This window comes from Photobacterium minamisatsumaniensis (assembly GCF_050336695.1).
Lineage (GTDB): Bacteria > Pseudomonadota > Gammaproteobacteria > Enterobacterales > Vibrionaceae > Photobacterium > Photobacterium minamisatsumaniensis.
Map to the genome: position 1 here is coordinate 1 of NZ_JAKJSI010000026.1, position 57,671 is coordinate 57,671.

The window sequence follows — 57,671 nt, forward strand, 5'->3', positions numbered from 1 at the left end:
GAATAAGAAAGGATGGTAGTTTTCAAAAACTAGTAAAAAAACATTATCCATCAATATTTTATTTTTATGGCGATTATTTCATGGATGGTACAACTAAGGATTTATGAATAAATGGAAGCACAAGCTATCAAGTCGTAGCTTAATTATTCTTACTGCAGCATTATTGTCTGCATATTTAGTGTTGATCTTGGCCGTGACTAATCTTGGGCAAACTCGTCTGAAAGAGTCGCAGTTTAGTGAATTAAGTTTAAAAGTTCATAGCTATGATAGAGTGCTTGAGTATTTTTTTAGCGTTACTCAAGATGAGTTATCTGATCTTACAGAAGATAAAACCATAGAGGTTTTTTTTTCCAATGTAGCATCCGGTATGTCAATGAAGTACGGTTTAGGTGCTAGTTTATTTAAGCTCAATAGAGAGTTTGAATTATTGGTTACTAATACTGAAATCAAAGGTAAACCGGTATATGACCATATTAGTTTAATTGGTTATAACGGTACAGTTATTGCGAAGACAAAGTCACAAGAACCGCTGAATATCGACCAAGATAAATATCCAGTGTTTAGTGAAGATGAATTTAGAATTCGCACGGTGAGAAGTGATAGTGGTCTTCATATTCAACTCATTAAACGGGTTCAACATGCTGGTAAACCTATAGCATTCTTAGTTGCAGTCATAAATAATCAAGTCATTATCGATCAGTTAACTGCGCAAGAATATGAAGAAGGTCACAGCAGAATGCAGCTAGTGACCGATAAAGGCGATATCTTAATATGGAATTCATTAGACAAAGGTGATTCGGCGCTTGAAGCAGCAGAGCTAGAAAACAAAATTTATTTTGAAAGCCAAATAGAGAATACACCATTTAAACTGAAGACGTGGTTCGAACCTGTGAATGAAAAAGACTTTTATACTTCTGGTTGGTTCATCGCATGCTTGTCATTCCTTGCTGTACCCGTCGTTTTAGGGGTGATGTATATCTTTATTATTAATAACGCTAATATTACATTAAAAACTAAAATTAAAGTCAGCCATAAACAGCAGCGATTACTTTCAGCCCAGAATCAGCGRTTAATTGAAGAAATTGAAAAGCGTAGGGAATCTGAAGATATGTTAGCTTATCAAGCAACACATGATGCGCTGACAGGATTACCGAATCGTAAATATGGCAATGAAAGATTAGAGAAAGAGCTGTTGAAGGCTAAACGTAATCATTCAACTTTGTTGGTTATGTTTATTGATATTGATAACTTTAAAAAAATTAACGATACATTAGGTCATTTGGCAGGTGACTATATTTTGCAGCAAGGCACGAATAGATTGTTATATTCGGTACGTCAATCAGATGTATTAGCTCGATTGGGTGGGGATGAATTTTTACTGATCATTCCAGATTTTAAAAGTGTTCGTTCAGCAAAATTAATGGCTTCGGCGATTCTGACATTGTTTGATAAGCCTTTTATCTGGCACAATCAGGAAGTTTTTCTTTCAACAAGCATTGGTCTCTCGATATACCCACAAGATGGTAACAATGCAGAGCAGCTATTAGCCAATGCTGATACTGCAATGTATCGCGTGAAGCAAGAAGGTCGAAATGGGTTTAATTTTTATACGTCAGACATGAACATTGATGTACAACGAAACTTAGATCTCGATGCTAGGCTGCGTCAAGCAATCAGCAATGAGGAGTTAGAACTGTACTATCAGCCAATTGTTGATTTAGCAACAAATCATATAGTAGGGGCTGAAGCCTTAATGCGTTGGAATGATGAAAAACTCGGCTTTATATCACCTGAAGAGTTTATTCCTCTCGCTGAAAAAAATGGGTTAATACATCCTCTAGGAGAGCTAGCTCTTAATAAAGCCTGTACGCAAGCTGCAAAATGGCAAAGTATTTTACCTCTGAATATTTCGATAAACTTCTCGAGTGTTCAATTTAGGTATTGTGACAAACTATATAAGCAAATACGTTATGCATTATTACAATCTGGTTTACCTGCGAACAAGCTCGATATTGAAGTGACAGAAAGTCTATTGTTTGATCACAACGAGGAAGTTCTTCGTTTATTGAATAGGTTACAATCAAAGGGGGTACAGCTCACGATTGATGATTTTGGAACGGGGTATTCAGCATTAAGCTATTTACAGAAGTTTCCATTTGATAGATTGAAAATTGATCGTAGTTTTCTTTTTGATATGCACGAAAACGATGCTGATCGTGAGTTGGTTAATGCCATCATAGCTATGGCAAAAGCGTTAAACTTAAGAGTGGTAGCTGAAGGTATAGAAGAGCAATGGCACATAGACTATTTAAAAGTGAAAGGTTGCGATTTTGGTCAAGGTTATTTATTTAGCAAACCCATGCCAGCTGACGAATTTGAACTTTTATTACAGAAGCAGGTAGATCTTAACGCTAATGCTGGGTTTATAGTCGAATCACTCATTGAACATAATTAAATCAGTATAATTAATGAATACTCGTTATGCTGAAAATACACAATTTACTGCACCCCAATAAAAGAAAGCACCAAACGTATCCACGCTCAGTGCTTCATCTTCTTTGTTGTTCAATACCTAAAGTGATGATAGCTAAGGACTATTGAATGGTTTATAGCACCTTAGTTAATCTTAAACTTTTTGACTTCACTACCTAAGTGACCTGCAATTTCATTCAACTCTTCTGAAAGTTGCTGTGATTGCTTTGCTTCAACAGATAATTGGTCTGAAACATCGTTCACTGCCTGAGTATTACGGCTAATCTCTTCTGCAACGGCACGTTGTTCTTCTGCCGCACTGGATATTTGTGTTGCCATGTCGGAGATATGTTCAATAGACGTTGTGATTTGTTCTAGCGCTATAGTGGCATTGCTAGCTTCTTCAACGCTACCTGTTGCTAGGTCTTGGCTTTGCTGCATTGTTTCAACTGCACTGTGGGTATTACGTTGTAGCGTTTCAATCATACTACGAATTTCTTCAGTTGAGCTTTGTGTTCGCTGAGATAGAACACGCACTTCGTCGGCAACAACAGCAAATCCTCGTCCTTGTTCACCAGCACGTGCTGCTTCGATAGCGGCATTTAATGCCAGCAAATTAGTTTGTTCTGCAATACCTTGAATTGTTGAAAGAATAGCATTAATACCCTGCGCGTTATTCTCTAATTCTTTAATGATAGTTGCAGCGTCTTCAACATGATTTGCTAGGTCTGTAATTGACGTTTGATTGCGGCTAATAACCGCTTTACCATCGTTACAACTATTATGTGAAGCAACAGCAGCACTTGCCGTTTGTTCAGCGTGGCTTGCAACTTCTTGCGCAGTAGCAGACATTTCATGAATGGCGGTTGCAATCTGAGTTATCTCACCGACTTGATGTACTAATGCTTCACTTGTTTTTGTTGCCAGAGTTTGGCTGGTTTTGGCTTGTTGGGAAAGGTGCTCTGTGGAGTTAGAAATCCCAGAGACTGAAACGTGAAGCTTTTCGATAAAGGCATTCACGTAGTTGCCTAAATGACCAATCTCATCTTTATTATCGAAAGCTAAACGATGCGTTAAATCACCGTTGCCTTCCGCGAGATCTTTCATTGCATTTGATAGTTGGCCTAGTGGCTTTAGCGCACGGCCGATCAGTACAAGTGCTGCGCCAATGACGATAATTAGCTGTAATAACGTCATGATCAATGCATCAAATAAAGCGTCATCAATATGGTCAAATGCGATATCGGTATCTAACACTAATGCGAAATACCAATTGGTATTAGGCACCTGCTGGATACTAACTAGGCTTTCTTGTCCACTAACAACCATCTCAGCTAATTCAAGGCTGTTGCCTAGTCTTTTGATACTGGTTTGGTTTAGATCTTGGCTGGCGCGTGTTGACGGTTGAAGTGTTAATGATGAATCTGGATGAGCAATGATTGAACCATCACCACTTAATAACATGGCATACATGCCAGTTTGATTTACCGATAAAATCTCTTGCACTAACGCGTCTATAGACATATCTGCGGCAATAACGCCTTGTGCGAACTGCGCAGTAAAGGGTTCAGCAAGCGTAATAACAAGCTGGCCTGTTGAAGCATCAATGTAGGGCATTGTAACGATAGTGCCATTTTTTGCTGTTGCATCGATGTACCACGGGCGTTGGCGAGGATCATAATCATCAGGAAAAGAGATTTCTTTACTTATAATAATCTCGCCATTTTGTTTACCGGCATAAACTAAGTCAAACCCACCGGCATTCATGGCTTGGGCAAGCTCTGGGATAGGATCTGTGGTTTGATTAAACCCATTAATAGCAGACTTTGTAACTAATGCCTTATTTGTTAACCATTGATTAATAGTACCTACTGTTGACTGGCTTAGTGATGTTGCAAGTTGCTTTGTAGAGCGATTAGCGTCAGCAATTAAGCGTTCACTGGTTAACCATGTTTGGATAGCTGAAATAAGCAGTATGATAACGGCAAATGTCAGACAAAGTTTATTCTTTATCGAAAGGTTCAAACGGCATGTCCTTACAAGTGTAATCTTTTTAGATCCTAAAAAGCGGTAGGCAAGGCGTATAGCCTCAATTTTCAGTTGGAGTTTACTTATGAATCTCTCGTGAATAAATCAAATTTTATTTGATCTTCATCACAAATTTGATCTTTATGGGATTCGTTATTTCTTTGATAGATAGATGGAGTATGTATATTTGTTCGCAGAATAATTAAATAGTTGAAAGGGATATCAATTTTTATAATCTAAAAGTGTTTGGTTGTTCAGTGAGCATTAAGGTTGCATATTGAGAATCTGTCTATCGTCTCTAGGTATGCAAAACTGACCAATCATTATGATTTGTTCCAAAACAGTTAGTGAAATTAAAGGTGTTCTAATCCACCTGTTAGATGCCCAAAAGGTACATCATGGAACAGTTAAAAAATATGATGTTGATGAGGTTGTTGAAAGGATCGTTGACTTAAGTCGACACGGTACTTCTTCTCCAGGTTTTGAGCGGTCTGTTTTCGGTTTATTGCAGTTACATTTTTCAGAACTGCCCCCATCTTCAATTCTGTTTAAAGCTTCAGTCAATATTATTGCAGATAAGATTCGATGTGATAAGTATATACAACGCTATTACCGCATTGATTTTGCGAGTTAATTGTAATGAGTATTTATACAATCAACGAACTTGATAATGTCACTGTTATCCGCATTGAAGCGATATGTTTTATTATGATTTCTTAACTCGAAATGACCTTTATCTTGGTTAATTAACCCTAGTAACACATCAAAGGCTTGTTTATCGCTTGTTCCCCCAAGCATAACAAGTCTTGTTACCGTGTGCTTTGTACCATTATTGCGCCAATTGGCTGTAAAGATTTCTACAGGACTACCTGAGCGATAATATCCAATATTTTCAAATCCAGTTGGATGCTTGATATTGGCCTTGATCGCGACGTAACGATGATGAATATTATTTTCGGTTATCAGTGCTAACTGCAAATTCGGGGTAAATAAATATTCATCGTCTTTGACTAAATGATAGATATCAAGTCGACATTTATTGGGTGAGAGTGATGTATGGCTCGTAGGAAGAACTTCGGCATGAATAAAGCTTGAATTAAGCCCCATAAAAAGATTACAGAATATAAATATTAGACGACACATACTACCAGCCTTAAAAACCACGTAAAGCAAGCATAGTGATAGAAGGTAGAAAATATGTGTCTTAATACAGAAACAAAACAACAATAAAATTATGTGCAGACGTCAATACGGCCTATGGGTTATAAATTTTCGTTTTCACCATTCGTCGATATTCGCTAGGGGTCAGGCTAAACTGCTGCTGGAAGCGCGTAGAAAAGTGATAGGCGTCTTTATAGCCAACTTGCTCAGCAACCTCTTGTACTGACATTCCAAAGTCCCTTAGTAGTTGCTGTGAAGCATCCATTCTTAAGCGTTGTAAAAATTGGTGGGGTGTTTCACCGACTTGGTCTTTGAATTTACGATTAAAGCTACGAAGTGGAAGTTGGCAATGTTCAGCAACAGCCTGAGCGGTTATGGGGTGTGATAGGTTTCGCTTCATCCAATCTTGTGCGAGTGCGATAGACTCATCGAACTGAAGTTGGCCGCCAATTTGGTAGAACGGCTGCTGCGTTGATTTTGAAATTTCGTGACCAAAGTGAGTCTCTATCGTATTGGCTATTTTTTGCCCGAAAGACTCAGCGATTAAATATAAAATCATTTCAGACTGAGAGTTAATACTGGTGGTGCAGTAAATCCCATTCGCAGCTGTGATAGAGGCCTGTCGATTAAGGCGTACATGTGGGTAGCGGGCAGTGAAGTTATCGAAGTAATACCAGTGTGTTGTTGCAACCTGATGGTCAAGTAAGCCTGTTTCGGCAAGCCAAACCACACCTGTGCCTGTTGCGACCAGTTTTGCACCTTTCTGATACTGTGTTTGAAGCCAATTAATAATATTTGGCGTACGTCGCATTGATTGTTGTGGGTTTCCCCACATTGGCGGCAAGATTAAAATATCAAAAGGCTGATCATCATCATAAGTCATATCAGGCTGAATTTTTAGTCCAGCAGTTACCTTTGTTGGCTCTAATGTTGGCGCAATGAGTTTAATTTCAAATGGTGACTGGCGCTGACTTTTACGGCTACGTAAGCTCGCGGCACTATTCAACATTTCTGCGGCGAGAGAAATACCTGTGATGAGTGCACGCTCATAGAGGAGAAATCCGACTTTCATAAAATGCCTAACTGCTTCAATAATGACCAAATGAGAATGGTTATGACAAAATGGCCTGTATGGCAGTGATAATGGCATAAATGTGGGGTGATTGAACAGCGTAAATTGATAATCTAACAGCCTAAAAAGTATTGATGTAGGTTTAGGATGACAAAGTTACCTTTGATTGTCGGTTTCGGTGGCATGAATGCTGCTGGACGAAGTTCTGGTTTCCATAGCTATAAGCGTATGGTGGCAGATGTATTGTCTGATGCAGATATGCAATCGACATGGCAAGATCTTGCTCAGCGTATGGGGTTTGGTGAAGGTGTGGAAATTAATGATGAAATCATTAATGCCATTAAAGCAGGTACGCTAGTTCGCCGCATTGAGTCGTTTGATCCAGACCAACTGCTTTATCAATACAAAGCGGCATTGAATAGTGACAGTGAGCAAATCTCATTCACTTTACGTAAATCTAAACTGCCGACAAAAATTCCTGACAACTGGTGCGTTGAAGAGCAAGGTAATAAAGTAAAAATTACGGTTACGGGCGAATTAAATGCATTGCTAGAAGACCGTGTTTCCTTTCCAGTAAGTAGCGGCGGTAATATTCCTACAGGGTTTGACCCAGGTAAATTATACAATTCACGCTTTCACCCTCGAGGATTAAAACTCACAGTCTATGGCGCATCAGATGCATTGAATTCACTGGGTTTAAATTGGGATGAAGTACTTAAGCATATCGACCCTGATCAAGTCTCTGTATACGCAGGCAGCGCACTAGCGCAAGTGGATGACCAATCACTCGCTGGCATGCTAGCCGCGCCGTTAACAGGGGGGCGGGTTAGTTCTAAGATGATGGCACTGTCGTTAGCTGAAATGCCGGCTGACTTTATAAATGGGTATGTCATTAACAGTGTTGGTACGACAGGTACCAACATGGGTGCATGTGCGACCTTCTTATACAATTTACGCCAAGGCATGAATGATATTCAACAAGGCCACGCTAAAGTTGCCATTGTTGGTAATGCAGAAGCACCTGTTGTATCTGAGATTATGGAAGGTTTTCGGGTGATGGGCGCACTTGCTGAAGACGAGCAGCTAAAAGCGCTTGATGACAGTGATATTGTTGACAACCGACGTGCTTGCCGCCCATTTTCATCAAATGCTGGTTTTACAATGGCGGAGTCTGCACAATTTGTTGTGTTGATGGATGACGAACTTGCCCTCGAGCTTGGTGCGAGTGTTCATGGTTCGGTTGCGGACATTTTCATTAATGCCGATGCGAATAAGAAGTCTATCTCAGCACCCGGCGTGGGTAACTATGTAACAGTGGCTAAGGCTGCGGCATTGGCAAAAGCGATTCTGGGCAAAGAAGGTGTTAAGCAAACATATGTTCAGGCACATGGTACCGGCACCCCACAAAATCGCGTGACAGAAAGTCATATTTTAAATGAAGTAGCAAAGACATTTGAAATCGACAATTGGCCAGTAACCGCCGTAAAATCATATCTTGGACACTCAATGAGTACCGCTCCCGGTGACCAGCTCATAGCCTCATTAGGTGTATGGCAATACGGTTGGATTCCAGGCATTAAAACCATTGATCACATAGCGTCAGATGTACATCAGTCTCACCTTAATATTTTAACTGATCATGCATTTGCTGGTGATAAAGGTGAAAACTATAAAGCCGTTATTCTTAACGCAAAAGGGTTTGGTGGTAACAATGCCTCTGGTCTTGTACTGTCTCCTCAACAAACAATGGCAATGCTAACCAATAAGTACGGTGAAGAGGCTATTGCCGCTTATCACTTACGTAATGCGCAAGTACAGCAAGTCGCTACCTCCAATGATCAAGCTGCATGTCGAGGCGAAGAAACCATTCGTTATCACTTTGGTGAGAATGTGATGGATGAAACTTCAGTGTCTTTGTCGCAAGAGGCTGTTACATTGTCTGAGTTTGCAAAGCAAATTCCATTAGCCCAAGAAAACCCTTTCAAAGATTACGAATAAAATAGGCTGAACAACGATACCAAAGAAAGGCCATAACTTGAGAAGGTTGTGGCTTTTTTGATCATTGAGACTTGCACTGTTTACTGTATTTTTTTAGCGTAATTGAAGCTAGATATAAAGGAGAGAGTCTTGTGGCAAATATTATGCTGATTGCAAACCTGAACTGTGACCGAGTATTGCAACTAGAAGAGCCGCTGGAAGCTGGAGGCCGCCATCACTATCAAGACAAAGGTCGACGGCTCGGAGGTGGCGGGGCGAATACTGGCCTTGGACTTGTCTGGGCGGGTCATAACGTTGCCTTAGTGAGTCAAATAGGGCGTGATGAAACCGCTGACTGGTTACTAGCAGAAGCGAGTTTACAAGGCTTGAACTGTAGTCTGTTACAACGTAATGATATTGTAACACCAGAATTGATGCTCTTAATGACCCCCGATGGTGAACGCACCATTATTCGACCGGCAAGGCCTGATTTTGTATTGGACCAATCTCCTGATTTTTCGAACTGGGATGCCCTTTATATAAACTCCTCGGCAGAGGGGGTGGCGATGTGGTCAGAGGAAGCCTTGGACCATGCAATGATCGTTGCGCAGTTACCAAAGACGGATATTAAACGTCCATGTCATATTCTGATCACATCAACATCAGATTTTTCTGGTAGAACAACGTTGACACCTTGGCAATATGCCCAGTCATTGGCTGGCGAGCAGTTGGAATTTTTTATTATTACCAATGGGGAGCATGGCGCAACGGCCTATTTTGATGGTGGAGAGTGTTTTGTATCTGCGTGCTCAGCCAACGTCGTGGATACCACAGGGGCGGGTGACGCGTTTGCATCGGGTGTGATTAATGGCTTACTTCAGAAAGTGTCTATCGAAGAGGCGATGGCACAAGGCGCTAAGTGGGCATCATTCGCGGTTCAAACGGAAAGCTCTATACCAGGCGAAGCATTACGGCAGCACCTTTTAGACAAGTAGTCTCCAAACGCAATCGAGAAAATAAAAAGGGAAGCAATTAGCTTCCCTTTCGTAATTATACTGAAAAATTAATGCTTATTTTTTCAGCTTAGTGATTTTTGATTTATTTAACACTGCACGGCGTAGGCGGGCGCGGCGCTCAGCGTCAGATTGATCTGCTGTTGGGTTATTGGTACGGCCACGGCGATCTTTAAATGCTGGTTTAGAATGCATTTTTTCAAGAAGTGCATCACGGCTTTTTGGTTCATAACCTGCAAGTTGAACACGACGAATACGTTGTTTAATGAGTTTTTCAACTTGTACCAGTGTTAGCTCTTCTTCGCGACTAACAAAAGAAACTGCATGACCTTGCTGACCCGCACGACCTGTACGACCAATACGGTGGACGTAATCTTCCGCTAGGAAAGGCATATCGTAGTTAACAACGTGTGGTAGGCCTTGAATATCGAGGCCACGTGCAGCGACTTCGGTTGCAACCATCACGCGTGCTTTGCCTTCTTTGAATTCATCAAGCGCACGGCGGCGAGCACTTTGTGCTTTATCACCGTGACAAAGTACCGCTTTGATACCGTCCAGCTTAAGCTCTTTCACTAGCTCATTGGCTTTTTCTTTGTAGTTAACAAAGACCAACACCTGCTGCCAGTTTTTCTTACCAATTAACTCAGATAATAGTTCGCGCTTGCGATCTTCATCGACAGGGTAAACAACGTGAGCAACAGTTTCTGCTGTTGTATTTTCAGCACTGACCGAAATACGTTTAGGTTTACGCAAAATGTCACCAGCCAATGCATTCATTTGGCTAGATGAAGTCGCTGAGAACATCATTGTTTGTGGCTGAGTGCGAATGTCGGCCATGATACGGCGAATATCGCTAATGAAGCCCATATCAAGCATACGGTCAGCTTCATCAAATACTAAGAACTCAAGGTTAGCCAGTGATACATTGCCAAGCTCCATGTGCTCAAGTAAACGACCTGGCGTCGCAACGAGAACATCAAGGCCTTTCACAAGTACTCTTTCTTGAGATGACATTTTTGTTCCGCCGTAAATAGCAGCAGTTTTGACGTCAGTGTATTTAGTATAATCTTCAATGTTCTTTGCAATCTGAGCTGCAAGCTCACGGGTTGGCGCTAGAATAAGCGCGCGGACATTGAATCGACCTGACGATTTTGGTTTATCAACAATCTGTTGAATGATCGGCAAAGAGAAAGCCGCTGTTTTACCAGTACCGGTTTGGGCATTGGCTAGAATATCGTTTCCGCGGCGAGCGTGTGGTATCGCTTGCTGCTGAATGGGAGTTAATTTCTCGTAGCCACACTCATCGAGTGCGCGCACAATTTCTTGAGAAAAGTTTTGTGATGCAAATGACATTCTTTATTCCTAAAGCAGACGGCTGTGCCTGACCAAAATTATGGTGGGTGATTATAGTGTAATAATAAAGAGATGTGGGGACTTATTTACGGTAATTGTAGAAAAAACACTCGATTTGGCACGATAAGTTATTCATCTTTCAATAAATTGATGTTCAAATCGTGCGGAAGGCTACATTTATTTGTATAAATTCGGTCAAAACGTGAAAGGGGCGCAACTTTGACCGCTGCAAAACGACTCCATTTGCTTGAGTCGGCAACTAACCAGCACTGCTGTGAGTTAGCAATTATCGCTTGAGATAAATCCGCTTCAAGTGATTCATGCTCCATCGCGAAATGACTTTCAGTGACGGAAGCGCAGCCACAAATCCCTATATCTGCTTCAAACCCCGCAAGGAATTGATTTGCGCTACTACCCATTATGTCTTGGTGTTCACGTCTCATTAGGCCGCCAGCGAGATAGACTTCAATATGCTTATTGGCTTCTAAAATTTTAGCCACTTGTAAGTTATTGGTGATCACTCGAAGCGATTTTTTACCTAAAAGGTGCTGAGCGATTTTAGTAACCGTTGTCCCAATTCCGATCATGACAGTTGAACCATCGGATATCTGTTGTGCGACAGTACGTGCAATGGCATTTTTAGCTGAAGACTCAACCTCAGAACGAAATAAATAGCTTGTGTTCGTTAGTGCCGCGGGTAGGCTAACACCACCATGTACTCGGCGAGCTAATCCTTGCTCGCAAAGCTGATTCACATCACGACGAATTGTTTGCGTTGTTACCGAATATAGCTCAGCGAGATGATCAATCTGAACGGCTTCTCGGGCTTTTAATGTCGCTAGAATCTGCTTTTGGCGGTGATTCAGTTCCATGCCTTACCTTATAGAGAAAGTGGTTTAAACAAGTTAGGTTTATCTGTGATGACGTTATCTACACCCATATCAGTAAACATGCTAGCTTTTTCTGGTTGGTTAAGTGTCCAAATCATTAGGATTAAATCTTCGTTTTTAATGCTTTGAGCAATAGCTGGTGTCAGGATGTTGTGATCGATGTGGATGCTGTAAAGATCTAACGGCAATACTGATTCAAGACTAAAGTCATTCCACACTTCACAGATAAACCCACGCCTTACCTCTGGCAATAATGTTTGACAATGAAGTAGTGCATTTCGGTTGAAACTTGAAAAAACGAGTTTATCAATAGGGAAACGGCTTTCTTTAATCAGTGCGACTACCTGTTCAACTAAAGGGATAGCTTCAATATTGTCGTGAATTTTTAATTCAAGGTTTAGCGTTAAGTTTAAACGTAGGCAAGTGTCGAGTGTTTCTGCCAGTGTTGGAATCTTCTCGCCTTTAAATTGCTCACTAAACCAAGAACCAGCATCCAATTGCTTTAATTCCTGCAGCGTAAGATTCCCCACTTTGCCTTTGCCATTCGTACAGCGGTTGACGGTTTTGTCGTGGATAACAACAGGAATATTGTCAGCACTAAGTTGTGTATCAACCTCAACCCAATCAATGCCGACTTTCGCAGCGCACTCAATGCCTGCTAGCGTATTTTCTGGAGCAAGAGCGGCGGCGCCACGGTGACCTGAAATCATAACTTTCTCACTAATGTTCATTTGAATGTTTGCATAACGTTAATACTGATGTGTTACATCGATATTACAGCGCACTTATCCTAATATTATATGAATGATTTAACCATTAAGTTACCAATAGTAAGTGGATAGTCACAGCAATGGTAAATAAAAGTCGGTATTTTCACTTTGATAAAATGAATGTTCATATGAGTGTCACAATTGGTCGACATACTGCTCGCCATCTTGATGAGCGATTAAAGAATGAATTTAAGGGAATGTAATATGAAAAAGCTATTAGGTACTGTACTTACTGCAACAGCGCTGCTTGTTGGTTGTGGTGAGGCAGATCAAGCGTCTTCTGATGGTGCTTCAGTTGAGCCGATTGATATCAATATGAGTCTTGTTTTTACGCAAAATGAATTATTAACCCAAGAGCTAATAAAAGTTACAGATACAATTCGAGAGCGAACTGACGGTTCAGTTAACATCAAAGTATTCCCAGGCGGTCAGTTACCTGTATATAAAGACAACCTCGAGCAAGTTGTAAATGGTGCAAATTGGATTGCTGTTGAAGATTTAACTTATCTTGGTGATTATGTGCCAGATTTCGCGGCACTTGCAGGGCCGATGCTTTACAACACGTATGATGAATACCTAGCGATGATGGATACTGATTTTGTTGCGGGTCTAAAAGATCAAGCAGAAGAAAAAGGCATCAAAGTACTGAACGCTGATTACATGTTCGGTTTCCGTCATATGATCACAAATAAAGAAATCGTGAACTCTGAAGATATGAAGGGTATGCGTATTCGTGTTCCTCAGAGCCAACTGTTTATTAGTACGTTATCGTCAATGGGCGCAGCACCCGCATCGCTGCCATTCCCTGAAACGTATGCCGGTGTGCAGCAAGGTGTTGTTGATGGCCTTGAAGGTTCAATTCTAACCATGTATTCAACAAAAATTTATGAAGTCGCTAAGAATATGTCGATGACTAAGCACTTCTTAGGTTCTGTTGGTATTTATATCTCACCGACTGTATGGGATAAGTTCACGCCAGAGCAACAACAAATCATCAATGAAGAGATTGAAGCCGGCGTCAAATCAAATACTTCAGAACTTGTTAAGCTTGACGCTGAATATACTCAAAAATTAGAAGAATTAGGCGTTACATTTAACGAAGTGAATTCTGATGAGTTCAACAAGTTAACTGCTGATGTGTATAACCAGTTCCCGACATGGAGCGAAGGTATCCACGCAACGATCATGAGTGAACTCGAGACGATCCGCGCAGCTCAGTAATATTGTTTAATGCCTGCCAGTTACCATTGTGTCGCTGGCAGGTATTCATGAACTGCCTAAACATAGTTGTTGAAGGTAATTCATTGGAGATAAATGTGTTTTTCTTAAAAAATATTGAAGAAATTCTAGCGTCGATTGCTATTTCAATTACCGTGTTAGTGGTTATTGTGAATGTGGTGCTGCGTTATGGCTTTGGTTTTGTCGTACCGTGGAGCGAAGAGCTCTCTGTTATTTGTTTCATTTGGGCTGTCTATCTAGGTATCAGTTCTTGCTATAAGCATAAACTCCACATGGGAGTGGATGTGGTTGTTGCGATGCTTCCCCAAAAAGCAAAGCGTCCGTTTAAGCTTGTCGTGTCAGTGTTTTTACTCGGTCTTAATATTTTAATGGCAGTGTTGAGTTATCAATACATGATGCTGTCGAATAAAGTGACACCTGTTATGGGTATGTCTTATTTCAGCATTAATGGTGTGCTGTTCTTGTGCTTTGCTTTGATGGCAATCCACACCGTAAAGTTTATTGCAGACGATATTGCAGCGCTTAAGCGTTCTCATTAATTAGGTGCTCACATGGAAAGCTATTTACCAATATTGATTCTATTTGTATTGTTCTTGCTGAACATACCCATTGCCTTCTCGCTAATTGCATCTTCAATGGTGTATTTTCTTTTTCTGAATAACTCCATTCCTGTCACTCTTGTGATGCAGCGATTCATTAGCTCTACAGAATCATTCCCATTGTTAGCCATACCATTTTTTATCATGGTCGGCTCTGTGATGAATTACGCTGGAATAAGTAGAAGCTTGCTCAGTTTTGCTGATGCAATGATAGGGCATAAAACGGGGGGGTTAGCACAAGTTAACGTTGCATTGAGTACCCTAATGGGCGGGATTTCAGGCTCAGCAAATGCTGATGCGGCAATGCAATCAAAAATACTCGCACCAGAAATGACCAAACGTGGCTATGATTTGCCATTTACCGCGGCGGTAACCGCAGCGTCGTCAAGTATCAGCCCCGTTATACCACCAGGTATTAACCTGATTATTTTTGCGCTGCTAGCAAATGTATCTGTACATCAGATGTTTATTGCGGGCTATGTACCTGCATTTTTGATGGCCATATCATTAATGGTAACCATCGCCTTTATCGCTCGTAAACGTAACTATAAACCTTCGCGTTCAGCGCCAGCATCAGGACGTGAGCGTTGGTATTCGTTCTTTAAAGCGATCCCTGCGTTACTGATTCCCTTTGGGATTATTTTGGGGATGCGCTTCGGCTTATTTACACCGACAGAGGCCGGTGCGATAGCAGTATTGCTGTGTACTATCATTGGTGTCTTTATCTATCGTCAGCTTGAAATTCGTCATTTGCCTATGATCATGCGTGAGACGGTGCAGGGCACAAGTAGCGTTATGTTTATTATTATTGGCGCAATGGTCTTTGGCTATTACATGACGCTTGAACAGATCCCTCACAACGTTGCATCAGCGCTAATAGAACTAACAGATAACAAAATAATTTTATTGTTATTGATTAACATACTGTTGTTAGTCGTTGGTATGTTCATTGAAGGCGGGGCAGCGATGATTATTTTAACGCCACTGCTATTGCCTGCTGTGCTTAACCTTGGGGTCAACCCTGTTCATTTTGGCATTATTGTAATTGTTAACATTATGATAGGAGGGGTTACACCGCCATTTGGGTCAATGATGTTCACGGTGTGCTCAATACTTAAAGTGAAGATGGTGGACTTCGTGAAGGAAGTTTTACCGCTGCTACTAGCACTGTTTTCTGTATTAATGCTGCTAACATTTTCTGAAAGTTTGGTGATGTTTTTACCGAATTTGCTGTAACCACAGCGTGTAGTCTGTGACGTTTTAAGAGGTATAAAATGAATCAAATCACCAATGAGCTCAGTAAAGAGTGGAAAGATATTGAGTGGGTATTAACCGACGTTGATGACACGCTAACCTGGAAAGGGCAATTGCCCCCAGAAACGTTGATAGCGCTACAAACACTGCGAGATGCTGGAAAAAAAGTGGTTGCTGTTACGGGCGCTTGTGCTGGTTGGTGTGATCATATTGCGCAACTATGGCCCGTAGATGCGGTGCTGGGTGAGAATGGCGCGGTTATCATGGAGAAAGAAGGAGGGTATCTCACCCTTCGTTCTGGTACTCCACTTGAAGAAATCAGCGAAAATCAAGCTAAATTAAAAGTTCAGGTACTTGAAATCCTCGCGGGTTATCCTGAATTGTCGTTAACGTTGGATCAGGCTTATCGTTTATGTGAAGTTGCTATCGATATTGGCCAAAACAGAGACAAAGTCGATGACGAAATAATTGAAGAAATTGTCTCAAAGATACATGCTTTAGGGGCGCATGCGACCGCAAGCTCAATACATATTAATGCGTGGTATGGCGAGCATTCAAAGAAAGCGACAGCAACATCTTTCTTAAAACAGAAAGGGTTGTCTGAAAGCGAAATTATTCAACATGCTTGTTATGTCGGCGACTCGATGAATGACCAGTACATGTTTGAAATCTTACCAAAGAGTGTTGGTGTCTCGAACATTCGACATTATTGGGATCGTTTGGCTTATCACCCAAGTGTTGTAATGGATAATCCTGGTGGTTTTGGCTTTGCTGAATTTACCAAAAAGCTATTAGCACTAGATTAATAAGAAAAGCCATTGCTTTTATACGGCCTAATGAGGAAGGTATAAAGGCTGTGGCTTTTTTATTTATGCAATTTGAGCTTATAACTAGACCTGTCTTCGGTTGAACTGCTACCTAACCAGCTTTAGCTAGCGCAGTACCTATTTCGACAAAAAAAATGTTATGGCAACTATAGCAACGAAATTTCAGGCTATTGCGCCGTGTAATGTAGTGCTCGACAACGTTACGCTTAACTCTTTGTGAAGCTGTTTCATTTTTACAAATAGTACACATCGTACTTCTTCCCTTTAGATAGTTTTTTGACTGTCATCGATTATGCACGCCAATTTTTTGATAAATGTTAAGTTCCGAAGTACTTTTTGTGCAATGATAATTTGTGCAAATTATTCTTATGTTCTTGAGTGATATGCCTTATGAAAGAAGTAAGAAATACGAGCCATGTGAGTGTTGCTTATCTGGGCCTTAATTTTAAAGGAATCGCTTAAAACCAAATGATTTTTTGAATTCTTGCGACAAAAGTTATCTTCTTGATATATACTCACGGGTTGAACAATCATTTTGGGCGAATGCTGCCTAATTTGTTGTAGAATGATTTTAAGGTAACAGAATGAATTTAAATCAAGAGCTTCAGCAAGCAACTAACCGTTTGGATAAGCTGCGTCGTAAATTGGCTGGAGCGGTAGATCGTGGCGATAAAGCAATCGCTGGTCAGGCAAAGCAAGAAATTGACTCTATCACAAAAAAAATCAATAGCCTGAAAACAAAGCAAAAACGTAACTTAGGCGAAAAAGGCTCGGATGTTAAATCGCTACCTTTCAAGCGTGCGCTTACAAAAGCAGAGCAGGCTGATATGGGCAAGCTGAAAAAATCAGTCAAAGGCCTAGTAGTTGTACACCCAATGACGGCTCTTGGTCGTGATATGGGTATTAAAGAAGTAACGGGTTTTGCACCAAAACCATTTTAATTACTTCGAAATGCATCAGCTGAATGATTGGCTGGTGAAGGATCAGTATCTGTCGTTGTGACTGGTACTGATTTTTTTTGTCAGTTTAGCGCTACCAGCGCTAAACTGGAAATTTTTTCATACAAGGAACATTGCATGAAGTTGGCTGTTTTAGATCAAGCGTTGTTTGACCACTTATACCGCGATATCCACGAATTCCGCAGTACTTTTGATTTGGATATTGAGTCACCATCGACCTTGAATGAGCAGGCAGATGCATTGCACACCTCTTTAGCGGTTGAAGAATTAACGGAGCTTGCAGAGGCAGACTCTTTGGTTGAACAAGCTGATGCCATTGTTGATTCTGTTTATGTGTTAATGGGTCGTCTGGTCCATCTAGGTGATAGCAAAGTAGAAGCCAATATTGGTATTAGCTACCTTGTTGATCTGCTATTACAAGTTGCTCAGCGACTTAATATTGACTTCGTTACCTGTTGGGATGAAGTGCATTCAAGCAATATGAGCAAAGTTTGTCGTAATGAGCAAGAGCTAGAAGAAACTCAAGCATATTATGCTAAGCAAGGCGTTGAGATTGTGGGCAGCAAGAAAGGCGAATTTATTATCGCTAAATGTGCAAAAGACGTCGACCTAAATGGTAAACTTATTCGCCAAGGTAAGGTACTTAAATCTGTATATTATCGCCCTGCGAACTTGGTGAAATTGGTTACAGTATAAAATCTAAATATTGGGGTAATTAAAGTAGATTCCTACGGTTTTCGAATTACCCCAAATTAAATTCTTCTTTTCATACCTTAAGCCTAACTACATTTGTAATGTTTTCTAACTGATTGTTACTTTATGCTTTTTTACTTAAGGTTGTTGGGCTACGGTACGAAGCTACCATGATTCATCTTAACGAAATTGCAGGGTTTTATGACTAATAAAACGGCGCGACAATCAGGACTCTCAAGTGACTTAGGCGAATTAAGCCTCGGACGTCAGCTTTTTAATATGACATGGCCAATGTTATTTGGTGTGTTGTCATTGCTTAGTTTTCAGCTAGTAGACAGTGCGTTTATTGGTCAGTTAGGGGTGTTGCCGCTTGCAGCACAGGGTTTCACCTTGCCTATGCAAATGGTCATTATCGGCTTGCAGGTTGGACTTGGCATTGCAACAACCTCATTAATATCTCGCGTATTAGGGAAGGGCGACACTCAGCGAGCCAAGCAACTTGGAGGCTTGGTTATAGTGACAGGGGCTATCAGTGTTTTTGCTATTTGCTTAATGATTTGGGGCTTAAGGGGCCAAATCTTATCATTGTTAAGTGCGCCTGATGCGGTTTACCCAATTATTGATGCCTATTGGCCTGCATGGCTGTTAAGTTCATGGACTGGCGCAATGGTGTATTTTGCTTATAGTTTATGCCGCGCAAATGGTAATACCATGTTACCGGGCATCATGATGGTCGTGACTAGCATCTTGAATATGATCCTTGATCCAATTTTTATTTTCACATTGGATATGGGACTAGTTGGTGCAGCATGGGCAACGGTAATTGCTTTTGGTATTGGTATGCTTGCTGTTTTCCCTAAAGTGGTGCAGCGGCATTGGTTATCCTTTAATTGGGATGGGCTTGATATTACCCAATCAATTAAAGAGTTATGGAATACGATGGCACCAGCCATGTTAAGCCAGTTATTACCGCCGCTGTCTTCCATGCTGGCAACAAAATTGGTCGCTAGCTTTGGCGCGGCAACTGTTGCTGCTTGGGCACTGGGCTCTAGAATGGAGTTTTTCTCAATCGTTGTTATTTTGGCATTAACTATGTCGATGCCTCCTATGGTTGGTCGGATGTTAGGGCGTGGTGAAATCCAAAGTATCCGCCTACTTATCAAAATTGCAGTGAAATTTATTCTCGTGTGGCAATGTGCTATTGCTTTGGTACTGTTGTTGCTGACACCCGTATTGACGACACTATTAACCAGTGAAGAAGCAGTACGTGATGTATTAAGCATTCATCTAACATGGGTACCCATTAGCCTTGGTCCGTTGGGTGTTTGTATGTTGATGGTATCAGTGTGTAACGCATTAGCTTTGCCAATGCGTGCATTATTTATTTCTGCATTACGCCTCTTTGTTTGTTTTTTACCGTTGATTTGGATCGGCGCATATCTTGGAGGCCTTCACGGGCTTTTCCTTGGTGCAATGGTCGGTAACATTATGGCAGGTATTACTGCTTGGGTGTTCTATCAGCAGGGTGTAAAGAGGCTAGAAAATCAATACGCACAATTAAGTTAAAAAATACCAACCTGCCTGTAGTAGGCGTTTGAGTCAGTAATTAATTCGAAAGGAAATTGAGCAGATGGCAACATTTAACATTGGCACGCAAACCATGAATTACCTAGATATTGGTAAAGGCTCTGTTGTTGTTTTTGGTCACAGTTATTTGTGGGATAGCCAAATGTGGGCACCTCAAATTGAAGTGTTAAGCCAATCATTCCGTTGCATTGTGCCTGATTTTTGGGGGCATGGACTGTCAGATATTGCCCCTGCAACAACAAGAACTTTAGCTGACTATGCTGCTGATATACTAACGTTAGTTGATTCATTAGAAGTAGAAGAGTTTTCTTTAGTTGGCTTGTCATCCGGCGGAATGTGGGCAACAGAACTTGTTATTCAAGCGCCAAGCCGCGTTCAATCTCTTGTATTGCTTGACACGTTTGTCGGCCTCGAGCCAGAGGTTGTTCATACGAAATATTTCGACATGATGGCAAAAGCAGATGAAGCAAAGGCGCTAACACCTGAATTTATTGATTTCTTTGCGTCACTTCAGTTTTCACCAGCAAAGACAGACCTGCCGCTCAATTACTTGTCGGAGTTCAAGCAGGCGTTGGCTGAGTCTGATTCAGAAAAAGCACAATCATTCGCACAGGTTGGCCGTATGGTGTTTGGCCGCCGTGATACTTTCGAGTTAGCAGAAATGTTTGCACTACCAACATTGATTATGGTTGGGGCGCAAGATCGAGTGAGGCCTGTACTTGAATCTCAACTGATGCATGATGGTATTACAGGCAGTGAATATTTCATTATCCCAGATGCAGGACATATTAGTAACCTAGAACAGCCAGCACTGGTAACTGAGAAACTGGCTTCATTTCTAGGTCGTAACATCTTGGGAAGCGCCAAGCTTATGTAGTGATAGCTCGGAACCAAAACAATCAAAAAAAGCAGCCTTAGCTGCTTTTTTTGTTTTCGCGACTTAGCAAAGGTACCAGAGCTAGTTAAGCGGCTATTTGCTGGTGGCGTTGAATAAACTCGATAGAGTGCTGGTTAAAATCGTCAGGTTTTTCGACGTTACAGACATGACCACAATCGTCAAACTCGGTGAGATAACTGTTTTTATGTTTGCTTACCATCTCTTTCACAGGTTTGATGAACATATAGTCATTTGCACCCATAAGATAAAGCGTCGGAATTGGTAGATCCTTTTCTTTGAAATACTTCATGATAGGGTTGACGTCAGCTGCAAGTTTAAACCAGCGTTTAAATTCTTTCTGGCATAACTTTTTTGCTTCGTTGATAAACAATAAGCGTGATTCTTTTTGAGTACGTTGTGGCATAACAACGTAGGCAAATAAACCGTAGAGCCACATGTAGGGAATGAAGTGTTTACAAAGATTTCCTGCTTGTACGAGAAGTTGAGATTTTGCATCTAATCGTGTAACTGCGCCACCAAGCACCATCGATTTTACTCGTTCAGGCGCTAATTCAGCAAGGTTACGAATGATAATGGTGCCAAGAGAAATACCAACAAAGTGAGCAGATTTGATTTTTAAGTGATTTAGAACCTGCACAATATCCGTTGTTACCGTTTTAAAGGTGTACGGGTTTTTGATCATGTCTTGGAACATATTGTTAGAGCGACCATGACCTCTTAAGTCAAGTAACAACAAGTTAAAGTGTTGTTTGTAGGCTTTAATTTGTTTAAACCATATGGAAGAGCTACCACCTGCGCCATGTACAAAGACAACCCATTCTTTGCTCGTTGGATGGAGGTAAGTTTTATGAAACAAAAGAGAATCTGACATCGTGGCCCCTATATTCACGCTTCTTAGAGCTTATAACTCGTCAGCTGAACACGAGTTTAACATGCATACCTATAAAAGCAGACCTAGAAATGTTTGCAAATGTTGCACATCGGAGGTGTGATCTGCCTCATTRATATAACTATTAATAGAGCCTTTAATCTAATATAAGTAAGTGATTGTTTAATTATAATCGATTCAGGGTATCGTCCATTCTTATGAACGATACAGAAAAGCCCTACAGAGAGGGCTTAAAATGTCGGTGGACCTATAGCAGTTGAATACGGTCAATTTCTATTTCAGGCGTATTTCCACCTTCATATTCTCCATAAAGACGTAACCGCGTGTCTGCGTTGATGGCTTGTGGCATTCGGATATCATCGTCAATTTCAACTTGGATTTCTTTGGTGCCATCGCTAAAGATAAAAGTATCGGCATTGATTTGCTTGATTAAGCGTCCTTCAACCACAGCGTCTTTTTCTGTAAACATACTCGTATCGGCCAGTAGACTGGCAACTGTCACGGTATCTACCGGGCCAGAATAGTTAATGGTATTTTTCTGTTCATGTTCGCCTGCTAATACCGTGGTTGGAAGAATAATTGCGGCAGCAGCGATTGCAGTAACGATGTTCTTAATCATAATTCAGTCTCCTTGTGTTGATGGTGCTATTAAACACCATCTGTTCTGAATTATTGATGAGCCAAGTATTCAGATTTCGTTCATCTTCAATGACTTTACTGCAGAATAAAAATCAAAGGGCCATTGGATAGGTAAAGAAGAGTAGGTGAACAAGGTTGAAACTGAAGTGAATCAATATCGCCCACAATAATTTACCTGTCCAGAAATAAGTAAGCCCATACATAGCACCAGCTAAACTTGCGACAATGACAAACTCAATTCCACCAGCAAAGTGTGCTAGGCCAAACAGTAAACTAGCAGCTGCAATCCCTAACCATGGTGAAAGCCATTGGCTCATTTGGCGCTGTAAATAGCCACGGAAGAGTACTTCTTCTGCTACACAGGTGAGTAGTAAGTTATTTAGTGCAAAAAGCCATATCCATGAAGGTAGTGATAATTCAGGTTTTACTATTCCCAGTAACCACGCTGTGATTGGCAATAAGCTAAAAAGTACCGCTAAAAACACTTTTTGCTTTGGCTCGATTAAGCGACGCTCACCAAGCATGTTGGGCAGGAGCAGCAACATTGCAAAGATGATTAATGGTTTGTCTAGGTTGAGGTAGAGGGTAAAAGGAATACTATCGGAGCCTGTCGTGACTTTGTCTAATACATGTAGGTTATTAAACCCTGGTACCCAGTGTAAAACGAGTGCTATTGACCATAAGAAGACGGTGAGGTGGCAAACTATTTTCTGCCAGCCATTGAGGTACCGAGAGTAAAATGCAATACCAAGCCCGATGAGTGAATATATCAACGCCGGAAAAGAAAGCCGTTCAAGCCATAGTGCAGCCATAAAGCACGCCGCTAGTGGAATGGGCCACACTTTCGGGCGAATGAAGAGGCTTATAATTGATATTAAGAGAAAAAACCAAATTAGGCCGTCTGGCCAAAGCATAGCTGAATTATACATAATGAATGGTTCGTTATTGTTGTTAGTTAAAATAATACTGGGCGTCATACCCTAGTTTGAGCCGTGCGATAGTAGCGATTATTTATTATTATTTCATTGTTATATAGGAAAAAATGCCGATGAAATTTCTTGTTGTACGATAAAAGTCTCTTACAATGGTGTATTGCAGTTAGTTAATAGGTTGTTGGTAGGCCGTGAGTACAAAAATACAACAAGCGATAACAGAGCTTGTACTGGGTGGGGCGCGCTCTGGAAAAAGCCGACTGGCTGAGTCGTCTGCCAGTCAATCAGGAAAAACAGTTATTTACATTGCCACAGCAACTGCGGGTGATGATGAAATGGCTGCGCGAATTGAACGTCACCGCCAAGATCGCCCCAATGAGTGGCTGGTGGTTGAAGAACCTTTCGATTTAGCTGATGTTATCCTGCGCTATAGCAAACCTGAACATTGTTTATTAGTTGATTGCCTAACCTTATGGTTAACAAATTGCCTGTTTAATGATGATGGGAAAATCGACTGGCAGCAGCAGAAGGAAAACCTACTTGCAGCGCTTGCGTCGGCTGAAGGTCACATTATTTTAGTGAGTAACGAAGTTGGCCAAGGTATTGTGCCTATGGGTGAGATGTCGCGCCGCTTTGTGGATGAAAGTGGCTGGCTACATCAAGCGATTGCACAGCAGGTCGACAAGGTGACTTTTGTAACGGCTGGATTACCGCAAATATTGAAAGATAACCGTTAAAAGAGGTTGGTATGGGTAACGGAATTATCACTCGCATTGATATATTAAGACATGGTCTACCTGATGGTGATGGCTGTTTGCGTGGTCATACAGATTTTGCCATAACAGAAAAGGGACTCGATCAAATGTCTCTCGCTGTTAAAGGGTTAGATGATGTTGAGCAAGTTGTAACTTCACCTTTAGCGCGTTGTCGTGTATTTGCGGAGCAGTATGCTGAGGGTTTGTCATTACCCGTACAGGCTCAAGAGCAATGGCAAGAATTAAGCTTTGGGCTGTGGGATGGGCAAGATAAAAACGTGCTGTGGCAAAAACATGCCGACTCACTGACCAAGTATTGGGAGAATCCGTGGCAGACCACACCTCATGGTGGTGAAAAGCTTGTTGATTTTGATGCGCGTATACAAAAAGCGTGGCAAGTACTGCTTGATCAACTTCATGGGCAACGTATTTTGCTTGTTACCCATTCTGGTGTCATGAAACAATTAATGAGGCAGCTTCTTGCAATGCCAAAGGATGCTGCTTATCTACAATGTGTTGATTTACCCTATGCGGCACGTTACCGCGTCACGGTTTATACCGATGAGCAAGGAAAGCATTGGCATCGAATGCAATGGCCTGTAGAGCAACGTTTTCAATAAACGTCGAATCAACATAAATACGTAATAGATTTAAAGCGAGTCAATAATGCTATCCACAATTAAAGCACTCATGGTGCAGGGAACAACGTCTGACGCAGGTAAAAGTGTACTTTCTGCCGGTTTATGCCGTGTATTAGCACGCCGAGGGATTAAGGTTGCGCCGTTCAAGTCGCAGAATATGGCGCTTAATAGCGCAGTAACAAAAGATGGCGGTGAAATTGGACGAGCACAAGCAGTACAGGCACAAGCATGCTGCGTAGAGCCTACCGTACACATGAATCCTGTTCTTCTTAAGCCAAATACAGATATCGGCGCGCAAGTTATCGTGCAAGGTAAAGCGCTCGCAGATATGGATGCATTGGGTTACCACAACTATAAGAAAGTGGTTATGACACCCATTATGGAGTCATTCAACCTACTTCAAGACGAATATGAAATGGTTATCATTGAAGGCGCGGGTAGTCCGGCAGAAATAAACCTACGCGAAAACGATGTCGCGAATATGGGCTTTGCAGAAGAAGCGGATGTGCCGGTGATCATCGTTGCTGACATCGACCGAGGGGGGGTGTTTGCCCACCTTTACGGCACCTTGGCATTACTGTCTGAATCAGAGCAAAAACGTGTAAAAGGTTTTGTCATTAATCGCTTTCGTGGTGACATCAAGCTATTAGAATCAGGCTTAGATTGGTTGGAAGAAAAGACCGGAAAACCTGTACTAGGTGTGCTGCCTTATCTTCATGGTTTAATGTTAGAAGCGGAAGATGCCATTAATGCGCAGCAAGTTGAAGCTGCAGAACAGCAGTTAAATGTCGCTGTTCCTGTGCTAACACGTGTGAGTAATCATACTGACTTTGATCCACTGCGTATGCACCCGCAGGTTAATTTACAATTTGTTGGTAAAGGTGAACAAATTCCACCGACAGATCTTATTATCATTCCAGGTACGAAAAGTATACGTGATGATCTCGCTTATCTACGGGAACAAGGGTGGGATAAGCAAATCGCACGACACCTACGTCTTGGTGGTAAGGTCATGGGGATTTGCGGTGGCTATCAAATGCTGGGTGAATCGATTTCAGATCCTGATGGTATTGAAGGCACGGCAGGTAACAGCACTGGTCTTGGCTACCTACAAACATCAACCCTGTTAGCGACAGATAAGCAGCTAAGGCAAACTCAAGGGAAGCTTCGTTTACCAGAGCAGCCTGAAGTGATGGTAACTGGTTATGAAATTCATGCTGGTGTGACAACAGGCGTTCTTGACGATGCCCCTGTATACTTAACAGATGGCCCTGATGGTCAAATGGGTGTAGACGGTCAAGTGTTTGGTACTTATCTACACGGTATATTTGAACAACAAGCTGCTTGTGATGCCATTTTGTCATGGGCTGGTTTAGAGGCGACACAAACGCCTGACTTTGACTTGTTACGGGAACAAGGCATTGATCGCGTCGCAGACATGCTAGAAGACAGTATCGACTTTAAAGTGTTATGGCCTGAGTTAGCCGATAAGTTTGGCGAACGTCCACGAACAGGTAATCGTCGTTCTTAATTGTCAGGCGAGCTTAGAGGTGAATTGCTTTTAATTGTTCTAGACTTATAAGTTATACCTATGAGGTAAATTGTACAGGCATTATGTCGGATTAACTGGGGCAGAGATTGAGTCGGCTGACTCAATCTCAACTAAGAGGGATAAAAATGATTCTAGAAGTCACGCCGAGCATACGAACGCAACGCTTATATGTGCGTCCATGGCATGAAGGCGATATGCCCAGCTTACACCGGATTATGTCCAACCAGTCAGTTCATACCTATACCGACGAGCCCCCATGGACAGAAGAGAAAGCCAGAGCAGTACTTGATTGGTGTTATGCCAATAAAATGGGCTGGAAATGGAAAGGGGGATTTTTTAATTGCCCTTTACTGCTGGCTGAGTGCGATACACTTATTGGTAGAGTTGGGCTAAACCCTTATGGTGAAAATGACGGTATAGCAGAAATAGAATGGACGATTTGTGAAGAGCATTGGCGGCAAGGCTATGCAACAGAAATTGGTAAGGCCATCCTAGAATACGGTTTTCAAGAAGGTGGTTTTGCGAGTATTGTCGGATTTACATCCACGCGTAATATGTCTGCTCGCCAAGTGATGAAAAAGATTGGTATGGAGCATATAGGTGATCGAGAACAAAATAATCGTAAGCTTAGCTTTTTTCAAATAAAACGGGAGCCATAATCGCTCCCGTTTTTTATTTTGCCATCTAGAAAACTATCTGACTGTATGCTTTTGGCTATGCTTTTCTAATCGGCTGAATAGGAATGATAAGCTTAGACATAGCCCTAAGTACCCAGCACCGACAAGTAGCCATATTTCAAATATAAGACCTGAAGAGTTCGCCATCTCACTGCCTACAAATGTCAGCTCTTGAATGGAGATTAAAGAAATAATTGATGAGTCTTTTACCAGTGAAATAAACTGTCCAGCCAACGGTGGCACAATACCACTAAGCGCCTGAGGAAAAATGACAAACCTAAAGCGGTCCCAGCGTGAAAGACCTAATGAGTCGGCAGCTTCCCATTGACCTTGCGCGATAGCATCAATACCAGAGCGTACAATTTCTGCAATATAGGCCGCAGCAATTAAGCCAACGCACAAAACGCCTGAAAAAAGGTTTTCCCATAATGCTGCAGGTCCAAATAAGAATGACTGCAAGCCGTTAATGTTTTCTGGTGTATGCCGAAGGACCCCCTCTAAACCAATTGCTGGTACAAGCTGGCTAGAGACGAAAAAGTAAAAAATAAAGACAAAGACCAGTGGAGGTATATTGCGTACCAACTGAATATAAGCTTGTGCTGGAAGGCGAAGAAAAATAAGCGTAGATCGCCGAGCAAGCCCTAGTATCAAACCGAGTAGTCCGGCAAAGAGCATACCCCAAAGGCTTAAACGCAGTGTTGCTATTAACCCTTGGAAAAAATAGGGCAGGTCACCATTTCTACCTGTTGACATAATAAGCTGAAAGGCTCTATCCCAGTTCCATTGGTAGTGAATACCAGCCGATGAGCGATACCAGAGCCAGCCAACGAAACAAGCCACTATTAATAGAAGCATGCCATCAAGCTTATTTAATTTGAATACTGCCGAGAATGATCTTCTCGGCAGTGGTTGAATAGACGATTGTGACAAGGGTTATTGTCCTTCTACGACTTGACCTTCCCAGTCAAGTGTCGTGAACCAATAGTCATGACGCTCCTTTAGCCAGCCATCTTCTGTGCGGAGCAAGATCCAATTATTGAAAAAGTTAAGTAAATCAAATTCACCATGACGAATCGCAAATGCCTCAGAGCCACGGCTTAGACGCTCTTGGAAGGGGATGTAAAGCTTATCGCTATATTGAATCGCCATTTGTTCCGGCTTTGGTGAAGAGGCTAAGACCGCATGCGCATTACCGTTTAAGACTTCTTGGAATGCTTGCGCATCATCGTCAAACTGACGAAGTTTTGCTTTTGGGTAGTATTTCTTTGCAGTTTGTACGGTGAAAGCACCACGGCGAACAGACAGTGTAATACTGCGTTTGTTGTAATCATCAATAGTTGTTTTACCTGCTGAATTCTCTTTGTGAGCAGCAAGCTGAACACCAGAGTGAGCATAAGGTGCGGTAAAGAGTACGCTCATGTTGCGCTCTGGTGTAATCGACAAGCCGCCAATGATGACATCAAATTTTCCGGCTAATAGAGCAGGGATAATACCGTCCCAAGCCGTTGGAATAAATTCAACTTTTAATCCAGCATCTTTTGCTAGGCGGCGAGCAACATCGACTTCAAAACCAACCAGCTCACCTTGTTTGTCTCGCATGGCCCAAGGGACAAACGTGGATAAGCCGACTCGTAGCGTACCACGCTCTTTGATTTCGGTAAGGGTTGTTTTATCTGCTGCATTAGCTGCTGTTGCCATAGTGAAGGCAAAAACGGCAAATAAAAGCGATATGACTTTTTTCATGCTTCCTTTCTCCTGTTGAAAATAAATACTTCCATTAATATGTCTAGGTGTATGTGTTCCGATTCGTTAATAATTAGGTGTTGCAAGTTTATGTTCAAGCCATGCTGCAAAACCTGACAGTAGTAACGTGACGCATAAGTAGATCCCCGCAACGGTGAACCAGACCTCGAAAGGCATTGCAGTGTCAGCAACGATGTTTCTACCTTCAGTGGTTAAATCAAAGATAGCCATAACACTGACGATAGATGAGTTCTTAACCAGAGAGACGGATTCATTGGTGAGTGGTGGCAGTATACGTTTGATTACCTGCGGTAAAATAACAAAGCGATAGCTATTAAGCTTTGATAAGGCCAAGCTATCTGCAGCTTCGAACTGCCCCTTGTCGATACTGGTGAGCCCTGCTCGGAATATTTCGGCCGTATAAGCACCTTGGAATAAAGAGAGTGCCAGAACAGCAGTTGTAAATCGTTCTAGGCCAAGTACTGGTCCAAAGACAAAATACAGCAGGTAAATTTGTACTAACAAAGGCGTATTACGAATTAACTCTATGTATGTTCGAGCGATAAAACGGCCAACAATAGAGTTTGACAGTCGCAGTAACGCAACTGTTAGTCCGATAACTAAAGTACATACAAGGCTAACGGCTGAAATTTCCAGCGTGACTCGAAGGCCTTCTAATAATTCAGCAGGAAACCATTCGCCATCTTCAATAAACCAAAGGTATTGCGGTATTCGATACCACTGCCAACGGTAGTTCATTGCATCCGCACCAGCATTTAGTAGCCAGTATAAGCCAATGGCCACAAAAGCAATTTGTAATACACCTGAAAAGACAGGCTTACTTACTTTTAGTCCAATAGCTGAAATTGATTTGATGGTGCTTGATTTTCTTATGGTCATGGCAGTTTAATAACTTAAAATTTGCTCAAGAAAAGCTTGAGTACGAGGCTGCTGTGGTGAGTCGAATAATTGTGCTGGTGGAGCAATTTCAACGATCTCACCTTCATCCATAAAGACAACGCGATCAGCGACTTGACGGGCGAAACCCATCTCGTGCGTTACACACACCATTGTCATACCTTCGACAGCGAGCTCTTTCATGACATCCAGCACTTCTCGGATCATCTCTGGGTCTAAGGCGGATGTTGGCTCATCAAACAACAAAATGTCTGGTTTCATACACAAAGAACGTGCAATCGCAACGCGTTGCTGCTGGCCACCGGAAAGTTGAGCTGGGTATTTATCGGCTTGATGAGCAATATGAACACGCTCTAGGTATTTCATTGCTAGATCGGTGGCCTCAGCTTTACTGAGCTTTAAAGTACGGCGTGGGGCGAGGGTAAGATTCTCTAGCACTGTCATATGAGGAAAGAGATTAAAGTGTTGGAATACCATACCGACAGTGCCACGAATAGACTTTAAATGCTTACTATCAAGAGGTTGGCCGCAAATAAATAGCTCTCCATGATTAAACTTTTCAAGGCCATTGATACAACGGATTAACGTTGACTTCCCTGATCCAGATGGCCCACAAATAACTAATCGCTCACCACGCGTTATGGAGAGGTTAATGTCTTTCAACGCGTGAAAGTCACCGTACCATTTATCGATATTTTGAAACGATATGACCGGAGTATCAGTCATTACACACCTCGTAATGATATAAGTTATTGAATCCATGTTATGATTTTGCAACGATTTTTTCAAAGTAATGTTTGTGCATTCGAGAATTAGAGCGGTTTTATCCACAGAACTAGATGTGATTGTCTGATTTATATGCAAAATCAAATAAATTAGCGATTATTGTGAATTAGGGTTTGCACTGCCCATAATAAGGAGATAAGTTAAAGTCAATTCAACGAGAAATTTACTGTCAACCATGTTTGTACACGCAAGTTTACATGGTGTTGTTGGCAGGAGAGCATATTCAGGAAGTAATGATGCATAAGACAGATGACGTTCGCATTCGCGAGATTAAAGAACTATTACCACCCGTTGCCGTTCTTGAACGTTTCCCAGCAACGGAAAGTGCTTCAGAGACTGTTTTTCAAGCACGCCAGTCTATTCACAATATGCTAAATGGTGATGATGATCGCCTATTGGTTATTGTTGGCCCATGTTCTATTCATGATCCAAAGGCAGCGTTTGAGTATGGACAGAAACTGAAAGTTCTTCGTGAAGAGCTGAAAGGTGATCTTGAAGTTGTAATGCGTGTTTATTTTGAAAAACCACGTACGACAGTTGGCTGGAAAGGTCTAATTAACGACCCGTACATGGATAACAGCTTCCAGTTAAACGATGGTTTACGTATTGGTCGTAAATTACTGCTTGATTTAACGGATATGGGTGTCCCAACTGCAGGTGAGTTCCTTGATATGATTACGCCACAATACATGGGCGATCTTATCAGCTGGGGTGCAATTGGCGCTCGTACAACGGAATCACAGGTTCACCGTGAACTTGCATCAGGCCTTTCTTGTCCTGTTGGCTTTAAGAATGGTACTGATGGCAATATTAAAATTGCAACAGATGCAATCGGTTCATCAAGCGCACCGCACCATTTCTTGTCTGTAACGAAATATGGTCATTCTGCGATTGTATCGACTGCAGGTAATGAAGACTGTCATATCATTCTTCGCGGTGGTAAAGAGCCAAACTACAGTGCAGAGCACGTAAATGATATTACTGCTCAGCTTGAAAAAGCGGGCTTACGCCAAAAAGTGATGGTTGATTTCAGCCACGCAAACAGCTTGAAGCAGTATCAGCGTCAAACATTGGTTTCTGAAGATGTCGGTAGCCAAATTGCAGGCGGTAACGATGCAATCTTTGGTGTGATGATTGAAAGCCACCTTGTTGAAGGTCGTCAGGATATCGTTGAGGGTACAGAGCCGACCTATGGTCAGAGCATTACTGATGCATGTATTGGTTGGGAAGAAACGGAAAAAGTACTCCGCCAATTAGCGAGTGATGTGAATAAGCSTCGTCAAAAATAAGCTCTATTTATAAATGAATAAATAAAAGCCTGGCATCTGTTGTCAGGCTTTTTTATAAGTAATTATAACTTAATGATTAGTATCACTTATTGAGTAAACAGTTGCTTGCGATTGTGGATTCGCGTAACCACCTGTCAGTTTTACGGGTGGAGCAGTAATTTGAAGTTTTTTAGCGCGTTTAAGGTTTTCCTGTGCTTTAGCATAGAAGGTTGGGCTCGCATTAATTGCTTTTTCAAGATAAACAATCGACGCCTCATAATCACCTTCTAACATCGAGAAGTAACCTATGTCGTTTAGTGCTTCCTCTCTTGGCATGACGTTTGAGAGCGCGCCTAAAGCATCATCATAACGTTTTCCCTTAATATAAATTAAGCCAAGGTTCGACCATCCACGCTTAGCACTGGGGTATAAGGTCGTTGCTTTACGATTGACTGCCTCAGCTTGGGGTAAATTGCCATCCAGATAATATGAGTAACCAAGATTTGTAAGTGCTTTATAAGACTTACTGTTTACCTTTAGCGCTGTAATGTAAATTTGTTGAGCTTGTTTATGACGCGCGTCTAAATCAGCGGTTATCCCAAGGCCTATATAAGCACTGACTGGTGAGGCATTATCAATAACTAAATCACGAGAGAATAGGTCTTTTTCTGGATCCCAATCTTTGTTTCCTTGTCTGTCTTGATCCATTTTTACCGTATGTAAAAAGTGTTTCTTTGCATTTTCATTTTCACCAAGCTTTAATTCCATGATGCCAACAGCAGCAGCATATTGAATATTGTCTTCATCAATAAATGATGCTCGATTATAGGCTAGCTTGGCAAGTTCATAGTTTCCTCTCTGCTGGTGGATATAACCAATTTTGTAAAAAGCTTGGTCTGCATTATCTTGCGAGGGAAAGTTAAGTGCTCGTATATATTCATAAAGGGCGAGATCAGTGTCTTTTTCTCTGTATGCTTTATCACCGCGAGAAATTGATTCTGCGGCACTTTCTGGAGGAAAGTCATTAGAAAGGCCAAGCGTTGATTTTCCATCGTAAAGCTCATGATTGAAGTTTACATTTTTTGACGCTTCAACATCTTGGGTGTTTGAACAACCACTGACGATTAAAGCCGTTACCAAAGCAAAAGACGATGTTAGTATGCTAACTTTGGGTATATTACGCATGTTGAACTCCCTTTAATTTAAATGGTATTAGCTGCCTGAAAATACCTCTAAAACTTTAATGATAGCTGGTCCTACAGCAACAACGAAGAAACCAGGCCAAATGCAAACAATTAATGGAAATATCATTTTTGTACCAATTTTCGCGGCTTCTTCTTCGGCCTTTTGCATGCGTCTATCTCGGAATTCATCTGCATAATCTCTTAATGTATCCCCCATACTGGCACCAAGTTTTACTGATTGGCTAATGATGCTTATTAACCCTTGTAGCTCGCTAAGTCCTGTTCGTTCAACAAACTGTTTTAAAGCGACTGGAATTGAAATACCTACTCGGGCTTTCTGGCAAACAAGCTGCAATTCATGACTCAGTTCGGGTGACACAGAATCTATTTCATTTGATATACGATTTAGTGCAGCTTGAAAACCTAGCCCGGCCTCAGAGGAAACGACTAATAAATCTAGAGCGTCGGGGAAGGCATTCCTTAGGGCTATAGTTCTTTTTTTTGCTAATTTTCTTAAGATAAGATTGGGTGAAAATGTAGCAGCCGCGATCGCGTATAGCGTGTACATGATAATTTGCTGTGTCGTTAGTTCAGGAAAGAAGTTGGTAATAGTAATCGTTGCGAAAAGGGCAATTATAGATAAGATTACTTTTATGGCATAAAAAGACGTTAAAGCGTTATTTTTTTCATATCCAGCATGCATTAAGAGTTGCTTCGTATTGACTTTTTCTGCTGTTGATTTTGGTGTTACGTATTTTTCTATAGATTCTAGTGTTTTATCAAATTGCTTACCATTATTAGGCTGGCGATGTTTTGACCCTGAGATACTGTTCAGTTGTTGTTTGAGTGGGTTGAAGGCGCTATTGATTATAACCCCTATACTGATAGTGAAAGCTACGGTACTGAAAAATGCGAAGCCAAGAAACAACCATTTGGCAGTTTCTTGGTTACCTACAAATGTATTTAATACAGTAATGATGTAGTCCATATTACACCTCTAGACGTAATAGCTTCCGGATCCACAGTAATCCGAGAGTCATGAGGGCGGCGGTAATAGTAAGTAGTGTTGCACCACGTTCAGATTCTAGTAATGGAGCAATATACTGTGGATTGCTAATGTAAAGCATAAGAAAGAGAACGAACGGCACCATCATTAACACTTGTGCTGACATACGTCCTTCTGCAGTTAGCGTTCTGACTTTTCTCATTAACCGGAAACGGCTACGAATCACGTTGGAAATTTTATTTAGTGTCTCAGCTAAATTACCACCAGTCTCTTTTTGGATGATTACTGCACTATTAAATGCAAGAACACTCACTGATGGGTTTCGTTGTGCAAGGTTAGCTAATGCCACTTTGATGTCTACACCGTAGTTTAGCTCAATGAATGTTTTACCAAACTCAATTGATATGGGAGGTGGCATTTCTTCACTGACGGTTTTCATCACTTCAGTAAAAGGGTAGCCAACAAGTAAGGCACGTTTCATTACGTCGAGTGCTTCAACAAATTGTTCTTCGAAAAGTTGCAAGCGTTTTTCGGCTTTTTGTCTTAAGAAGATTATGAAGGCAATGAATTGTATAAATGGAAGTGCGATACTTAATTTTATACTTTGAGTAATAAACAGTGTCGTAAACATCGCTACAAACATAATTACAGTAAACCATATTGCGACCTTATAAGCTTTCCAGTTTAATCCTGCTAATGAAAGCTTCTCACCGAGGTATTCACCAAAAGAGTTGTTTTCAAGCCATCGCTCTGTTGGTGATAGGTTTTCAAGATAACTCTTTCTCAAGAGTGATTGTTGTTGCGTTTTTCCTGATTCAGATATGATCTCTAGTTGCTTTTTCAGTAATCGATTTCTTTTTGCTCGTGTACCTGTCGCAGATATTAAAAGGGTCTGCGAGATAACGACCACAGCAACAAACAGTATAAAGAGGTACATCTGAAGATTCTGATCCATTAGAAGCCTCCGCTAGCGCCAGATGTAAAGTAAGAATAAGGTAACTCAATGCCCATGTGCTTGAACGCATCCATAAAGGAGGGCACATTACCTGTAGCCTGATAACTGCCTAATACATTACCTTCAGCGTCTATTCCTGAACGCTTAAAATAAAATAATTCCGTCATGGTAATAATATCACCTTCCATTGAGTTAACTTCAACGATACTGGTTATTCGTCGCTTTCCGTCTTCCATTCTGCGCAATTGAATCACAATGTGAAGTGCAGATGCTATTTGTGACCGTACGTTCTTAATTGGCATATTCCAGCCTGCCATTGCGAACATATTTTCAATTCGGCCGAGCGCATCGCGAGGTGTATTTGCGTGAATTGTTGTCATCGAACCATCATGGCCCGTATTCATTGCCGCTAACATATCAACAGCTTCGCCTCCACGAACTTCACCAACAACAATACGGTCTGGACGCATTCGTAGTGAATTAATGACTAGCTCGCGCTGGGTAATAGCCCCTTTGCCTTCTATATTGGGTGGACGAGTTTCTAAACGGACAACATGGGGTTGCTGAAGTTGTAACTCTGCGGAATCTTCAATCGTTATAATGCGTTCGTTTTCTGGGATAAAACATGAACAAATATTGAGGGTTGTTGTTTTTCCTGACCCTGTACCGCCTGAAATAAGCGTGTTTAATCGGCCTTTAACAATAGCTTCAAGGAAATGTGCCATTTCTTGGTTGAGTGACCCGTAATCTATAAGTTGTTCGATTTGAAGTCGTTCAACGGCAAAACGTCTTATGGATAATGACGGACCATCTAGGGCAAGTGGTGGAATTATCGCATTAATACGCGAACCATCTTTCAGTCTTGCATCAACCATTGGTGAGCTTTCATCAATGCGGCGGCCAACTTGTGAAACAATACGGTCGATAACATTAAGCAGATGGCGATCATCACGGAATGTTGCGTTTGTGGGTTCAAGTTTACCTTTGCGCTCAACGTAAATTTGACTACTTGAATTTACAAGAATATCTGAGATGGTCTTATCTTTAAGCAGTGGCTCTAAAGGGCCAAGCCCTAAAATCTCATCGCCAATTTCTTCTATAACCCGTTTACGTGCTTCCGCATTAAGAGGGACATCTTTTTCAAGTAGTAGCATGGCCGACATATCAGAAATCTGAAGTCGAGCTTCATCAATAGGGAGGGTTTCGAGCAGTGATAAGTCAAGCGTGTTGAAAAGATCATCAATTAGCTCGTCTTTTATTGCCAGTTCTTTCGGGTTCTGTATTGCTAATTGTGGAGTAAGTTCCCCTTGTGACGGACCTTGTGCCTCAATGGTAACAGGTTCATCCGATCTCACTTCTATCATGGTCTCGGTGTGCTTTTTTTTAAACATAATTAGCTCCTAAGAAACGAAAAGAAACGTTTAAGTCCTGACGCTTCCTCTATTTGGACACCTGCTACAATATTGGCTAGATTACTCAATGCTTTAGTTATGGGTTTCTTTTCATAGTGTGTCGCAAGCAATTCACCCAAGTTGGTTGAAGCACTTACTGATAAATAATCATTTGGAATTAATATGATATCATCGACGTGAAGCGTTGATTTGATGTCGGCAGGTTTTAAATCGCTTTCTTTAGAGTAGCGATTTATAATGACTTTTATTTGTTTTTGGTTGAATCCAAACAAATGCTTTAATTGTTTAATAAGTGCTGCTGCTTCTTTTATTGCAGGAATATTTTGCTGTACAACTATGAATACATCATCAGCACTCGATAAAGCGGGCAGTGTACTATTTTCTAAGCCTCTAGATAAATCGATGACCGTATGCGTAAAACTAATCTTTACTTGCTCGATAAAATCATTGAATGCTGCTGATGTGAATTCTGGGATATTATCTGTAAGGTGCTCAGAACGATTTGTTATAAAGCGCAACCCCGATTCATGTTTTGTCAGCATTCCGCTTAACGCATATTCATCAATAGTGTCTACTTGTTCTAAAGCATCACTCAAAATAAATTTAGCTTTGGTTGATAGGATACCAGCAGAACAACCAAACTGTGCGTCAGGGTCTATTAGAGCAATAGATTGATTTTGAAGTGCTAAAATATGTGCAATTGAGGTGGCGATAATCGTTGAACCCATCCCGCCTTTTGCGTTGATAAACACGCTAGTACGACCTTGTGTACGGTTTGAAGATTTTTCTTTTGCACAATGATAGATAATTTGGTCAAGCTCAGATTCATCAAACGGAATCGAGAGTACATCTTTTATTTCTATTTTTAGCGCTTTACGCAAAAGGCTAGTGCTAGAATCATTTGTGATTAATATTATGGGTGGGTTAAAGTCTAACTTGTTTTTTATTTGGTCAGTGATGAGCTCCCAGTCTATATTACTATCTAAGATAATTAAGTCTGGGAGAGATTTTTTGGTTTCATTTTTCAGATAAGTAAGGTATTCGAAATGAGTGAATATTTTTAATTTGGCATTTGACCAATGTGTAAAATATTCCACAAGAGGCAGTGTGAATTCTTTATTGTCACTAATGATCCAACCAGTTATTGCTGTTTGTAATGGTTGCTTCATTGGTGAAATTAAACCTTTTTCAGGTAGTGTTTTAGTTGTATTCATAATTTACCCTAGCAATCCGTATAGCCTGTTCTTGTTACACCAAGACTTTCTCTAGGCAAAGTCGTCGAAAACTCAGGCGCAGTAAAAGTAACATCAAAAGTTGCTAGTGGAATCAGCAAGGCGATTTGATAATTTATAATTTTAACTTCGACAAACTCAACTTGGTTATAAAGTAGAGTTTCACTCAAATCACCTTCTATTTTATTACCAATACTATCAAGGTAGCTAACATCAACATTTGCTACAGAAAAGTTTGGTAACGGGACATTGTCTATTAACCCTGCTAGTTTTGTATCTTGCTGCTCGGTTGTTGATACTTGGCAAACACTGGCTAAACGAGCGGTTCTCCGAGAGGTTTCATTCAGTACATGCCATGTAAAGAGTAGTCTTCCGAACTCAATAATGGCAAATATGAGTAAGAAGAAGAAGGAAGCAATAATGGTGAACTCTACTAGAGTACTCCCTTTTGATAATTTTAAACGGGGGATGATTTTCTTCATTATAAAACCCTCATAGAGTAACTAGAGGTTAAATTGAAGTTTAAATCTATGTCATCACCAAAAAAGTTAGGAATAGCATTTAATACTGGTTGATAAGGGTAGGTGATTTCTACTTTTATATAATTATCAATAAGGGTAATTTGAATATGAGAGGAGTTTAATGAAGGAACTGCAGTATCTACGCCACCATTGATAGATCCATAAATAGCAAGGTTTTTCGCTGATGTAATATCAAGGGATGTTAATATATAACTATCTGTTGACCCTTTATTCAGCTCATTAGACAAATACCTTGCACTATCTCGGCTTATTTTATCAAGCTCACTGTAGGTATAAAATGCTCTTCCTAATTCTGCTATAGAGAACAAAAGAAGTAAAAAGATTGGCAGTAGAATGGTAAATTCAACAATCGCGACGCCTTGCGACTTCATCATGTTTTTCATTATGAATCCTCACTGTCAGGGTCTGCGAATAGAACAATTTTAAATGGACCGTCTTCATTTGGCGTATTACTGGGATTGCCACTGTTATTTCGGCAGTCGTCAATGAATTCACCGACTATCCACGAATTATTACCACCACCATTATCGGCGGAACTTGTTTCGCTGACTGGTTGCGTCAAGAAAAAGCAACCTAAGCCTTTCAAAGGTACTTGTGTACGTCCATTCCCCTTACTTACGATCTCATCGCACTTAATAATTGGAACAGTCACAATTCGTCGGAAGTAACCACCACTTTGACATGATGCTGAATCTAAACATGCCTGATAGTTATTATTTTCATATTTTGTCATGTATTCAGCATAAGAATAAACATCATCAACTGTTTTGTCTGTAACATATCGAGTTGTTTCCACACCATTTTCTATAATGGTTTCCTCTGTGACGGAGACAAGGTTATCTTTGTCATAGTCTGAATTAATATCGCCAATAYAGTCACTATTTTTTACAATATCAGTGAAGCGAGTATCGAGTGAATTTGTTGGGCCTACCATATTACCAGGCTCAGTTGTGACCGGCTCATCTTCGACGACATTAAGGCAGCTTTCATATTTACCCGCTAAAGCTTCTTCGTATGTTTTTGCGCCGTGTTGATTATTTCCATCAGCATCGAGCAGGCTGAGTACCATGAAGTTTCCAGGGCCAATGGATGAATCTGTTGATGATGATGCTTTTAAAATATGAAGTGTGTCTTCAGCATAACCGGAAATGTTGCCGTTTGTATCATCACCTTCACAAACACTCAATGGTACGATATTGCATGAAAGCCCCAAGCTCGAGCTTGGTCCTGCAACCGCAGAAGCGCGTACACTTAAATCAATATCCATTATTGATACTAAAAAGTCGGGAATATCGATATTTTCGATACGAACTCGAACATAAGTTGAGTCTGAAGTTATTGTTGCTGGGTCAAAGGGGAGAGTTTCTGAAAATTCGAATGTAATATTATCTTCGCTAACAGATATTGCGTTATAGCCGTCAAACGCTAAATTATTATTAACCGCTTGGGTACCTGCTGTGGTTGCCTCAGTTTGATCGCCCCCCAAGTTAATCGTCTGCGCTGCACTTAGTGCAGCTGAATCAGCTAGGTTCTGTAGTTTACCCTTTGCCAGAATCAGGTTTCCAACATCGAGGGCTAGGGCACCAGCACCAATAAGAACAGCCATCGCAAGTGTTGCGAAAACCACAACGACACCTTGTTGTTTCTTTGGTTGCTTAAATGTTCTAAGGGATTTACCCATATCCTATCCTCTGGAATATCAGTGATTAATTGACATCAGCAATGATATTTTTGTTTTTTACTTTCTTTTGTTCAGTGCCTTTTAGTTCCCCTTTAAATGATTTACTGGCCTTTTTCCCGCTAAAGGAAGGTGAGCCTAAAGGCACTCTATTTTCAGCCAAAGGATCAACTGTCTGGAGCCTTATCATTTGGTTTAAGCTATTACCAAGAGCTGGCTCTTTAGCCACAGCATGAGAGATAAACGAAAGCGACATTAGGGTGTATATTATTATTCTCATTTTCATACCTTATAAGCTGTGACCGAATTGACCTTCAGAGCCTGCACTTGGAGTTAGGGTTGTAGTGGTTCTTGATGATGTCTGGCTATATGAATTTGTTAATTCGTCTTCTTTTAACTCGCTCATTCGACCAAGTAAGTAGAATTCCCAATCATTTGGCTCAACAAAGCTATCGGTAGGCAGCGTGATGTCTTGTTTGCGTATAGGTTTTGCAAGGCGTGGGGTAACTAAAATGACTAGCTCTGTTTCTCCTTTACGAAAAGATTGACTTCTGAATAATTGACCAATAATGGGTAAATCACCTAAACCTGGTAGCTTATCAACGACATCTGTAACGCTTTCATTCAATAATCCTGCAATACCAATAGTTTGGCCATTACCCAGTTCTACGGTGGTTTTCGCACTGCGTTTTGACAGCGATGGTACAAAAAATTGTGAATTACTTCCTGATGGTGAAACCGTTATGGCACTTTGATTGGTTATTTCACTGACTTCAATGTTTAATGCAAGGTTGATACTATCAGGGGATGACACTGTAGGGACGAATTGTAGACCTACGCCAAACTCTTTGAATTCAATGGTGACATTTTCATCATTAGGAACAGGAATTGGGAACTCACCGCCAGATAAAAACTCGGCACTTTCACCGCTTAATGCGGTTAATGTTGGCTCGGCTAAAATTTTAGCTAAACCATTTGTCTTGGCAATACTCAGCGCTGCGGAAAAAAGTGTACTTCCGCTTAAGTAGCTGGCAAAGAGACCATTATCCTCAATGCTCAGCGGGTCAGCAATAATCTCTGTAATAATAGAACCGGCATCGTTAACAGGTGGTACGACAGGAATACTAGCACCACCATTAACGCCCCCCCATGTCCAGTTACTATTGTTTCGAGCAAAAACAAAGTTAGAGTCAAATTCACGTACTAATGAGCGTTGCACTTCAGCAACAGTTACTTCAAGCATTATTTGATGGGAGCCACCGACACTCATCAGGTTAATAATCCCTAAATCTTTGCCTGTAAATGTATGAGCAATTTCTTCTGCCATAGCAATTTTGTCAGCACTAGAAACATCACCACTTAGTACTAACTTATTCTGGCTCGTGTATACGCCAATTTTCTCTTGAGGCATGAATTCGTAGAGCTTTGCTTTAAGCGCATTAAGGTCATGGGTAACTTCAACATCTAGAACTGTAATCAACTGGCCTCTAGAATCCCAAACAATGACGTTTGTTGTTCCTAACTTCTTACCAAGAACATAAATTTTATTGGATCGTAAAATTAGGATGTCGGCAACTGCAGGGTTACCAACAGAAATCTTTTTTGCACTCCCCGGAATCTCAACGAGACGGGATTTATTATGAGGGACGGCAATGCTCTGAGTGCGGGCAGCAAACGAATAAGTATTAATGCTTAAAGAGAGAAAGATACTAAATATATATAGAAATGGTTTGTATGATCTCGTTGTGAATATATCCATGCCAATAATCCCTGTTTAGTAAGCTAGATTCTAACGTTTACACGGCTAGTATCTGTTCCTTTAATGACCGTTACACTTTCAGTTGTTCGGCGATACACCCGCTTAACTTTCTCTTCTGGGTCATTAGGGTTACGTAATGAAAGCTGTAATTCACCTTTTGATTTAGCCGTAATCAAAGACTCAGCTTGTTTTGGAGTAAGCTCTAGTGTGACAGCTCTAACGATGATTGGTTTTGATTCGTCGGTACGAGCCGTTTGGTCTACAGCTAAAATTTTGATTCTCTTTAATACAGTATGTGCTCGGGATGCCTTTTTCTGTGCGTAAATGACATCGACGAAATCACCGGGCAACAAGAAGCCTGCAACACCAATAACGTCATTGACTCGAATTGACACCGCTCGCATCTTAGGTGAAATTAGAGCCGCAAGCGTTGTTCCTTCACCAGGAGAGGTTAATCTTTCTTTACGTAATAAATCACCTGCAAAAATTTCATTTTTTGCTAATTTACCAACAACATCTTCTGTTGATGAAAAACCTGAACCAGAGACAAGATCTTCAGGGTAATACTCTAGCTTTAAGTGCTTTGGCTCAAGTGGAGTACCGAGAGGTATATTTTGTAAAGCAATGACTCGAGGTACTCTCGGTTCTTGTTTTATAACTTCTACTTCAATTCTCTCTGGCTCAGTAGGCGTTGTAGCAAGTGAGGCCTGTTTTTCTTGAATCCAATTATTTGCAAGTAATAAAGCGCCAAACCCCATCAGTAGTGACAGCGTGAGCATGATTAATATTTTAGCTTTGGTCATGAGAATTAACCTCTTGCTCATCGTTTACGAAATAACACTCCCAAACGGTTTGTATTAAGTCAGAGTCAATGATGGGTTCTTGCTGATAAAAATCCACTTGATTGCTGCACATCGTGACTAGGTCACGTGGGTAGCAAGGTAAAAGTGGGACACTATTTAGAGGATGTAATTGTTCGATTATAAACGTCAATGTTTCAGCCTTGGTGGTTAAACTGTGCTTCTGGCATTCAGCATTCCAGAGAGTGCGATAGTCTTCTTTTGTAATTGGGCCGAAGTTAATTTTATAGCCAATACGCCTTAAAAAGGCATCGTCGGCAAGTTTCGCAGGGTGGATATTTGATGAAAAAACAAGAAGTTGTTCGAAGGGAATATCAAAGTGCTCGCCAGAAGTCATCGAGAGGTAATCAATTTTTTCTTCTAGCGGGATAATCCAACGGTTTAATATGGCATCAACAGATACTTTTTGGCGACCAAGGTCATCAATAAGAAGCATTCCATTATTGGCTTTCATTTGTAAAGGGGCGCGATTTACACGATCTGTAGGGTCGATTGTGACTTCAAGCATTTCAGAGGTTAGCTCACCACCAACGACGACTTCAGGGCGTTCACAGTAAACCAGCCTGTTGTCATAGCCGTCATTAAGAAGTAGTGATGTTTGAAGTGTCTGCTTAACAGGCTTATGTATGATTGGGTCAAACAGTTGAATGATTTGGTTTCCAATACAAACTGAATAAGGGATATAGACTTGTGATTTAAACAAACGGACAAGGCGACGAGAAATGAATGTTTTACCCGTACCTGGGAGCCCATAAATAAAAATGGCTCGGCCAGAATTAAGTGCTGGGCCGACTTTACCTACAATATCTTCTGGCAAAATTAAGTTATTTAAGCCCTGTCGTAAAATATCGGGTGTTATTGTTTCATCTATTGTTGATTGGCTGAGTACCAGTTTTTTGTAATGAGAAAGCGAAATGGGTGCAGGCCCAAGGTAGCCATCTCTTTGCAACTCATATTGAGTAAAGTGCCGACCTTTATCGGTTAAACCGTAGCGGATGTTGGTAGAAAATCTGCCATCAGATCGAACTTCCACTAAAGCTTCTGATTTTTGTTTTTGTAAAATTTGTTCAACAATGTTACCAGATAAACCCATTTTTTTTGAAAGGGTTACAACATCCTCGTCTGTAGATTGCGCAAGGTGCTTTAAAGTAAGGGTTTCTAATAACCTTAAGGGAATACCTGTTTGCTCAATCGATTTAGGTTTCACTGTTAATTGATTACAACTTTCATCTTTAATCAGTGAGGAGGCATTAACGTTCATAAATCACTCCTTTAATTAAAATAAATAAAACTCGCAGAACAAAGTGGCTAGAAGAATTGCTCCCCCCATGGGAACACTACTTGAAGAAATGCTACCCTTCGGTGGTGCTATGTACTCAGAATATAACAGTGCAATTTTATAACGTTGATATGTCTGCATTCCTTCTCCGTTAACCATAACGATGAGTAACGATATGATCCCAGAGAAGACAATGGAAACGGCAACTAATAATACAGCGCCTTCTATACCAGTAATAAAGCCTAGAGATGCCAGAAGTTTGGCATCTCCTGCGGCGAATACTTTCTTGTAATACAGTGCTAAACATAAAGCTAACCCAATTACAAAACCTAAACATGCATTAAGGAATGAAACATCAGTAATGTAACTAATATTAGAGGTGCTTAATGCAGTTTGAAGAATGCCAATAATAATAATGGCTAAAACAATGATATTTGGTATTTTAGCATAAATGATATCATAGAGAGCAGCATAAAATACCAATGTAATAATAGGTAAGCTCATATCTTGTACTTATGATTCTACTGCAGTTTTAATTTCACCGACAGCGGTTTCAATCGCGCCACCGAGGCCAGTAAATGCGGCTACAACACCTGCAGCAATTAAAGAACCTGCAATTGCATATTCTACTGCTGACAAGCCATCTTCCTCTTTACAGAACTCAACAATAAATGATTTTAAGTTATTCATAGTGTTACTCCTTGAATTAAAATAAATCTTGCCTTTGTGTATGCTGTTTTGTTGCCTGACAATATAAACCTAGACACTGATAAATAAATTACAAAGAAAATAAGCACTTTTCTGTGGTATTTTTTTGCCTTAAAACGCTGATGTATCTATCTGCATGATTTATAAGGATAATATTATGGCTGTGTCATTTATTAATATTGAGCATTATGTATCAAAAGTGAGAATGCATAGATATTATTACTATTCGTATTGATAGTATTTAATTTGCTCTCCTGTTATAAATGACCTACACAGGATACAGCTTACTATTATATATATTAATAGTAAGCTGTATGATGTTCTGGTGAAGAGGGAAAATATATATGGTGAGGAATATGCCATTGAATATTGGGCAGTTCTAGTGTGGCGGATAATGATTAAACATTTCACGGATCTGTTCATCAATGAACTTTCTACGTGAATCAGGGGACATAGTTTCGGTCAACTTACGTTGTGAGACCGAGCGCCATACAATTTGATTAGTATCGTTCTCTATAAGCTCTACCACTAACTTGCCGTAGCGATATTCTTTATATTGTCTTGGTGCACTGTAAGCAACCCCAACATTACGGTACCCATAACCAAACCCAAAACTGGTGCCATAAGATTGAAAGTCAGACTGTTCTAGGATGGAGTGTTGCACGGTTAGATCCGCATCGGTTTGTACGGGCTTTAATCCTTTGGCATAAAGCTGACCAGAAATGGCATCTTCAACACGGGCTGCGTCAAGGCTAAGCGCATGATCTTTCGTTGAGCTGGCAAACTGGTAGGTCTTAAATACTGCATAATTTGTAGCACTGTTATAATCTGTGGCAACGTCTGACGTGCAACCCGCCAGTAGTAGTACTCCAAGAAAGAGTTTGCAACGTTTCATACTGCACCCTAAAAGCAACTTTGACGTTGAAAGTATAGTAAACAAGAATCTGGCGTATTTTAGTTCTTAATCGAGAAAATATACCCATCATTAAACTCTATCTCGATAGTATCCTTAGTCACGGCTAGCTTATCAGTGACGGTGTCACAATGAGGGAACTGACAATAAATTGAATAGTGCCGATGTAGCCCATTTTCGACAAATGCCTCTAAAATATCCGTTGTATCGGCTATCAGCAGTTTAGGGTGATTGTCTATCATAGCTCGCTAAATTTTCTTTAATGTTTGTTAAAAGGGTAGTTCAGTGTTCATGTAACCGTATTAAAAAATAATGCAGAATAAAACACTACATGTCGTCTCCATAAGAAAAGTATATTTATTAATCGCTAGTTACCTAGCAACAGCGACTTGGGTATATGCTTATAAGTATCTTGGTGTAAAAACGGTAAGGTAAATGTGATGAGAAAACCTCGGTTAGTCGTCGTTTTAATAGCCCTGCTCAGCTCATCGTGTATTAGTGACTTATATTCGAAACCGACACCTGATACCAATAATGATATCTCCAGCTTGTCAGAGTCTTATGTAAAGGCAACCCGTGGCGGTATCTTCGATTTAACAGCTGTCATCCCTGGCAAAGTATTTCACCCACGAGATGGCTATATCAGCTACGAACGTCTTTGGTGTATTGATGAAGAAAAAGGCTCTGTGGCTGAATACCTTGAATTTATTGACACACTTTGTGAAAAGAAGAGTGGAGAGATGAAAGGGGAATGGTGCGTTTCAACGAATCATCAATTACCACTATTTAGTGCGACAATTGAACAAAATGGTACCACTTGTACTGGTGGCGATCGAACAACGATTATTCACACGTTAGAACCTATTTCGTCATCGACATCTTCTGAATGGCAGCTCACAGCAGAAGCATTTGGTTATAAAAAACAGTAGTTTTACACCGTTTAAGAATATTGTTTGTTGCAACTTCTTTGCTATTACGACTTTGTTGTTTTTGTGTTAACGTTAGTTGTTGATACTGGACAGACCAGAGGATTGGTGAGATGGATAAGATGGAATGGAAAAGATTAAAGGTAGAAAATGAGTCGGGTATTGTGACTGTTACACTAAACAGGCCCGAGAAAATGAATGCGCTTGATATGGATTTGTTTCAAGAACTTGATGTAGTGAGTAAACAGCTTAAGCAACAGAAAGGTGTACGTGCTGTGATTGTGAATGGTGCAGGGGGCAACTTTAGCAGCGGATTAGATGTTAAAAGCATGGTGACATCGAAGAAGAAAGCAATGTCACTATTAGCAAAGTGGTTACCGGGCAATGCTAACTTAGCGCAGCGTGTATCTAAGAATTGGCGAGAGCTACCTTTTCCTGTTATTGCGGTTATTGAAGGTAAATGTTACGGCGGTGGTATGCAAATTGCGCTCGGTGCGGATTTTCGCTTTGTGACACCAGATTGTGAGCTTTCCATTATGGAAATTCGTTGGGGGCTTGTGCCTGATATGGCAGGGTTATTATCGCTGCGTGAAGTCGTATCAAAAGATGTAGCGCTAAAGCTAACCATGAGTGGTGATATAGTTTCAGGAAATGCGGCAAAGACGTTGTCATTGGTGACAGAGGTCAGTCACAATCCTATGCAAGACGCGAAAGCATTTTGTCAGAAGTTGTCAAATGGCTCACCTGATGCGCTAGCTGCTATAAAGAAAACAACTAATCGTTGCTGGAACCGCTCTGAACGCTATTTATTTGCGCACGAGACATACAGCCAAATTCGTTTATTACTTGGTCGTAATTTTGCTATTGCGGGAAAACGGCAAAGAAATAAATCAGAAGTGGATTATCAAGACCGCCAGTCATTTTGGTAATTTACTCGCAGTGACTGCTTAATCACGGGAGAGGGTTTTGAATCAAAAAGATAAAGATGTCTTGAAGTTCCTAACTGTCATTGTTGTGCTGTGTATTATAGTGCATATTTTTAATGTGATGATGTCAGGCACTTTGTCTCGCTATGGCTTGTTTCCACGCCAGTATACTCATGCTTTTGGTTTGGTAACTTATCCCTATATCCATGGCTCATGGGCCCATTTGATCAGTAATATTGTTTCTTTCTCAGTACTTGCTTTTCTTACTTCACGGTCAGGCCTATCCCGTTTAATTGCTGTCTATATGATCTGTTGGGTAGGCAGTGGCATAGGCGTTTGGCTGTTTGGTAGGCCGCATTATCATGTTGGTTTAAGTGGTATTATATATGGGATATGGGCTTACCTACTGACTTATGCTGTGATGTATCGCAGTATTAAATCTATTGTCATTGCGGTTTTAGTGATGTTCATTTATGGCTCAATGGTATGGGGGTTCATTCCTGTCAATCAATGGGTCAGTTATGAAAGCCATTTGTTTGGTGCAATATCTGGTATGTTGGCAGGGTACATTTTTGCGAAGCGAGATAAGAAGAAAAGGATGAATCATGTTAGTAACATTTAAATGTAAAGCGAGTGGCAATATTATGATGTTTGGTGATGTTGCAAAACAAATGCTACAGATGATGGGGTATTGTGAAAATATTCCGGGCGCAATCGATGCTGATGATGTTACTGGTGCGCTTAACAAATTGAAGGCAGCATTAAGCAAAATTCAAGAGCTTGAATTGAAAGCTGAACAAAATGCAAAGCAAGACATAGATATCGATGATCTTAATACTATAGATGTTGAGCCTGTTGTGAATTTAGTCCGTCGAGCCTATCCACTTATCGAAATGCTTGAATCGGCAAAAAAAGAAAACTGTCATGTGATGTGGGATAAAGATTAGTTTAACCTCTTCATATCATCTATCCTTCATTAGAGAACACTACTCATGGAGGAGTTTGATGATATCTTCATTTAAATATTCAAAGTTAATTCTTATTATTTCTCTATTGGGTGTTGCCTTTTTTAGCTTGAATTTTTTCAGACTAAGCTATGACACAAGACTAATCTATGACTCTAAGAGAGTATTTGTGTGTGGGTTGTTAATAGTAACGTCGTTGTTATTGATTGCTTTACCGACATTACGTATCACTCTTAGATATAGGCTTCAAACCATAGAGCCGACCGTAAGAAGTTTATTCGTTATAATGCTGGTATCAGCACTTATTGCGAATTTTACTGGATTGTATTTTTTTCGAGCTCAAACTGATTTTTTTTACTTTATTGGTTTATTGTTTCTTTGTGTGTTGCTATCAATATCTGCATCTAGCAATAGAGTCCGTATTTATAATTATTTTATTATTTTAAGTTTGTTTCTTTTTGTATCTGTTATGATTGGCCATTGGTTAAACTTGTACATAGGAAAAGAGCCTACAATTCACAGTGTATTAAGTTACGTAAATCCAAGAATGCTTAATCAAGTTCAAATTTGGTTGATCGTACCAGTATTTTATTTGGCTGTTATTTATAAAGGTAACAGCATGAAAAGGTTGTTTTTTCTTGGTATGACCTCTGCAAGTTTTGCTGTGTTTTTTGCAACTGATGGTAGAGGGGTATTCATTAGTGCTGTAACAGCGATAATACTATTTTCTGTTGCAGATAAACCTCTAAGAAAGAATGTTCTAATCATATTAGCGCAGAGTTTAATCTTAGGATACATGATTAACATATTGTTCCTAACGAAGCTGCCATCATATTTAATTCTTGGTGATTTTTATAATTTCGATCAGTCAATAAGACTTTCTTCCTCTGGACGATTGACGATGTGGATAGATGCCCTGAAAATGTCATCTTTTTGGGGGTATGGTGGCGATGCGTTTGTTTGTAATGCCCCGGATATAGCGGATAGGCCACACAACTCATTTATACTAACGTTATTTAATTGGGGGGCTTTCGCCTCAACGTCTTATCTACTGTTACTTTTTATAGCACTTAAAGCGGCTTTAACCACGCGTTATCGTTCAGAACGAGTTGCAATTATTTCAGTGTTAGCGGGTTTTGGGTATAGTTTGGTTTCAGGTGTATTAGATTCACCATTAAGTCAACTTATGGCCGTGATTTCCATTGCGCTGTATTGGTCTATATGGTGTCGAAATAATAAACCATTTAATAAATTGCACCATAAAAAAAATCATATCGCCACTTATGCCATTATTATGCTGTCTACTTTAGTTATTAGTTTGACTGCGAATCGAGTTATAGCGAAAGTGTCTAATGGTTACTCTCACCAGGAAACAGAAGCTCGTTTGAAACCTCAATTTTGGTTAGGCGGTAGCTGTTCAGATGAGATGCCGTATTTATTAACCGGTAGGGCAGTTAATTAACAATATGCAAAGGCGCGAATGGGTCTTCACTAGGGTCATTTACCCAAATATATTCAGCGTTAATTGCGGCTTTTCTTGCTGATTCTTCATTAATTAATTCAGCAATCAACGCGAGTGATACATCCATTGCTGCGCTTTGTCCTGAAGATGTGAACACATGCCCATCTTTGACCCATCGTGCAACTGGAAACCAATCGATATGATGACCAAATCCTGTTACCCAGCGATATTGTTGTTTATTCGTCGTTGCAGAGCGGTGTTCTAAAACCCCTGCTTGTGCGAGTAAAGCTGCACCAGTACATATTGAACAAATATACCGTGTTGGTTTGTTCTGTCTTTTAATCCAGTTAACAAGATGCTCATTTTCGACCGCTTTCTCGATCCCATTTCCTCCAGGAACGACTAGAATGTCAAAGTCTTGAAGGGTGTAAAGGCTATCACTCACTGACAGTTTAACACCTTGTTGACTGGTAACTGGCCGTCCATGCTCAGACACAATAAGAAGACGGAAGCGATCTGGAAACATGGAAAAAAGGGCAATAGGCGCTGACACCTCGAGTAGATCGAAGTTCTCGTAGACAACAATGCAAAGGGTGTACTTTTGGGAAAAAGAAGATTGTTGGCTTTCTGGCATATTGTCTCTTGCTGTTAGTAATAAATGATACTTACAAGAATAGACGGGATAACCAGACATGCAGAATGAGTTGGCTTGTACTCTTTAATGACCCAGAGCCTTAGGCTTAAGACAGAAGCCTAAGGGGAAAACGATACCTAAAAAGGATAGCGCGCTGATATCAGCAAACTTTGATCTTCAATGTCCTTTATGCGCCACTCCGCACCTAAAGAAAAGGCTTCTCCAGCATGAAAGCGTGCGTAAACATTGAATTTAGTAAAGTCATCATCAAGATGAATGACCCCGAGGACTGCACCCGTTTCTATGCGAGGTAACACCCAAGCAGATAAGCCGATGTTAAGCTCTGAGCCGAGCCGTCCCATCGAGCGATTTTCATGTTCACTTTTAACCGATAGTATTTTGATTTGTCCGGTTACATCCGTAAATTGGTTAACAGGCGCATGGAAACCAACACCACCTTTAAGGCGCCAATCGTTATCAAAATTACTTTCAAACTCTACAATTGCATGCGCATTGGGGTGAATATGTAAGCTACCAGCAGCACCTAACCCACCAGGACTGATAGGTACGCGCGCCTCAATATAACTATAAGGAAAATTATTGGCGGAAACGACAGAGCTGAAACCTATCGTAGCAATAAAAAGGGTGCGTTTTAATTGCTTAAATGGCTGGTGGCGAGTGGTCATATACTTAGCTATCAGTTATTTATCTATTGAATTGTTAATTATGCCAAGCAAAAAAACATACTGCTATCGTTATTTTATAATTTTGTTAAATTAAGCACTTAAATGCATTTAAAAAGAAGATTAGTTCATTATTTTTTGAAGCAGTATGGATATTTGCATTGTCAGTCTCGTATTTTTAAACTGACCATTACAATTGCGTGGTCGGTACTACAACTATCATCTTTATAGCTTGGGTTAACTAAATGTTTGTCATGTAACTGGTAGTCATAAACTTCTGCGAGGCTTTCATGGTAAGTCGCGTCAAATTCACGTGATAGCAAAATATAATCGAGTACTTGTCCTTTTGCACCATAGTAAAAAGTATACGGTGCAGAAGGAAACGGTTCATTATGATTTAAATTACGCTGTAAAAGCGACCAGCTATCATTAAAGCGATAGGGGCCAAGTAATGCCTCGTTCTCTTGTGGTGATAATTGTCGTGTTGAGCCAGTTAATAGGTGTGAGAGCACGCCTGTGTGTAGATCATCATTAAAGTCGCCCATAAGGATGGCAGGGTAGCCTAGTTCAGCCTTTCTATTGATCATTGCTTGCAATAGTAGGGCAGCTTCTGTTCCACGTTGACAAGATGATGCCCATCCCCCCAGTAATTCTTGTGACAGAAGATCAAGAGCATGGGCTTGCCTAGATTTCGCAATGGGATCTGACTGATTGTTGCTTAATGTCGGTTCTACCATTGGTCGTTTAGATTTGAAATGCACAACATAACAATCACATAAACCAATGTGAGGTATTTGGATCGTGGCTCGAAGTGGTCGGCGGCTAAAATCGAATCTTTCTTGAGTTACGCTTTTTTGAGCTGCGTTAGAAGTCTCAGCTAAATCATCAATAGACACACTAGCAGCAGACTGAATTGGAAACTTTGAAGCAATAGCGACAACAGGGCTTTGATAGACATAGTCATCAACTTTTTGTGGCTTGTCTACGGTACTGAAATAAGGATAGCCAGCCTCTTGAAGGAGGTTTTTAAGCGCATCAGGGCTAAAAACCTCTTGAAAGCCAATTACATCGGGTTGGTGCTGGGCTAGGTAATCTACAATCCATGCTTTCTTTTTTTGCCATTGATCGTTGGTGTAGATATTTTCAAAATCATAGAAGGCATCTGGCGGCTCAATAAAATTACATAAATTGAATGTGGCTATTTTTATATATTGATTTGATGCTGTTTTTTCTGTTGGCGCGGATATGTGCTGCAAAATATAGCTACTCCAAAATAATGATACTCAAAGCATACAAGCACTAAGGATGGAAAGCACATTGGAGTGGTACCAACATTTGAAATCAAGCGGCTGTTTTTTCCTCACGTTACGAGCTTGAATGTGCTAACCATCTCCTCTTGCTGGCTTTTTTGGGCATTACATCAAGTTATGCATTGTAAATTGGACACTTGTGTGTGGAAACGTTGTAAAATAAAAATTGTCATACATTTAGTATACAACGTGTAGTACGACATGTTCTGAGCTGGTGTTTATAGTAAGAGTGAGTCAGGTATTGATAAATACAGGTAAAAAGAAGCTTACCAAGAGTGACTTTTATGATCTTGCTAATAAAAAGCTAGGCAATTATAGAAATAGCCAGATAGCGCATTCACGTTGCAAGCTTGAAATATTTCTTAAAGCGCATTCAGGGAAAACATTTGTTGCAGATACTGAGCTTGTAAGCATAGGCTCTGCGTGTGATTTATATTTTTATAAGGGGTTTCTCATTAAATATGATGGTATCTATTATTATACGTTAAAAATCCGTAACGAAATAAAGTATGGTGCTTTGAGCTATGTAAAAAAACATGCTGAATACGAGTCTATGAAGCAAAATTCGTAAGGTAAAAAAGCGCTATTAAGAAGATCATAGGTAGCCCGGAAGGGGAGTAAACGCGTTATGCATTATCGTGCTGCCTAATGACAGCGCGATAGTGGAATAGCATCGTCGCCTTAATTATGCATTGAGCGCTTGTTCTAAGTCTTCAATAATATCGTCAATATGTTCGATACCGACCGAGAGGCGAATCATCTCAGGGCTGACACCAGCCCGTTTCTGCTCTGGTTCACTCAGTTGGCGGTGAGTTGTTGATGCAGGGTGGCAAGCTAAGGATTTAGCATCACCGATATTAACTAACCGTTTGAATATATTGAGGCTATCATAAAACCGAACACCAGCCTCATAGCCATCTTTTAAGCCAAACGACAAGATTCCAGAAGGCTTACCGGCCATGTACTTTTCAGCGAGCGGGTAATACGGTGAATCTGATAAACCAGCATAACTTACCCAGCTAACTTTATCGTGTGCTTTTAAGTATTCTGCAACTTTTAAGGCATTCTCGGTATGCCTTTCCATTCTTAAAGGCAGTGTTTCTAAGCCTTGTAGCAACATAAAGGCATTCATTGGGGAAAGAGCTGCACCAGTATTTCGAAGGGGTACTGTGCGTGCTCTGCCTATAAATGCAGCTTCAGCAAATGCTTCGGTATACACCACACCATGGTATGACGGTTCAGGCTGGCTAAATACAGGGAAGCGCTCTTTATATTGTGCCCACGGAAATTTACCAGAATCAACAATAACGCCCCCAAGCGTTGTACCATGCCCACCAACATATTTTGTTAGGGAATGCACAACAATATCAGCACCATGAGCGATAGGCTTACATAACGCAGGTGTTGCCACTGTGTTGTCGACAATCACAGGTACTCCTTGCTGGTGGGCAAGATCTGCAATACGGGCAATATCAACAATGTTACCAGCAGGGTTACCAATAGATTCACAGTAAACTGCTTTTGTATTTTCATCGATTAAAGCAGCAAGGCTTTCTGGTTTATCATCACTGGCAAAGCGTACATCGATTCCTTGCTTAGGTAGCATATGCGCAAATAAGGTGTATGTTCCTCCATAGAGCTGAGGGGTCGATACAATGTTGTCACCAGCTTCTGCCAAGGTCATGATAGCGTAGTTTATTGCAGCACTACCGGCACTGACGACTAAACCAGCGATACCTCCCTCTAGTGCAGCCATACGTTTTTCTAATACATCATTGGTTGGGTTCATTATACGTGTATAAATATTGCCCGGTACCGCAAGGTTAAATAAATCGGCACCATGTTGGGCATCATCAAACTCATAGGCGACAGTTTGATAGATGGGGGTAGCAACGGATTTTGTTGTTGGATCAGTCTCATAGCCAAAGTGAATAGAGAGTGTTTCGTCTTTCATTTATTCTTCCTTGAGTGATAAAAAACAGTCTTGAGAGAAGTAAGTATGGCAAAGCAATTATGCAATTACTGAGGTAAAACCATCTAAATTACAAAATTTGATCTGAATGGCATAAATGACATGAATGTGTGTTTTAGGACAAATGTCCTATTTTAGCCACGTGACCTTATGAATAATGGCGAGCGTCATGTAAACAGCAGGTTATTGGTAATGTCGACGCAAACGTTTAACCCATCCGGTTGCCATGTAATGGCTAAGCCAACAGGCTCTAAATGCAACATTGATTGCACATACTGTTTTTATCTTGAGAAAGAAAAACTTTACCCCGATCGCTCTAAAGACTGGATGATGGACGACGAGACTCTTGAGCAATATGTCCAACAACATATCCAAGCTCAACGTGATAATGAGGTTGTGTTTGCTTGGCAGGGGGGTGAGCCGACATTACGAGGTCTAGCTTTCTTTAAACACGCTGTAGAATTACAAGTTCGTTTTAAAGGCGATAAAAAAATAATTAATACATTCCAAACGAATGGTTTGTTATTAAATGAAGAGTGGTGCGCTTTCTTTAAAGAGCACCAGTTTCTTATTGGTGTATCAATCGATGGTCCTGCACTTTTACATKACACTTACCGCGTAACACGATCAGGCAAGCCTACTCATAGTAAAGTTATTGCCGCCATTACATTACTTAAGAAGTTCAAAATAGAATTTAATACTCTGACGGTTGTAAGCCAAGCTAACGTCAATGCTGCTTTAGAGGTCTATCAATACCTGAAAAACCTTGGCAGCCAGCATATGCAATTTATTCCGTTAGTCGAGCGAAGAGCGGTTGAAGGCACGCAAGACGGCCTTACACTATTAAATCCAGAGCGCAAAGAAATCGCTAATTTGTGTGAATGGTCTGTGGGTTCGAAAGCATTTGGTGACTTTTTAGCCGCGATTTTTCATGAATGGGTTCGGAACGATATTGGCCAAGTATGGGTACAAATGTTTGAAAATACGTTTGCCTTAACCTGTGATCAACCCGCTCAGATCTGTGTTTTTGCACCAACATGTGGAAGCGCATTTGCTTTGGAAGCTAATGGGGATATTTATAGCTGTGATCACTATGTTTATCCAGAGTATAAATTGGGTAATATTCATCAGAGCTCAATAAAGTCGATGAATATGAGTGCTGAAAATGCACAGTTTGGCCAATCTAAAATGACGTCATTATCAAATGACTGCCAACAATGTGAATACAAATCATTGTGTAATGGTGGCTGTCCCAAACACCGATTTTCACTTTCATCTGCAGGTAAACCAGAACAAAATTATTTATGTCAGGGATACAAAACCTTCTTTTCTTATTCTGCGCCTTATATGGAATTAATGAAAAAGCTGCATCTACACGGTTATCCACCTTCAGCCATTATGGACATTATTAAAAAGAAAGAATCGCAACACCGTTAATTCCACCCTGAAAGTAAAAATGGGGGGCTTTCCCCCTTTATCTACATGGAGAAAAACGATCATGTTTAAATTGAGTGCTGTCGCTAAAGGTTGTGCTTTAGCTGCTTTGGCGTGTTCGCAAACTGTATATGCTGATGAAAAAGTAGAACATGTTCAGCCAAATATTATTGTGATCATGGCTGATGACCTTGGCCAATGGGCAACAAGCTTTCGTAACAAAGACATTATTGAAACACCAAACCTTGATTATTTAGCCGAAAACGGCGTGCGCTTTGAAAATGGTATGACGCCAGCACCTGTAAGTTCTGCTGCTCGTGCATCATTTCATACCGGTAAAATGCCATCTCAGCATGGTGTTTATGATTTCTTAGCAGAAGACCCTAAGTTTGATGCAGGTTGGCTCTATGGCGAAAAGCTACTCTCTGAGCGAATGAAAGATGAAGGCTACCGTACTGCATTGTTAGGTAAATGGCATGCGACTACCGACAGTAAAGACCCAATCAGAGGTTTTGACCGTTGGTTAAGCTATGATGCTTTAGCCGCAGGTTGGAAAAACCAGTATCTACACTCTGGTACAGTATTGTTTTCAGACGATGGTGAAAACGTAGAATATACGGGCATTCAAGCTCAGTTCTTAACTGATGAAACATTAAAATTTGTTGATCAGGACAGTGAGCAGCCATTCTTCATTAGCTTGAACTATGTAGAACCACATTTCCCTTTTGAAGGTTTACCTGAGCGTCTTGTTACTAAGTACCGTGATGTTGCACATAAAGTTGTGGCGTTTGGTGGTAACTCTGTACTTGAACATATGAGTGATTATACGCTCACACCGGATAACCATGAAGAAACATTGGCACAATATTTAGCGGCAGTTACTTTACTTGATGATCAGCTTGGTAAACTAATAGATGGCTTAGAAGGTCGTGACTTATTAGATAACACAGTGATTGCTTTTGTATCGGATCACGGCTTGCTGATGGGTCAATATGGCTTATACGGTAAAGTAAATGCTTCTTTCCCGTATAACTATTATGAAGAAACAATACGTATTCCGTTTGTTGTGTCCGGCCCCGATCACCTTGTTCGTCCAAAACAAGTACGTGGAGAGTTTGTTGATTTGATTGACTTACACGCCACAATTTTAGATATGGCAACAACCGACAAGCAGTATGATGGCAGCTATGGACCAGGCCAAACACTGATTCCGATGCTAAAAGGTGAGCGAGTTCGCGATTGGCGTGAGTATCAATTTGCAGAGCGTGGTAATTCACGCATGATCACCAATGGTCACTGGAAACTGATTCGTTATTACCCGCAAGATGCGAGTGGCAAACAACCAGAAGATCATTGGTATGATTTAAGTAACCCGATGGGTGAGCGCTTTATTTCTGAACCACCACGTGAAGAACTACGTGTTCGAATGATCAGCGATATGGATGCGTTTTTCGAGCAGTACTCAAGTGATGAGCATAATGGCTTGAAAATGTGGGAGCAGGCTTACCCTAATTTCACAACAGAAGATATTATTAAGCACGAGCGCTGGAATTAATTGTTTAACGTAAGTGGAAAATTTTAATGAAGAGTGCAAGTCGGTCGACATTACTGGCTTGCGCTTTTTTAGTCAATAACGTTGCTGTTAATCCTACCTTATCAACTAACTACTTCAATATTCCTGATGTTTTTCTTTCAATCTACCTTCAGAAAATTATGCGTGACAAGCAAAAATTTTAACTGAATTTCTTAGACCAACAATAATACGAAATGACCTCGTAAGTAAACGAGATGAGGCTAGTAACGTGATTAGTGGTTTTCAATGCAGGTAAAGAGCATCATCGGGGCTATGTTTGGTCAAACGGTTAGAAATGGCAAATTTCAGGTATAAAAAATGCCGGCCTAAGCCAGCATTTTCGAAATTAAGTTTGAGACTTATAAAGCAACTACGTTAGCTGCTTGAAGACCTTTTTGGCCTTGTTCAACTTCGAAAGAAACTTTTTGGCCTTCAGCAAGAGTTTTGAAACCCTCAGAAGCGATAGCACGGAAGTGTACGAATACGTCAGCGCCGCCGTTATCTTGAGTGATAAAACCGAAACCTTTCTCTTCGTTGAACCATTTTACGATACCAGTGCTTGAATTAGACATAAATTGCCCCTTATAGAATATGTTAATAAATAAATCGCCAAAATGCGATGTGCTAAGTGGTTGAATTATTTAATGTTACGATAAATATAAGGGA

At 40.7% G+C, this 57,671-nt stretch carries 60 protein-coding genes; 26 read left to right on the plus strand and 34 right to left on the minus strand.

What is annotated here, in order from left to right; translation table 11 throughout:
• Positions 1-103 precede the first annotated feature (103 nt).
• Positions 104-2,455, plus strand: a complete 2,352-nt coding sequence (locus L4D78_RS14365) for a putative bifunctional diguanylate cyclase/phosphodiesterase (RefSeq protein ID WP_428467559.1) — start codon at positions 104-106, stop codon at positions 2,453-2,455.
• A gap of 161 nt (positions 2,456-2,616) precedes the next feature.
• Here the strand turns inward: L4D78_RS14365 and L4D78_RS14370 are convergent, their stop codons facing one another.
• Positions 2,617-4,497 carry a methyl-accepting chemotaxis protein gene (locus L4D78_RS14370; protein ID WP_428467560.1) on the minus strand — a complete coding sequence of 627 codons (1,881 nt, stop codon included), beginning with the start codon at positions 4,495-4,497 and terminating at the stop codon, positions 2,617-2,619.
• Positions 4,498-4,825: 328 nt separating this feature from the next.
• On the opposite strand from L4D78_RS14370, the gene L4D78_RS14375 reads away from it, so the two are divergent.
• Entirely contained in the window at positions 4,826-5,134 is a 309-nt protein-coding gene (locus L4D78_RS14375) for a hypothetical protein (protein ID WP_428467561.1), read from the plus strand.
• On the opposite strand, the gene L4D78_RS14380 is transcribed toward L4D78_RS14375, so the two are convergent.
• Positions 5,131-5,643 carry a hypothetical protein gene (locus L4D78_RS14380; RefSeq protein ID WP_428467562.1) on the minus strand — a complete coding sequence of 171 codons (513 nt, stop codon included), beginning with the start codon at positions 5,641-5,643 and terminating at the stop codon, positions 5,131-5,133. The two genes, L4D78_RS14375 and L4D78_RS14380, sit on opposite strands and share 4 nt — an antisense overlap.
• A gap of 112 nt (positions 5,644-5,755) precedes the next feature.
• Positions 5,756-6,733 (minus strand): GlxA family transcriptional regulator, encoded by a 978-nt coding sequence (locus tag L4D78_RS14385; protein WP_428467563.1) that lies wholly within the window; start codon positions 6,731-6,733, stop codon positions 5,756-5,758.
• A 147-nt stretch (positions 6,734-6,880) separates the two neighbouring features.
• On the opposite strand from L4D78_RS14385, the gene L4D78_RS14390 reads away from it, so the two are divergent.
• Both L4D78_RS14390 and L4D78_RS14395 read left to right on the plus strand, forming a co-directional pair.
• Complete coding sequence (locus tag L4D78_RS14390; protein WP_428467564.1) at positions 6,881-8,731, plus strand: beta-ketoacyl synthase; 1,851 nt, start codon at positions 6,881-6,883, stop codon at positions 8,729-8,731.
• 131 nt (positions 8,732-8,862) lie between these two features.
• Complete coding sequence (locus L4D78_RS14395) at positions 8,863-9,705, plus strand: PfkB family carbohydrate kinase (RefSeq protein WP_428467565.1); 843 nt, start codon at positions 8,863-8,865, stop codon at positions 9,703-9,705.
• 75 nt (positions 9,706-9,780) lie between these two features.
• Here L4D78_RS14395 and L4D78_RS14400 read toward each other — a convergent pair whose 3' ends face one another.
• From L4D78_RS14400 to L4D78_RS14410, 3 genes are all read right to left on the minus strand, one after another.
• On the minus strand, positions 9,781-11,076 hold the full coding sequence (locus tag L4D78_RS14400; protein ID WP_428467566.1) for a DEAD/DEAH box helicase: 1,296 nt from the start codon (positions 11,074-11,076) through the stop codon (positions 9,781-9,783).
• 128 nt (positions 11,077-11,204) lie between these two features.
• Positions 11,205-11,948, minus strand: coding sequence for a DeoR/GlpR family DNA-binding transcription regulator (locus L4D78_RS14405; RefSeq protein ID WP_428467567.1), 744 nt, complete (start codon positions 11,946-11,948; stop codon positions 11,205-11,207).
• An 8-nt stretch (positions 11,949-11,956) separates the two neighbouring features.
• Positions 11,957-12,676, minus strand: coding sequence for a glycerophosphodiester phosphodiesterase family protein (locus L4D78_RS14410; protein ID WP_428467568.1), 720 nt, complete (start codon positions 12,674-12,676; stop codon positions 11,957-11,959).
• Positions 12,677-12,940: 264 nt separating this feature from the next.
• Between L4D78_RS14410 and L4D78_RS14415 the strand changes: the two genes are divergently transcribed.
• The 8 genes from L4D78_RS14415 (at position 12,941) to L4D78_RS14450 (ending at position 20,771) form a co-directional block, all read left to right on the plus strand.
• Positions 12,941-13,957 (plus strand): C4-dicarboxylate TRAP transporter substrate-binding protein, encoded by a 1,017-nt coding sequence (locus tag L4D78_RS14415; protein ID WP_428467569.1) that lies wholly within the window; start codon positions 12,941-12,943, stop codon positions 13,955-13,957.
• A 95-nt stretch (positions 13,958-14,052) separates the two neighbouring features.
• Positions 14,053-14,514 (plus strand): TRAP transporter small permease, encoded by a 462-nt coding sequence (locus L4D78_RS14420; protein WP_428467570.1) that lies wholly within the window; start codon positions 14,053-14,055, stop codon positions 14,512-14,514.
• A 12-nt stretch (positions 14,515-14,526) separates the two neighbouring features.
• Positions 14,527-15,810: a TRAP transporter large permease gene (locus L4D78_RS14425; protein ID WP_428467571.1), complete on the plus strand. Its 1,284-nt coding sequence runs from the start codon at positions 14,527-14,529 to the stop codon at positions 15,808-15,810.
• A gap of 38 nt (positions 15,811-15,848) precedes the next feature.
• Positions 15,849-16,634: an HAD-IIB family hydrolase gene (locus L4D78_RS14430; RefSeq protein ID WP_428467572.1), complete on the plus strand. Its 786-nt coding sequence runs from the start codon at positions 15,849-15,851 to the stop codon at positions 16,632-16,634.
• A gap of 605 nt (positions 16,635-17,239) precedes the next feature.
• On the plus strand, positions 17,240-17,596 hold the full coding sequence (locus tag L4D78_RS14435; RefSeq protein ID WP_428467573.1) for a YibL family ribosome-associated protein: 357 nt from the start codon (positions 17,240-17,242) through the stop codon (positions 17,594-17,596).
• Positions 17,597-17,731: 135 nt separating this feature from the next.
• A complete protein-coding gene (locus L4D78_RS14440; RefSeq protein ID WP_428467574.1) occupies positions 17,732-18,310 on the plus strand; it encodes a nucleoside triphosphate pyrophosphohydrolase family protein in 579 nt (192 codons plus the stop codon).
• A gap of 198 nt (positions 18,311-18,508) precedes the next feature.
• Complete coding sequence (locus tag L4D78_RS14445; protein WP_428467575.1) at positions 18,509-19,873, plus strand: MATE family efflux transporter; 1,365 nt, start codon at positions 18,509-18,511, stop codon at positions 19,871-19,873.
• Positions 19,874-19,937: 64 nt separating this feature from the next.
• Entirely contained in the window at positions 19,938-20,771 is an 834-nt protein-coding gene (locus tag L4D78_RS14450; RefSeq protein ID WP_428467576.1) for an alpha/beta fold hydrolase, read from the plus strand.
• A gap of 85 nt (positions 20,772-20,856) precedes the next feature.
• On the opposite strand, the gene L4D78_RS14455 is transcribed toward L4D78_RS14450, so the two are convergent.
• The 3 genes from L4D78_RS14455 to L4D78_RS14465 form a co-directional block, all read right to left on the minus strand.
• Positions 20,857-21,663, minus strand: coding sequence for an alpha/beta fold hydrolase (locus L4D78_RS14455; RefSeq protein ID WP_428459631.1), 807 nt, complete (start codon positions 21,661-21,663; stop codon positions 20,857-20,859).
• A gap of 265 nt (positions 21,664-21,928) precedes the next feature.
• Positions 21,929-22,297, minus strand: coding sequence for a YgiW/YdeI family stress tolerance OB fold protein (locus tag L4D78_RS14460; RefSeq protein ID WP_428459662.1), 369 nt, complete (start codon positions 22,295-22,297; stop codon positions 21,929-21,931).
• Between the two features lie 115 nt (positions 22,298-22,412).
• The gene (locus L4D78_RS14465; RefSeq protein ID WP_428467577.1) at positions 22,413-23,132 is read right to left on the minus strand and encodes a CPBP family intramembrane glutamic endopeptidase; all 720 of its coding nucleotides are present in this window, start codon (positions 23,130-23,132) and stop codon (positions 22,413-22,415) included.
• Between the two features lie 311 nt (positions 23,133-23,443).
• Here L4D78_RS14465 and cobU point away from each other — a divergent pair, with 311 nt between their 5' ends.
• The 4 genes from cobU to L4D78_RS14485 all read left to right on the plus strand — a co-directional run bounded on the left by cobU (position 23,444) and on the right by L4D78_RS14485 (position 26,859).
• Positions 23,444-23,989, plus strand: coding sequence for a bifunctional adenosylcobinamide kinase/adenosylcobinamide-phosphate guanylyltransferase (cobU, locus tag L4D78_RS14470; RefSeq protein WP_428467578.1), 546 nt, complete (start codon positions 23,444-23,446; stop codon positions 23,987-23,989).
• A gap of 11 nt (positions 23,990-24,000) precedes the next feature.
• Positions 24,001-24,627: a histidine phosphatase family protein gene (locus L4D78_RS14475; protein WP_428467579.1), complete on the plus strand. Its 627-nt coding sequence runs from the start codon at positions 24,001-24,003 to the stop codon at positions 24,625-24,627.
• A gap of 46 nt (positions 24,628-24,673) precedes the next feature.
• Positions 24,674-26,179, plus strand: a complete 1,506-nt coding sequence (locus L4D78_RS14480) for a cobyric acid synthase (RefSeq protein WP_428467580.1) — start codon at positions 24,674-24,676, stop codon at positions 26,177-26,179.
• Positions 26,180-26,325: 146 nt separating this feature from the next.
• Positions 26,326-26,859, plus strand: a complete 534-nt coding sequence (locus L4D78_RS14485; RefSeq protein WP_428467581.1) for a GNAT family N-acetyltransferase — start codon at positions 26,326-26,328, stop codon at positions 26,857-26,859.
• Between the two features lie 33 nt (positions 26,860-26,892).
• Here the strand turns inward: L4D78_RS14485 and L4D78_RS14490 are convergent, their stop codons facing one another.
• The 4 genes from L4D78_RS14490 to L4D78_RS14505 all read right to left on the minus strand — a co-directional run bounded on the left by L4D78_RS14490 (position 26,893) and on the right by L4D78_RS14505 (position 30,264).
• Positions 26,893-27,732: an amino acid ABC transporter permease gene (locus tag L4D78_RS14490; protein ID WP_428467665.1), complete on the minus strand. Its 840-nt coding sequence runs from the start codon at positions 27,730-27,732 to the stop codon at positions 26,893-26,895.
• Positions 27,733-27,810: 78 nt separating this feature from the next.
• Complete coding sequence (locus tag L4D78_RS14495) at positions 27,811-28,575, minus strand: transporter substrate-binding domain-containing protein (RefSeq protein ID WP_428467666.1); 765 nt, start codon at positions 28,573-28,575, stop codon at positions 27,811-27,813.
• A gap of 111 nt (positions 28,576-28,686) precedes the next feature.
• On the minus strand, positions 28,687-29,520 hold the full coding sequence (locus tag L4D78_RS14500) for an amino acid ABC transporter permease (RefSeq protein ID WP_428467582.1): 834 nt from the start codon (positions 29,518-29,520) through the stop codon (positions 28,687-28,689).
• A 6-nt stretch (positions 29,521-29,526) separates the two neighbouring features.
• Positions 29,527-30,264, minus strand: coding sequence for an amino acid ABC transporter ATP-binding protein (locus tag L4D78_RS14505; protein ID WP_428467583.1), 738 nt, complete (start codon positions 30,262-30,264; stop codon positions 29,527-29,529).
• Between the two features lie 296 nt (positions 30,265-30,560).
• Between L4D78_RS14505 and aroG the strand changes: the two genes are divergently transcribed.
• Entirely contained in the window at positions 30,561-31,613 is a 1,053-nt protein-coding gene (gene aroG, locus L4D78_RS14510; protein WP_428467667.1) for a 3-deoxy-7-phosphoheptulonate synthase AroG, read from the plus strand.
• 69 nt (positions 31,614-31,682) lie between these two features.
• On the opposite strand, the gene L4D78_RS14515 is transcribed toward aroG, so the two are convergent.
• From L4D78_RS14515 to L4D78_RS14590, 16 genes are all read right to left on the minus strand, one after another.
• On the minus strand, positions 31,683-32,777 hold the full coding sequence (locus L4D78_RS14515) for a tetratricopeptide repeat protein (RefSeq protein ID WP_428467584.1): 1,095 nt from the start codon (positions 32,775-32,777) through the stop codon (positions 31,683-31,685).
• Positions 32,778-32,804: 27 nt separating this feature from the next.
• On the minus strand, positions 32,805-33,764 hold the full coding sequence (locus L4D78_RS14520) for a type II secretion system F family protein (RefSeq protein WP_428467585.1): 960 nt from the start codon (positions 33,762-33,764) through the stop codon (positions 32,805-32,807).
• A gap of 1 nt (position 33,765) precedes the next feature.
• Positions 33,766-34,737 carry a type II secretion system F family protein gene (locus tag L4D78_RS14525; protein WP_428467586.1) on the minus strand — a complete coding sequence of 324 codons (972 nt, stop codon included), beginning with the start codon at positions 34,735-34,737 and terminating at the stop codon, positions 33,766-33,768.
• Positions 34,737-36,128: a TadA family conjugal transfer-associated ATPase gene (locus L4D78_RS14530; RefSeq protein ID WP_428467587.1), complete on the minus strand. Its 1,392-nt coding sequence runs from the start codon at positions 36,126-36,128 to the stop codon at positions 34,737-34,739. The genes L4D78_RS14525 and L4D78_RS14530 overlap by 1 nt, the downstream gene beginning before the upstream one ends.
• Positions 36,129-36,130: 2 nt before the next feature.
• Positions 36,131-37,363, minus strand: coding sequence for a CpaE/TadZ family protein (locus L4D78_RS14535; protein ID WP_428467588.1), 1,233 nt, complete (start codon positions 37,361-37,363; stop codon positions 36,131-36,133).
• Between the two features lie 8 nt (positions 37,364-37,371).
• Positions 37,372-37,863 carry a TadE/TadG family type IV pilus assembly protein gene (locus tag L4D78_RS14540; RefSeq protein WP_428467589.1) on the minus strand — a complete coding sequence of 164 codons (492 nt, stop codon included), beginning with the start codon at positions 37,861-37,863 and terminating at the stop codon, positions 37,372-37,374.
• On the minus strand, positions 37,863-38,306 hold the full coding sequence (locus tag L4D78_RS14545) for a TadE/TadG family type IV pilus assembly protein (protein ID WP_428467590.1): 444 nt from the start codon (positions 38,304-38,306) through the stop codon (positions 37,863-37,865). The genes L4D78_RS14540 and L4D78_RS14545 overlap by 1 nt, the downstream gene beginning before the upstream one ends.
• A complete protein-coding gene (locus L4D78_RS14550; RefSeq protein ID WP_428467591.1) occupies positions 38,306-39,604 on the minus strand; it encodes a pilus assembly protein TadG-related protein in 1,299 nt (432 codons plus the stop codon). Before L4D78_RS14550 ends, L4D78_RS14545 begins: the two co-directional genes overlap by 1 nt.
• 25 nt (positions 39,605-39,629) lie before the next feature.
• Positions 39,630-39,881 carry a hypothetical protein gene (locus L4D78_RS14555; protein WP_428467592.1) on the minus strand — a complete coding sequence of 84 codons (252 nt, stop codon included), beginning with the start codon at positions 39,879-39,881 and terminating at the stop codon, positions 39,630-39,632.
• A 9-nt stretch (positions 39,882-39,890) separates the two neighbouring features.
• Complete coding sequence (locus L4D78_RS14560) at positions 39,891-41,360, minus strand: type II and III secretion system protein family protein (protein ID WP_428467593.1); 1,470 nt, start codon at positions 41,358-41,360, stop codon at positions 39,891-39,893.
• Between the two features lie 23 nt (positions 41,361-41,383).
• Positions 41,384-42,163 carry a Flp pilus assembly protein CpaB gene (cpaB, locus tag L4D78_RS14565; RefSeq protein WP_428467594.1) on the minus strand — a complete coding sequence of 260 codons (780 nt, stop codon included), beginning with the start codon at positions 42,161-42,163 and terminating at the stop codon, positions 41,384-41,386.
• Complete coding sequence (locus L4D78_RS14570) at positions 42,150-43,481, minus strand: DUF8689 domain-containing protein (protein ID WP_428467595.1); 1,332 nt, start codon at positions 43,479-43,481, stop codon at positions 42,150-42,152. The genes cpaB and L4D78_RS14570 overlap by 14 nt, the downstream gene beginning before the upstream one ends.
• 15 nt (positions 43,482-43,496) lie before the next feature.
• Positions 43,497-44,003 carry a prepilin peptidase gene (locus L4D78_RS14575; protein WP_428467596.1) on the minus strand — a complete coding sequence of 169 codons (507 nt, stop codon included), beginning with the start codon at positions 44,001-44,003 and terminating at the stop codon, positions 43,497-43,499.
• Between the two features lie 9 nt (positions 44,004-44,012).
• Positions 44,013-44,189 carry a Flp family type IVb pilin gene (locus L4D78_RS14580; RefSeq protein WP_428467597.1) on the minus strand — a complete coding sequence of 59 codons (177 nt, stop codon included), beginning with the start codon at positions 44,187-44,189 and terminating at the stop codon, positions 44,013-44,015.
• 397 nt (positions 44,190-44,586) lie between these two features.
• Positions 44,587-45,102, minus strand: a complete 516-nt coding sequence (locus L4D78_RS14585) for a DUF4136 domain-containing protein (RefSeq protein WP_428467598.1) — start codon at positions 45,100-45,102, stop codon at positions 44,587-44,589.
• 59 nt (positions 45,103-45,161) lie between these two features.
• A complete protein-coding gene (locus L4D78_RS14590) occupies positions 45,162-45,362 on the minus strand; it encodes a hypothetical protein (RefSeq protein ID WP_428467599.1) in 201 nt (66 codons plus the stop codon).
• Between the two features lie 198 nt (positions 45,363-45,560).
• Here L4D78_RS14590 and L4D78_RS14595 point away from each other — a divergent pair, with 198 nt between their 5' ends.
• From L4D78_RS14595 to L4D78_RS14615, 5 genes are all read left to right on the plus strand, one after another.
• Positions 45,561-46,049 (plus strand): hypothetical protein, encoded by a 489-nt coding sequence (locus L4D78_RS14595; protein WP_428460390.1) that lies wholly within the window; start codon positions 45,561-45,563, stop codon positions 46,047-46,049.
• A gap of 110 nt (positions 46,050-46,159) precedes the next feature.
• The gene (locus L4D78_RS14600) at positions 46,160-46,975 is read left to right on the plus strand and encodes a crotonase/enoyl-CoA hydratase family protein (protein WP_428467600.1); all 816 of its coding nucleotides are present in this window, start codon (positions 46,160-46,162) and stop codon (positions 46,973-46,975) included.
• A 37-nt stretch (positions 46,976-47,012) separates the two neighbouring features.
• Positions 47,013-47,594, plus strand: a complete 582-nt coding sequence (locus L4D78_RS14605) for a rhomboid family intramembrane serine protease (protein WP_428467601.1) — start codon at positions 47,013-47,015, stop codon at positions 47,592-47,594.
• Positions 47,578-47,919 (plus strand): DUF1840 domain-containing protein, encoded by a 342-nt coding sequence (locus tag L4D78_RS14610; protein WP_428467602.1) that lies wholly within the window; start codon positions 47,578-47,580, stop codon positions 47,917-47,919. Before L4D78_RS14605 ends, L4D78_RS14610 begins: the two co-directional genes overlap by 17 nt.
• 58 nt (positions 47,920-47,977) lie before the next feature.
• Positions 47,978-49,399 (plus strand): O-antigen ligase family protein, encoded by a 1,422-nt coding sequence (locus L4D78_RS14615; protein ID WP_428467603.1) that lies wholly within the window; start codon positions 47,978-47,980, stop codon positions 49,397-49,399.
• On the opposite strand, the gene L4D78_RS14620 is transcribed toward L4D78_RS14615, so the two are convergent.
• The 3 genes from L4D78_RS14620 to L4D78_RS14630 form a co-directional block, all read right to left on the minus strand.
• The gene (locus L4D78_RS14620; protein WP_428467604.1) at positions 49,392-50,033 is read right to left on the minus strand and encodes a DJ-1/PfpI family protein; all 642 of its coding nucleotides are present in this window, start codon (positions 50,031-50,033) and stop codon (positions 49,392-49,394) included. The two genes, L4D78_RS14615 and L4D78_RS14620, sit on opposite strands and share 8 nt — an antisense overlap.
• Positions 50,034-50,170: 137 nt before the next feature.
• Positions 50,171-50,719, minus strand: a complete 549-nt coding sequence (locus L4D78_RS14625) for a hypothetical protein (protein WP_428467605.1) — start codon at positions 50,717-50,719, stop codon at positions 50,171-50,173.
• Positions 50,720-50,880: 161 nt separating this feature from the next.
• A complete protein-coding gene (locus tag L4D78_RS14630; protein WP_428467606.1) occupies positions 50,881-51,972 on the minus strand; it encodes an endonuclease/exonuclease/phosphatase family protein in 1,092 nt (363 codons plus the stop codon).
• Positions 51,973-52,255: 283 nt separating this feature from the next.
• Here L4D78_RS14630 and L4D78_RS14635 point away from each other — a divergent pair, with 283 nt between their 5' ends.
• The gene (locus L4D78_RS14635; protein WP_428467607.1) at positions 52,256-52,597 is read left to right on the plus strand and encodes a hypothetical protein; all 342 of its coding nucleotides are present in this window, start codon (positions 52,256-52,258) and stop codon (positions 52,595-52,597) included.
• A gap of 114 nt (positions 52,598-52,711) precedes the next feature.
• Here the strand turns inward: L4D78_RS14635 and L4D78_RS14640 are convergent, their stop codons facing one another.
• Positions 52,712-53,980, minus strand: a complete 1,269-nt coding sequence (locus tag L4D78_RS14640) for an O-acetylhomoserine aminocarboxypropyltransferase/cysteine synthase family protein (protein ID WP_428467608.1) — start codon at positions 53,978-53,980, stop codon at positions 52,712-52,714.
• Positions 53,981-54,190: 210 nt separating this feature from the next.
• Between L4D78_RS14640 and L4D78_RS14645 the strand changes: the two genes are divergently transcribed.
• The 3 genes from L4D78_RS14645 (at position 54,191) to L4D78_RS14655 (ending at position 57,169) form a co-directional block, all read left to right on the plus strand.
• The gene (locus L4D78_RS14645; RefSeq protein ID WP_428467609.1) at positions 54,191-55,435 is read left to right on the plus strand and encodes an anaerobic sulfatase maturase; all 1,245 of its coding nucleotides are present in this window, start codon (positions 54,191-54,193) and stop codon (positions 55,433-55,435) included.
• Positions 55,436-55,496: 61 nt separating this feature from the next.
• Positions 55,497-56,987 carry a sulfatase family protein gene (locus L4D78_RS14650; protein WP_428467610.1) on the plus strand — a complete coding sequence of 497 codons (1,491 nt, stop codon included), beginning with the start codon at positions 55,497-55,499 and terminating at the stop codon, positions 56,985-56,987.
• Positions 56,988-57,013: 26 nt separating this feature from the next.
• On the plus strand, positions 57,014-57,169 hold the full coding sequence (locus L4D78_RS14655; RefSeq protein ID WP_428467611.1) for a hypothetical protein: 156 nt from the start codon (positions 57,014-57,016) through the stop codon (positions 57,167-57,169).
• A gap of 195 nt (positions 57,170-57,364) precedes the next feature.
• Here L4D78_RS14655 and cspE read toward each other — a convergent pair whose 3' ends face one another.
• A complete protein-coding gene (gene cspE, locus L4D78_RS14660) occupies positions 57,365-57,577 on the minus strand; it encodes a transcription antiterminator/RNA stability regulator CspE (RefSeq protein ID WP_428460402.1) in 213 nt (70 codons plus the stop codon).
• Positions 57,578-57,671 lie beyond the last annotated feature (94 nt).

What these genes read in the sequence shown, in the direction of transcription:
- L4D78_RS14525 (WP_428467586.1), bottom strand. Translation starts at nt 34,737, where the DNA reads ATGGATCAGAATCTTCAGATGTACCTCTTTATACTGTTTGTTGCTGTG.
- L4D78_RS14590 (WP_428467599.1), bottom strand. Translation starts at nt 45,362, where the DNA reads ATGATAGACAATCACCCTAAACTGCTGATAGCCGATACAACGGATATT.
- L4D78_RS14385 (WP_428467563.1), bottom strand. Translation starts at nt 6,733, where the DNA reads ATGAAAGTCGGATTTCTCCTCTATGAGCGTGCACTCATCACAGGTATT.
- L4D78_RS14535 (WP_428467588.1), bottom strand. Translation starts at nt 37,363, where the DNA reads ATGAATACAACTAAAACACTACCTGAAAAAGGTTTAATTTCACCAATG.
- L4D78_RS14410 (WP_428467568.1), bottom strand. Translation starts at nt 12,676, where the DNA reads ATGATTTCAGGTCACCGTGGCGCCGCCGCTCTTGCTCCAGAAAATACG.
- cpaB (WP_428467594.1), bottom strand. Translation starts at nt 42,163, where the DNA reads ATGACCAAAGCTAAAATATTAATCATGCTCACGCTGTCACTACTGATG.
- L4D78_RS14655 (WP_428467611.1), top strand. Translation starts at nt 57,014, where the DNA reads ATGAAGAGTGCAAGTCGGTCGACATTACTGGCTTGCGCTTTTTTAGTC.
- L4D78_RS14640 (WP_428467608.1), bottom strand. Translation starts at nt 53,980, where the DNA reads ATGAAAGACGAAACACTCTCTATTCACTTTGGCTATGAGACTGATCCA.
- L4D78_RS14505 (WP_428467583.1), bottom strand. Translation starts at nt 30,264, where the DNA reads ATGACTGATACTCCGGTCATATCGTTTCAAAATATCGATAAATGGTAC.
- L4D78_RS14600 (WP_428467600.1), top strand. Translation starts at nt 46,160, where the DNA reads ATGGATAAGATGGAATGGAAAAGATTAAAGGTAGAAAATGAGTCGGGT.
- L4D78_RS14475 (WP_428467579.1), top strand. Translation starts at nt 24,001, where the DNA reads ATGGGTAACGGAATTATCACTCGCATTGATATATTAAGACATGGTCTA.
- L4D78_RS14430 (WP_428467572.1), top strand. Translation starts at nt 15,849, where the DNA reads ATGAATCAAATCACCAATGAGCTCAGTAAAGAGTGGAAAGATATTGAG.
- L4D78_RS14445 (WP_428467575.1), top strand. Translation starts at nt 18,509, where the DNA reads ATGACTAATAAAACGGCGCGACAATCAGGACTCTCAAGTGACTTAGGC.
- L4D78_RS14500 (WP_428467582.1), bottom strand. Translation starts at nt 29,520, where the DNA reads ATGACCATAAGAAAATCAAGCACCATCAAATCAATTTCAGCTATTGGA.
- L4D78_RS14415 (WP_428467569.1), top strand. Translation starts at nt 12,941, where the DNA reads ATGAAAAAGCTATTAGGTACTGTACTTACTGCAACAGCGCTGCTTGTT.
- L4D78_RS14560 (WP_428467593.1), bottom strand. Translation starts at nt 41,360, where the DNA reads ATGGATATATTCACAACGAGATCATACAAACCATTTCTATATATATTT.
- L4D78_RS14545 (WP_428467590.1), bottom strand. Translation starts at nt 38,306, where the DNA reads ATGAAAAACATGATGAAGTCGCAAGGCGTCGCGATTGTTGAATTTACC.
- L4D78_RS14555 (WP_428467592.1), bottom strand. Translation starts at nt 39,881, where the DNA reads ATGAGAATAATAATATACACCCTAATGTCGCTTTCGTTTATCTCTCAT.
- L4D78_RS14490 (WP_428467665.1), bottom strand. Translation starts at nt 27,732, where the DNA reads ATGCTTCTATTAATAGTGGCTTGTTTCGTTGGCTGGCTCTGGTATCGC.
- L4D78_RS14585 (WP_428467598.1), bottom strand. Translation starts at nt 45,102, where the DNA reads ATGAAACGTTGCAAACTCTTTCTTGGAGTACTACTACTGGCGGGTTGC.
- L4D78_RS14455 (WP_428459631.1), bottom strand. Translation starts at nt 21,663, where the DNA reads ATGTCAGATTCTCTTTTGTTTCATAAAACTTACCTCCATCCAACGAGC.
- L4D78_RS14465 (WP_428467577.1), bottom strand. Translation starts at nt 23,132, where the DNA reads ATGGCTGCACTATGGCTTGAACGGCTTTCTTTTCCGGCGTTGATATAT.
- L4D78_RS14540 (WP_428467589.1), bottom strand. Translation starts at nt 37,863, where the DNA reads ATGAAGAAAATCATCCCCCGTTTAAAATTATCAAAAGGGAGTACTCTA.
- L4D78_RS14625 (WP_428467605.1), bottom strand. Translation starts at nt 50,719, where the DNA reads ATGACCACTCGCCACCAGCCATTTAAGCAATTAAAACGCACCCTTTTT.
- L4D78_RS14380 (WP_428467562.1), bottom strand. Translation starts at nt 5,643, where the DNA reads ATGTGTCGTCTAATATTTATATTCTGTAATCTTTTTATGGGGCTTAAT.
- L4D78_RS14400 (WP_428467566.1), bottom strand. Translation starts at nt 11,076, where the DNA reads ATGTCATTTGCATCACAAAACTTTTCTCAAGAAATTGTGCGCGCACTC.
- L4D78_RS14485 (WP_428467581.1), top strand. Translation starts at nt 26,326, where the DNA reads ATGATTCTAGAAGTCACGCCGAGCATACGAACGCAACGCTTATATGTG.
- L4D78_RS14575 (WP_428467596.1), bottom strand. Translation starts at nt 44,003, where the DNA reads ATGAGCTTACCTATTATTACATTGGTATTTTATGCTGCTCTCTATGAT.
- cspE (WP_428460402.1), bottom strand. Translation starts at nt 57,577, where the DNA reads ATGTCTAATTCAAGCACTGGTATCGTAAAATGGTTCAACGAAGAGAAA.
- L4D78_RS14530 (WP_428467587.1), bottom strand. Translation starts at nt 36,128, where the DNA reads ATGTTTAAAAAAAAGCACACCGAGACCATGATAGAAGTGAGATCGGAT.
- L4D78_RS14595 (WP_428460390.1), top strand. Translation starts at nt 45,561, where the DNA reads ATGAGAAAACCTCGGTTAGTCGTCGTTTTAATAGCCCTGCTCAGCTCA.
- L4D78_RS14480 (WP_428467580.1), top strand. Translation starts at nt 24,674, where the DNA reads ATGCTATCCACAATTAAAGCACTCATGGTGCAGGGAACAACGTCTGAC.
- L4D78_RS14650 (WP_428467610.1), top strand. Translation starts at nt 55,497, where the DNA reads ATGTTTAAATTGAGTGCTGTCGCTAAAGGTTGTGCTTTAGCTGCTTTG.
- L4D78_RS14390 (WP_428467564.1), top strand. Translation starts at nt 6,881, where the DNA reads ATGACAAAGTTACCTTTGATTGTCGGTTTCGGTGGCATGAATGCTGCT.
- L4D78_RS14570 (WP_428467595.1), bottom strand. Translation starts at nt 43,481, where the DNA reads ATGAACGTTAATGCCTCCTCACTGATTAAAGATGAAAGTTGTAATCAA.
- L4D78_RS14495 (WP_428467666.1), bottom strand. Translation starts at nt 28,575, where the DNA reads ATGGCAACAGCAGCTAATGCAGCAGATAAAACAACCCTTACCGAAATC.
- L4D78_RS14580 (WP_428467597.1), bottom strand. Translation starts at nt 44,189, where the DNA reads ATGAATAACTTAAAATCATTTATTGTTGAGTTCTGTAAAGAGGAAGAT.
- L4D78_RS14435 (WP_428467573.1), top strand. Translation starts at nt 17,240, where the DNA reads ATGAATTTAAATCAAGAGCTTCAGCAAGCAACTAACCGTTTGGATAAG.
- L4D78_RS14620 (WP_428467604.1), bottom strand. Translation starts at nt 50,033, where the DNA reads ATGCCAGAAAGCCAACAATCTTCTTTTTCCCAAAAGTACACCCTTTGC.
- L4D78_RS14515 (WP_428467584.1), bottom strand. Translation starts at nt 32,777, where the DNA reads ATGCGTAATATACCCAAAGTTAGCATACTAACATCGTCTTTTGCTTTG.
- L4D78_RS14450 (WP_428467576.1), top strand. Translation starts at nt 19,938, where the DNA reads ATGGCAACATTTAACATTGGCACGCAAACCATGAATTACCTAGATATT.
- L4D78_RS14405 (WP_428467567.1), bottom strand. Translation starts at nt 11,948, where the DNA reads ATGGAACTGAATCACCGCCAAAAGCAGATTCTAGCGACATTAAAAGCC.
- L4D78_RS14440 (WP_428467574.1), top strand. Translation starts at nt 17,732, where the DNA reads ATGAAGTTGGCTGTTTTAGATCAAGCGTTGTTTGACCACTTATACCGC.
- L4D78_RS14615 (WP_428467603.1), top strand. Translation starts at nt 47,978, where the DNA reads ATGATATCTTCATTTAAATATTCAAAGTTAATTCTTATTATTTCTCTA.
- L4D78_RS14610 (WP_428467602.1), top strand. Translation starts at nt 47,578, where the DNA reads ATGTTAGTAACATTTAAATGTAAAGCGAGTGGCAATATTATGATGTTT.
- L4D78_RS14425 (WP_428467571.1), top strand. Translation starts at nt 14,527, where the DNA reads ATGGAAAGCTATTTACCAATATTGATTCTATTTGTATTGTTCTTGCTG.
- L4D78_RS14375 (WP_428467561.1), top strand. Translation starts at nt 4,826, where the DNA reads ATGATTTGTTCCAAAACAGTTAGTGAAATTAAAGGTGTTCTAATCCAC.
- L4D78_RS14520 (WP_428467585.1), bottom strand. Translation starts at nt 33,764, where the DNA reads ATGGACTACATCATTACTGTATTAAATACATTTGTAGGTAACCAAGAA.